Here is a 56,654-nt window from a genome sequence, read left to right on the forward strand (position 1 = left end):
TTCGTCCCCCGATCCTGTCGGGCGCATCGCCGTCCCGCGCCTTTGCCCGCTCCGTCGCCACGGTCTCGGGTAACGCCAGCAGCAACGTCCGATCGGGCAGGAACCCTCCGCTCCCGATCCGGTGCAGCGCCACGATGTCCGAATCGGCAAGCTCCCCCTGCCCCTGATAGGCCCGGCTCGAATCGAGGAAGCGGTCGGAGATCACCCACGCCCCGCGCGCCAGCGCCGGCCGGATCGTCTTTTCGACATGATCCGCCCGCGCCGCCGCGAACAACAGAGCCTCGGCGCGCGCGCTCCATCGGTCCGCGCCGCCGGTCAGCAGCAGCGACCGGATCGCCTCCGCACCCTCGCTTCCGCCCGGCTCGCGTGTCTCCACGACCTTCAGTCCGCGCGCCCGCAGCGCGGCGGCCAGCGCCCGCAACTGGGTCGATTTGCCCGCGCCCTCCCCGCCTTCCAGCGTGATGAAGCGGCCTGGCGTCACCCGAACAGCGACTTCATGCCGTTCCACAGCCGGCCGAACAGGCCGGCCTCGGTGACTTCCTCACCCGCGACGAGCGGCATGATCTGAGGTGGCGTATCGGGGGTCTGGACGATCAACTGGGCAATCTGCTGACCCTTGGCGATCGGCGCCTTGATCGGGCCGGTATAGACGACCTTCACCTGCACATTCGTGGAGGCAGTGCGCGGCAGCGTGACCGCCAGATTCTGCGGCGCGACCAGCGGAACGCTCGTCGCGCTGCCCAACTGCACCTCGGCGGTCTCGACCGTCTGCCCCTTCTTGAACAGGGGCTGCGCCTTCCACGCCTTGAAGCCCCAGTCCATGAAGCGCACGCTCTCGGCGATCCGCCCGTTGAAGCTGGTCAGCCCAGCGACCACCATCACCAGCCGCCGGCCATCCTGCTCCGCCGACCCGGTAAAGCCATAGCCGGCTTCCTCGGTGTGCCCGGTCTTCAGGCCATCCGCGCCCGCGATCTTGCCGAGAATGGGGTTACGATTGGCCTGCTGAATATCAGCCCCGCCCATCGTCTTGCCCCAGGTGAAGGAGGTCGTCGCATAGAATCTCTTATAGAGGTCCGGCGTCTCCTCGACCGTCGCCTGCGCCAGCTTCGCCAGATCCTCCGCCGTCACATAGGTCACGCCTTCGTCAGGCCAGCCGTTGCTGGTGCCGAAATGGCTGTTCTTGAGGCCGAGCCGCTTGGCCTCCTCGTTCATCAGAGCGACGAACGCCTGCTCGGTCCCCGCAATCCCCTCTGCCAGCACAACGCACGCGTCGTTGCCTGAAAGCGTGACGATGCCGTGCAGCAGATTCTCGACCGACACCTGCTCGCCGGCCGACAGGAACATGGTCGATCCCGCCTGCGGCCCGTGCCATTGCTTCCACGTCTCCGGCCGCACCGTGAACATCTTGTCGAGCTTGAGCTCACCCTTTTGGATCAGGCGGAAGGCGACATGCGCCGTCATCATCTTGGCCATCGACGCCGGCGGAATCCGCGTCTCCCCGCCCTTGTCATAGAGCACCGCGCCTGACGACAGATCCTTCATGTAGGCGATCGGCGCTTCGCTGGTGTAGGGCGGCGCGGCGGCAATCAGCGGCTGGGCCAGCATCGCGCCGGCCAGGATCAGGGCTAGGGACTTCTTCATCGGTAAAACGACCTTCGGGTGGAGGGAATCGGCTATGTTCGGCGACGCCTAGCGCGCGTCATTAGCCATGATGCGCGCGTTCTCAAACCCCTTGGCTGCCGCTGCGCGCACGCCCGCCTGTGCCGCCTGCTGCGAAGGATAGGGGCCGAGCCGCACGCGCCACACGCCGCCGCCCTCGACGACGGTAGCGCCTAGGGCCCGCGCCGCCGCCGCCGCCCGCGCCTGGGAGGAGAAAGCAGCGACCTGCACGACATGGCTGCCACCGTTGCGGACTGGTGCGGGTCGGGGGGCAGGCGGCGCCAGCGGCGGGCGGGGAGCCGGTGCAGTTGGCGCGCCCTCACCCTCGACGATGAAATCGACGCCGGCCCGGCTGGGTGCGGGAGCCCGCGCCGGCGTCGGGGCGGGGCGTTGCGATGCTGCCGCCTGAGGCCTGCGCGCCATGATTTTGGCGGACGCCGCCACCGCCGGCGTACCGCCCAGCTTCGACCGCAGCACCTTCAGCAGCGGCGCGGGTGTCTCCAGCCGCTCGGCCGCCCTGCCCTGCGCCCGCAGCACAGCGCGCTCCTGCTCGGGCGGGTTGACCCACCGCACCCGCACCGGGATCGGCCCGCCCGGCGCAACGCCCAACTGCTCGATCGCGCCGGGCGACAGACCGATCAGCACATCGTTCCGCATCGGTCCACGATCGTTGACCCGCGCCAATATCGTCCGTCCGCTGTCCAGCGCCGTAACCTCGACATAGCTCGGCAGCGGCAGCGTCTTGTGCGCGGCCGCGACGGCGGATGGCACGTACGCCTCGCCACTGGCCGTCGCCCCGCTTTGGCTGCCCTCGACCAGCGGCGCGGCATAGCCGACCTCGTCATAATAGGCCGGGTCGGCGGGCGTGTAGGTGGTGCCGCCCACCTGGTAGGACGCGCCCAGTTCCACCGGTGTATCGGCGACCATCCGACCGCCCGGCTGCGCCACCCCCGCCCCCGTTCCGCCCGCCAGCGCCAGCATCATGACGGCGATCGCCGCGCCTTTATTGTTTGACCGCATCCGCCAGCAACCCCACCGACAAGGCATAGAAATTGGAACAGTTATAATCGAGTATCGCGCGATAATTGCTGGTCAGCAGATAAGCTGTCTTGCCGGGCCCGTCCGGCTCCAGCAACGTCGCCATGACGCCATCGGCGGGCCAGGCCGCGCCAGCAGGGACCAGCCCCAGCCTGCGCCATTCGGCCATCGACAGCCAGCGGCTATGCCGGTTGAACACGCGCGGGCAGCGCGCCGGCTCGATCTTGGCCGCGACCGCCGCCCGGTCCAGGCCCGCCGGTACGCTGACCGCCACGCCCCAGGGCTGGCCCCGCCGCCATCCCGATTGCACGAAATAATTGGCGATCGACGCCAGCGCATCCGCCTCGCTGGTCCAGATGTCGGCGCGCCCGTCACCATCGCCATCCTTGGCGAGGCGCAGATAGACGCTCGGCAGAAACTGCGGATAGCCGGTTGCCCCCGCCCAGCTGCCCACCAGCCGGCTGCGCGGTACGCCATTGTCCAGCATCTTGAGCGTCGCCAGCAATTCGGGCTCGAACAGCGCTCGCCGCCGCCCCTCCCACGACAAAGTCGCCAGCGACCGGATCAGGTCGAAATCGCCGGTATAGGAACCATAGTTGGTCTCATGGCCGTAGATCGCGACCATGATCTCCTCGGGCACGCCCGTTTCCGCCTCGATCCGCGCCAGCCGCGCCCGGTTCGCCTGATAGACGCTCCGCCCCCGCCCGATCCGCGCCGCGTCGACATGTTGCCGACGATAGGGCTCGAAATTGGGGATCGGCGAATAGGCGCCGCCGCCTGGCTGGCTCTGGTCCAACTGGATCACGCGCGGATTGGGCGTCAGCGTGGGGAACACGCCGTCGAGCGTCGCGTCGCGGATTCCCATCGCCCGCGCCTTGGGCCGCAACCCCTCCAGATAGGCGCGAAACCCCGCCTCATCCTGCGCCGCGGCGGGCTGGACAACGGCGGACGATCCGACGGCACCGACCAGCATCAGCGCAAGCGGCGCCATCACAGAACGCAGAGAATCCCTCATCCCCCTGTTGTTGCACAGGCCGGGCGGCAGGTGAATCCCCATAATGGACCCCAAAGGCGACGAACCGCCCGCCGCAGGATTTTCCTTGGCAAGTCCGCCCGGCACGCTAAGGACACGAACTACAAGGACAGGTGGCCGAGTGGTTTAAGGCAGCGGTCTTGAAAACCGCCGTGGGTTTACGCTCACCGTGGGTTCGAATCCCACCCTGTCCGCCGCCCTCCTTGGCCGCTGGTCTTCCCGATGAAGGAACGTCGATCGAATATCGGGGGTTAAGCTCCCGGATAGCGCAAGGAGGATGTCGCATGTGTAGGGGCTGGCTTTTGGCGGGTTGTCTGCCGGTTATCGGCAATGTCGCGGCATGCTCCGCGTCAGAGCCGCGCAACGCGGCCGCGCCCGACGGTTCGGCGCAGGCACGCACCATCAGCTACGCGCAAGCCCGCACATCGGGCAGGCAGACCAGCGGCCGTTCAGCCGAACCGGCCGGCTCCGCCATTCTGGACTTCATGACCATGGACGTCTGCGTCGACGGCAGCGGCGCCATCATCCCCGGCATGATCCCCGGCGACGCGCGCTGCACCCGCCGCCGCGACATCCGCGCCGGAGAAGCGCCGCCCTACACGCTCCACAATTTCGGCTATCCGGGCAGCCGCTGTGGCGAGGCCGGGACCATCGACAAGACCAACATGCCCGTCACGCGCGGCGGGGTCACCCGGATCGTCAGCAGCACGATCAGGCGTCCCGAATGCACGACCCGTTCCCCGCGCGAGGAACTGGCCGATAATCCCACGTCGCAGGACGGCGCCTCGATCCAGTGGGCCGACGATCGCTATGGCTTCATCATGGGCAGCTATAGTCCGGTATCGTTGTCCGCCTTCCAATCGAGCCTGTGCCGCGCGAACCCATCATCCTCCCGCCGCTTTTTCCGCAGTTGGGTGATCGCGCCCAGCCAGGTTCCCTCCAAAGGCGAGAGCGGCGTCGGCGTGTTCGACGGAGCGATGGCGAAGGGGGCGGCGAATGTGAAAATGGGAAGCTGCCCCACCCGCTTCCGCCAGGCGCTCACCAGCTGGACCGCTCAGCCCTTCACCTTCAAGTCCGATCGGACGATGCTCGCCATCATCTCCAGCCACTTTGCCCAGACCGCGCCGGACGGTCTTTCGCCCGGCAATGCGATGCAGATGGAGCGGACCTACTGGACGCGGGAATTCGGTATCTCGCGCTGGGAGAAGTGGACCCGCGAGGATTTCGCGCGCAAGGATGGCAAGAGTGTCGCCGACCTCGGAAACCAGCTCGCCTCGCGCGGCCGGTGCAGCGCGCCGCGATTGCCATCGATCACCTATTCGCCGGCCCTGCGGGAGAGCGCCGCGCAGACCGACGACGCCTATGTCCGGGAACTCTCCAATCCACGCACTGGCGACCGCCACCGCTGGGTCATGACCTTGTGCGAGGATTATACCAACGCCCGCACATCCGGCGCCGCCAATCGCCAGGTTCCCACGTCCGCGCTGGCGAGCGATCTCTATTGGAAGCCGTGATTGGGTGATCGCCTCCGTCCGAGCCATGAAAGGAAGCGCCAGCATGGCGCAAAGCTGATGCATGATCGAACCACTGCTCCGTAACATCGTGCGAACCTTGGTGATACCATCCACACGCCGCCGGCGAGGCGGCGCGCGCCGTAAGCAACAGCTCGGCCTAGCCCTGCTGATGATCCTCTTCACGCTATTTATGGTCGTCGTGCGTCACTGGGGGCTGGGCTTTATCTCCTGACCCGCCCGTCGTTCACGCATAGCGCCCTGGCCCGACCCGATGCAGTGTGATGGTCGGCCGCTCTTCTTTGTGAACGCCCGATTGCCCGATGATCGCGACTGGATCGACCTCCCGCGCGAGCAGAAGCCCGCAGCGGTCCGGCCCTTCCCAGATCACCGTGCCGATCACCTCCAGCCCTTCCGCGATCAGGGTGACGCGCTCGCCGACGGCGGGCAGCCATGCACCCGTCAACAGCGCGCCATAGATGGAAATGTTGCGGATCAGCACGGGCTGGCTCACGCCGCCCCAGCTCAGGGTGGCATCGACTTCAGCAGCGAAGCGGCTCTCGCGCCGCCGCTCCGCTCTCGCCCGGTACGATACGGTGTCCATTGCACGTCTCCCGGTCTGCCCCCCGGGACCAGGGGTGAGAGTCGGCAGAAAAACCTAATGTCCTATGAGCAAAGGCGGTTAACGCCCGTTTAGCTCAGCGCACCGTGGCAATGCTTGTATTTCTGTCCCGACCCGCACGGGCAGGGCGCGTTGCGGCTGATGTCGAGATTGGCGAAATCGCCCGGCGCGCCGGTGCCGACCGGGCCGCGCGGCAGGGTGGTGGTTACGCCTCCGAAAGACCCCGCGTCGATGTCCGCGCTATTGTCCTCGCCCGAGAAGGGATCGATGTGCGTCGTGATGAAGTCGGGCAGCACCGGCAGCGCGAACTCCTCCAGCGGCGGCTGCTCCATGCGGAATTGCACGCGGGCGATCGATCCGGTCACATCCTCGCGGATATTCTCCAGCATCCGCTCGAACAGGGCGAAGGCTTCCTGCTTATATTCGTTGATCGGCGTCTTCTGGGCATAGGCGCGCAGGTGCACGACCTGCCGCAAAGCGTCCAGCGTCGCCAGATGCTCCTTCCAGTGATGGTCCAGGCTCTGGAGCAGGATCGACTTCTCGATCATGTGCCAGCTGTCGGTGTCGATCTCGCCCAGCTTCTCGGCGATCGCCGCGTCGGCGAGCGCGCTCAGTCGCTCCTCGATCATCTCGGGATCGACCTGATCCTCGGCCAGCCAGGCGTCGAAGTCCGGCTCCAGCCCCAATATCTCGGCCGTCCGCGCCTTCAGCCGCTCCATATCCCACTGCTCGGGATAGGTGCCAGGGGGGCAGGACGCGCCCACCAGATCATTGACCGTCTCGTGCCGCATGTCGGTGACGACATCGTCCACGGTGGAGGCATCCATGATGTCGCTGCGCTGTTCGTAGATGACCTTGCGCTGGTCGTTCATCACGTCGTCATATTCGACGACCTGCTTGCGAATGTCATAATTGCGCGCCTCGACCTTCTTCTGCGCGGTCTCGATCGCCTTGCTCAGCCATTTGGACGGGGGCAGCGCCTCGCCATCCTCCAGGTTGGATCGGATCATCTTGGCGAACATCGTGTCCGGCCCGAAGATCCGCATCAGATCATCGTCGAGGCTGAGGTAGAAGCGCGACAGGCCGGGGTCGCCCTGCCGGCCCGATCGGCCGCGCAGCTGGTTGTCGATGCGGCGGCTCTCATGCCGCTCGGTCGCCAGCACGAACAGGCCGCCCGCCGCCAGCACCTCCTGCTTCTCGGCCTCGATTTCCGCCTCGATCCGCTTGATCGCCGCCTCGCGCTCCGGCCCCTCCGGCACATCGCGCAGCTCGTCCTCGACCCGCATTTCGAGGTTGCCGCCCAGCTTGATGTCGGTGCCGCGCCCAGCCATGTTGGTGGCGATCGTCACCGCGCCCTTCCGGCCCGCCTGCGCGACGATATGCGCCTCGCTCTCGTGGAACCGGGCGTTGAGCACGGCGTGCTTGACCCCCTCCTGATTGAGGAATTCCGACAGCATCTCGGACTTCTCGATCGACACCGTGCCGACCAGCACCGGCTGGCCCTTTTCGGCATGCTCCTTGATCGTCTTTGCAATGCCCCGGAACTTGTCCTCCAGATTCTTGTAGAAGACATCATCCTCGTCCACCCGCTGCACCGGCTTGTTGGTGGGGATGGTGACGACGTTCATCTTGTAGATTTCGTAAAATTCGGTCGCCTCGGTCGCGGCGGTGCCGGTCATGCCCGACAGTTTGGGGTACATGCGGAAATAATTCTGGAATGTGATGGAGGCGAGCGTCTGGTTCTCCGGCTCGATCTGCACCCCTTCCTTGGCCTCTACCGCCTGGTGCAGGCCATCGGACCAGCGCCGCCCGTCCATCATGCGGCCGGTAAACTCGTCGATGATGATGACCTTGCCGCCCTTGACGATATAGTCGATGTCGCGCCGGAACATCACGTTCGCGCGCAGTGCCTGGTTCACATGGTGGACGACGGCGGTGTTCTCGAAATCATAGAGGTTTGCGCCTTGGAGCAGCCCTGCTTCCTCCAGCATCCGCTCGATCTTCTCGGTGCCTTCCTCGGTCAGCGTGACGCTGCGCTGCTTTTCGTCCTTCTCATAATCGCTCTCGGCGATCTGCTTCACGATATGATCGACCGACACATAGAGTTCCGACTTGTCGTCGGTCGGGCCTGAGATGATGAGCGGCGTGCGCGCCTCGTCGATCAGGATCGAGTCCACCTCGTCCACGATCGCGTAGTTGAACGGCCGCTGCACCATCGACCCGCGGTCATATTTCATATTGTCGCGCAGATAGTCGAAGCCAAGCTCGTTGTTCGTCGCGTAGGTGATGTCGGCATTATAGGCCTGCCGCCGCTGCTCTTCGGACAGGTTGGGCACGATCACCCCGGTCGTCAGGCCCAGGAAGCGATAGACCTGCCCCATCCATTCGCAGTCGCGGCTGGCGAGATAGTCGTTCACCGTGACGACATGAACGCCCTTGCCTTCCAACGCATTCAGATAGGTGGCGAGCGTCGCCACCAGCGTCTTGCCCTCGCCGGTCCGCATCTCGGCGATCTCGCCGCGATGGAGCACGATGCCGCCCACCATCTGCACGTCGAAATGCCGCATCCCCAGCACCCGGACGGACGCTTCGCGCACCGTCGCAAAGGCTTCGGGCAGCAGGTCGTCCAGCGTCTCGCCCGCGCCAAGCCGCTCGCGGAACCGCACCGTCTGCGCGACCAGTTCCTCGTCGCTCATCGCCTGGATCGCCGGCTCGAAGGAGGCGATCTTGTCGACCAGCCTGCCCAGCGACTTCACATAGCGTTCGTTGGACGATCCGAAGATGGACTTGGCGAGTGCGCCGAACATGCAATTTCCTGACCCATGAGGAAGCGTCGCCCCTTGCCGGACGCGCACGCGGATATGCGCGGCGATTTAGGGAGCGGGCGAAGGATAGTCAATCGACGCGCGGGCGGGATCATTGCGCCTTGGCAGCGCCGATTGGAGTGACGCGCATCTCCATCAGCGACTCGACGCGCACCGCGACGGGCTCGCCGTTCGCGTCAAGGAAGGGCGTATGCTTCTTGGAACGCATCACGGCCGCGCAAGGATCGACTATGCCACCCATCGGACCCATGTCCATGCTATTGCCTTCGTTCGAGACGACGGTGCAGGCGGTCGCCGCCCCGGTTTCGTCCACGTCGACCCGCAACTGAAGCCGCTTGGGAAAATTCTTCAGCGGTTGCGGCTCCTGCGCCGGGATCTGCCACTTTATCCGGGTCGTGTAGCTGTCGGCGATCGGCTGTCCTAGCCGATCGAGCCCGGGCGTGAAGCGCGCCCGCTGCTGGAGGAGCGTGCAGGAGGCAGCATCGAGCGTCTCGGAACCGCTGCCCTGCGTGACGATGCAGTTGCTCACGCGGCCTTCAATGTCCACCTCCAGCTTGACGCCGGTAACGCCCTCGGCATCATTTCTCAGATCGACGGCGGGATAATCCTCAGGGGTGATCCAGTAGCCTGGATTGCCCGTTGGTGTCGCCCTCGCCGCCTTGCTGACGTTGGCAAGCGCCCCCTGGCTCGCAGCCAGCGTGATCGCGATAAGCGCAAGCGGCTTCATCCCCGGCATCGATCCATTCCCCCGAAAAAGCCGCTTGTATAGCGACATGCGCCGCCTAAAGAAGGCGATCCTTCACCAATGTGAGGTCCAATGCAACGCTCCCCCCTCGCCCCTGCCACCTTCCCCGCCCTTCCCGACATACAGGGCGTCACGCTCCGCGTCGCGCGCGCGGGATATAAGGCGTGGGAGCGCTGCGACCTCACCTATGTCGAGCTTGCCCCCGGCACGGCAGTCGCGGGGGTCACGACCCAGAGCAAATGCCCCTCGCCCGAAGTTGAATGGTGCCGCGACGCCATTCCCCTCGGCCAGGCGCGCGCGCTCGTGGTCAACGCCGGCAACGCCAACGCCTTCACCGGCCATCGCGGCCGCGCGGCGGTGGAGGCGATCGCGGCGCGGGTCGCCAACCACCTCGACTGCCTGCCGTCCGACATATTCGTCTCCTCCACAGGGGTGATCGGCGTGCCGTTGCCGATCGACAGGGCCGAAGCGGGCCTCGACGCCGCCTTCGCCGCATCGCCCTGCAACTGGGAAGCAGCCGCGACCACGATCGGCACCACCGACACCTACCCCAAGGGCGCCCATGCATCCGCGCTCATCGGCAACACTCGCGTCGAGCTGGTCGGCATCGTCAAGGGATCGGGCATGATCGCGCCTGACATGGCGACGATGCTCGGCTACATCTTCACCGATGCCGCGATCGACCCCGCGCTGCTGCAAGCGATGCTCTCTGCCGCGAACAAGCGCAGCTTCTCCTGCATCACCGTGGACAGCGACACCTCGACCAGCGACACGGTGCTGGCCTTCGCCACTGGCAAGGCCGGCAATGCCCCGCTCGCCACGATGGACGATCCCGGCGCGGATGCCTTCGCCGCGGCGCTCGCCGACCTCTGCCGTCAGCTCGCCCATCTGGTCGTGCGCGACGGCGAGGGCGCGACCAAGTTCGTGGAGATCAGCGTCGAAGGCGCAACCAGCGACGACAGCGCCCACCGCATCGGCCTCTCGATCGCCAACTCGCCACTGGTCAAGACCGCCATCGCCGGCGAGGACGCGAACTGGGGCCGGGTCGTTGCCGCCATCGGCAAGGCGGGCGAACCGGCCGATCGCGACAGGCTTTCGATCCGCTTCGGCGCGACCCAGGTGGCGACCGGGGGTCTGGCGGTCGAGGGCTATGACGAGGCCCCCGTCGCCGCGCATCTCAAGGGGCAGGATATCGTCATCGGCGTGGACCTGGGGCTTGGCGAAGGGCGCGCGACGATCTGGACCTGCGACCTGACGCACGGCTATATCTCGATCAACGCGGATTATCGCAGCTGATGGAAGGCGCCCTGCACGAACCCGTCGCCGCACTCATGCGGCAGGTCGGGCGCGACATCGTCATGCCCCGCTACCGCAACCTCGCCGCGCACGAGATCAGCGAGAAGGCGGCCGATGATTTCGTTACGATCGCCGACAAGGAAAGCGAAGTCGCGCTGGCCGAAGGTCTGGCCGCGATCCTGCCCGACGCCGGCATCATTGGCGAGGAAGCCTGCGCCGCCGATCCCGCCATTCTCGACCGGGCGGGCGAAGGGCTCAACTGGATCATCGACCCGATCGACGGCACCGGCAATTTCGCCAGCGGCAATCCACCCTTCGGCATCATGGTCGCGCTGGCGGACGCGGGAACGATCCTCGCCGGCTGGATACTAGACCCGCTCAGTGGCCGCCTCTGCCATGCGCTGCGCGACGGCGGCAGCTTCATCGACGGGCAACGCGTGCAGGCGCGTGAAAGCGGCGAACCGCTGCCGGTCGCCGCGCTCGCCGTCTATTTCATGACGCCGGAGGAGCGCGCCGACATCCAGCGCCGTTCGCAGGACCGCTTCACCCTGGTGGACATTCCCCGCTGCGCCGCCGAACAATATCCGCGCATCGTGCTGGGGCGCAACGACCTGTCGGTCTTCGCCCGCACTTTGCCCTGGGACCATGCGGCCGGCACATTGTTCGTCAACGAAGCGGGCGGCCTCTGCCAGCGGCTCGACGGCACGCCATACCGCGTCGGCGACCCGCGCCGGGGGCTGCTCGCCGCCTCGTCGCCGCGCCTCTGGGACGCGGCGGCGGAGGGGCTGTTCCGTTAGAGGACGCTCTCGATCCAGCCCTTGAGCGCGCTCTTGGGGGCAGCGCCGACCTTGGTCGCGGCGGCTTCGCCATTCTTGAACAGGATCATCGTCGGAATTCCACGCACGCCATATTGGCCGGGCGCATCGGGATTCTCGTCGATGTTGATCTTGGCGATCGTCACCTTGTCGGCCAGTTCCTCGCTGATCTCCTCCAGCGCCGGGCCGATCATCTTGCACGGGCCGCACCATTCGGCCCAGAAATCGACAAGCACGGGCTTGTCGCTGTCGATGACGTCCTGTTTGAAGCTGAGGTCGGTAACTGCCTTCGTCGCCATGGCGATGATCTCCTTTGGTTGGCGGATATCTAGGATGGACGCAGTCCCGCCTCAACGGGCGGGAGCGGCAAATTCTCCTGCGTCGCCACAAAGCCGGGCTTGTACCGGGCAAGCAGGTCGGGCGGCAGGATGATGAGGCGCGGCGCGCTGGTGTAGAGCAGCCCCGCCTCGATCGCGCGATCGGGAAAGAAGACGCTCAGCGCCGCGGCATAGGCCGCCATCTGCCGCACATGGGCGATCGGCACGTCCTCCAGCGTCAGCGGCGCGACTCGCCCCGTCTTGAAATCGACGATCTGCACCCGATCCGGGCCGATCGACAGGCGATCGACCGTGCCAGCAATCACCGCCTCCCCCACCACCGCAGCGATCGGCGCTTCGGCGAGCGCGTCCGGCCCGAACAGGCCGCCATGTTCGGGCGCATCGATAACTCGTAACGCTTTCGAAACAATATTGGCCCGTTCGCCCGCGTCGCTCAGCCCCTGTTGCGCCAGCCAGCGATCCGCCGCCTCTTGCCGTCGTCCCGGCGGCAGGTCCGGCAACCGCTCGAACAGCGCGTGGAGCAGCCGCCCCCGCTCCGCCGCCGCCCGCATGGCGGGACTGGGCGGCGGATTGGGCACATCATCCTCCACCTGCGCCGATGGCGCCAGCGGGCGCGGCGGCCGCGCTTCCACCGGCGCGGGCAGCTTCAGCCATCCGGGCAGTTCGACCGCGAAACGCGATTCAGCTGTCCAACTCGCTGTACTAAACGGCGTGAGTGTCTCGTGCCCCCGCCAGCGCCGGGCCGCGCCCCATAGCGGATCGGCGTCCCACTCCGCACCCAATGCGACCATCGCCCCCTCGACCGCCGCATACCAGCTTTCGGCCTTCACCTCGCCCTTTGCGCGTGGCCCGAGCGATCCCGCCACCACCAGCTTCTCCTCCGCCCGCGTCAGCGCGACATAGAGCAGTCGCCAATGCTCCTGCCGCTCCACCGTCGCTGCCGCTTCCGCCACATCCCCGATCGGCCCCTGCCGCTCGGCCTTGCGCGGCGGCACGATCGGCAGGCCGTTCCATTCCAGCATATCCGCCCGGTTGCCCGCATCGGGATCGATGCAGGCGTCGGCCAGGATGACAATCGGCGCCTGCAACCCTTTCGCCCCATGCACCGTCAGCAGCCGCAGCATGTCGCCCGCCGACGCCGTGTCGCGGACGATCTCCACCTCGCCCCGGTCGAACCAGTCGATGAAGCGCTGGAGCGAAGGATGATCGTCGGTTTCGAACCCCAGCGCGGCGTTCAGCAATTCCTCGATCGGATCGGCCGCCTCAGCTCCCAGTCGCTCGATCAGCCGTCGCCGCCCATCCATCGGCCCGGACAATATCGCCTCCAGATAGCGATAGGGCGTCGTGAAATCCGCCACCGCCAGCAGGTTGCGCAAGGGCGCGAGCAGCGCTGCATCAAGCGTCTGGTTGAGATGCTGCCACAACCCCGTCCGCCGCCCGATCAGCCGGGTCATCAGCTCGTCCTGTGTCCACCCGATGAGCGGCGACACCAGCAAAGCGGCCAGGTTCAGCTCATCCTCCGGCTGCACCGCGAAGCGCAGCGCGGCGAGCAGGTCGCGCACCGCCAGCGGCGCGTTCAGCCGCAGCCGGTCGATTCCCGCAACCGCGACATTCTCCTCATAAAGGCGTGCGACGATCAGCCGCGCCAGTTCGCTCCGCCGCCGCACCAGGATCATGAAATCCCCCGCCCGCACCGGCCGTCCCCGGCTTTCGAGCATCAGCTCGTCGTCGATCCACTGCCTGATCTGCCGCGCGATACGCTGCGCCAGCACCCTCTCCTGATCGTCGGCCCAATCCTCCTCGCCCTCGGCCTCCTCGCTGATGTTGGCGACGACCGGCCGCCACAGCATCACCTCGCCCGGATGGCGGTTGGCGCTCACGTGCCGGACATCGCCGTCCCCCAGTCCCAGCCGCTCGCCGCGCAGGAAGGCGATGGTCTGGTCCACCACATCCAGCACCGCCGGCGTCGACCGAAAACTGCGATCGAGCGACAGGTTGAAGAAGTCATGCCCAGCCTCGTCAGCGTGTCGCTCGAAGGCCATCTGTGCGAGCCTGAACGCCTCGGGACTCGTGCCCTGAAATCCGAAGATCGCCTGTTTATAGTCGCCGACCGTGAAGATCGTGCGGATCTTGTCGCCCTTGGCCCCTTCGCCTGCGAAGAACTCGGCCGCCAGCGCGGCAACGATCGTCCATTGCCTGACATTGGTATCCTGCGCTTCATCCACCAGGATATGATCGATCCGCTGGTCGAGCTTGTAGCGGATCCACTCCGCTATCCCCGGCTGCTCCAGCAAGGCGGCGGTGCGGGCGATCAGGTCATCGAAATCGACCGCCCCGGCCAGCCGCTTCGCCTCACCATAGGCCCGCGCATAGGCACGGCCCGCATGAAGCGCCTGCGCCAGCAATGCGGCATAATCCGCCCGCAGCTTCATCGCGATCAGCGCGCCACACCCGTCATAGAGCCGCCGCGCCATCTCGGCGTAGCCCTCGACGCCGGGCACATAACCCTTGCTGTCGAGGAAATCCCCGTCCGCCTTCGCCCAGGCGCGATGCAGCTCCGTCAGCCCCGCCGCCCGCTCCGCCGGACCCAATGCGCGCCACGCCGCGATCCGATCGCACCGCTCCAGCCCGCGCCCCTTGCCCCAATCCCGATTGGCACGCACCAGCCGGTCGAGTGAAGCCATGTCGAACCGATCGTCACTACATTGCTCCGCCAGCCACGCGTCGATATCGCCCTCCGGCAGCCCCAGTTCGCCCGCGATCCAAGGCAGGATCGCCTCGGGCAACCCCTCCAGCGACTCGCCCCGCGCCGCGCAGCGCAGCAGGAATTGCTCCGCGCCACCCTCGCCCAGCCGCAGGCTGAGCGACTGGAGCGCGCCGAACAGCGCCTCGTCTCCCTGCTCCTGCGCCACCACCACCAGATCGGCGAGCGCCTGCCGCGCCAGCGCAGACTGCTCGCGCTGGTCGAGCGGACGGAATCCGGGGGCCAGCTCCGCCTCCAGCGGAAAAGCGGTCAGCAATTGCTGGCAGAAACCGTGGATGGTCTGGATGCGCAGTCCGCCGCCGGTCGATTCCAGCACTTCGGCAAACAGCCGCCGCGCCTGCTCGCGCGCATCCGGCCCCGACTCCTCGCCCAGCGCCTCCAGATCGTTAAACAGGTCGCGCTCGTCCATCTGCACCCAGGCGGCGAGCCGGTCGTGGACGCGGTCGGCCATCTCCGCCGCGCCCGCCTTGGTGAAGGTCAGGCACAGGATGTTTTCCGGCCGCACCCCCTGGAGCAGCAGGCGGAACACGCGCGCAGTCAGCACATGGGTCTTGCCGGTCCCTGCGGAGGCGGACAGCCACACATGCGCGTGCGGCGCTGCGGCGCGCGCCTGATCGCCCAGCAACCTCTGGAGCGGCGCTGCTTTCCTAGCCATCGTCGCGCCCATACCATTCCTCCAGCCGCATCAGCTGGTCATAGTCGCCATAGCTCGCGACCTCGGGGTTGATCTCGGCGCGGAACGGCGCGCTGCCGAGCAGATAGTCGTTGGCGACCCCCTCGAAATGCTCATGGGCATGGGCGGTGAAGCTGTCGGTGACGATCTTGTCGCGCCGGCCCAGCGGATCGACAGGCCGTTCGCGATAGCCGAACTGGTCGCCCTTCTTGGCAAGCGACCAATATTCGAAATCGCCCGCTTCGGCCCGACCGATCCCCTCGAACCCGCCCAGTTCCGCGATCACGCCGAGCAACCCCAGTTGCAGCGAAAAGCCCGCCTTCACCTGCCGCGCGCTCGGCGGCTTGCCGGTTTTGTAATCGATGATGCCGACGCGCCCGTCCACCAGCCGGTCGATCCGGTCGGCCTTGCCCATCAATGTGACCCCGGCAACCTCCGCCCGCCCCTCCTTTTCCACCGCCAATATGGTCCGCCCCTCGGCCTTGTCCCTCGCCACCTCGGCGGCGATCCAGCGGATCGCCTCGATCAGACGCGGCTGCCACAGCGCCCTGAGCAGCGGATGCACTTCGGGCTGGTCGAACATGGCGCAGGCGCGCGCCTCCAGATCGGCGGGGTCCAGCGTTCCCGCCTCCGCCCATTTCTGCAGGATCTCATGCACCGCCGTCCCACGCCACGCCGGCCCCGCATCGGCATCGACCGGATCGAGCCGCGCCAGCCGCAGAACGCGCCGGGCATAGAAGGCGAAGGGATCGGCCTTCAGCCGGTCGACATCTGTCACGGGAATGACCGTGGGCCGCGCAGCGACCGGGGGGGCAGGCGCCGGCCGCGTCGCCGGGCGATAGGCGGCAGGCGCATCGATCGCCCCGCCCAGCGCCGCATAGCGCTCCGCCGTCTTCCACTGCGGCCCGGCCATCGCCTTCAAGCGCAGCCAGAAGCGCGACGCCACCGCCGGCCCGCCACTCCCCCGCCGCGCCCGCGTGATCAGCACATGCGGCGCCCCAAGCCCGCTCGCGAAATCATGCGCGGCAAGGCCAATGCGCGTCTCCAGCCCCGGCAGGCCCAGTTCCCGCCGGATACGCGGCGCGAGCCAGGGGTCGGGGGCTGGCAACCCCGGCCAAGTACCTTCGTTGAGGCCACCCAGGATCATGAGGTCCGCCTGCGCCAGCCGCGCCTCGATCAGCCCCAATATGGAAATGCGCGGATGCCCGCCCTGCGGCGGCCGCACCGAAACCCCGCCCAGCAGATGGTCGAGCATCGCCGGCAACCCGCGCGGATCGGCCGATCGCGGCCCCTCCGGCGCGGCGGCTTCCAGCTCGGCGAAGAGGTCGGCGGCGGCATGCCCCTGATGCCCGGCCCACACCGCCTCGCCGGATAAAGCGCTCGCCTGCGCCCGCAGCGCCGCCAACTGCCCCGCCAGATCGGTTTCGCCGGCAAAGGCCGCCTCCAGCGGCTCCAGCAGCGCCCGCGCCTGCGGCCACCAGGCCCGCGCCGCTTCGCGCACCACCCGCTGCCGATCGTCGTCGCGCGGCCGCAGCAGCAGGTCGATCCCCTCCAGCCCTGCCTGCGGCCTCGGCCCCCGCAGCAGCAGGTCGAGCGCGCGCACGCCTTCCAGCCAGGCGAGCCGCCCCTCCCCCCGCATCACCAGCGGATGCTTGAGCAACGTCAGCAGCGGCACCGGCGCGAACCGCTCGGCCACCGCCTCCGCCATCGCGATCAGCAGCGTTCCGGGCGGGAGGCGGGACAAGGGCTGGCCGGCCGAATCGTCCGCCTCTATTCCCCACCGCCGCAGATGCGCCGATACCCGTGTCGCCAGTTGCCGGTCGGGCGTCACTAGCGCCGCTGTCCGTCCCGGGGTCTCCAGCGCCTCGCGCAGCGCAATGGCGATCGCCTGCGCTTCCTCGCCCGGCGTCGCCACCTCCAGCGCTTCCACCCCGGCCAGCGACCGGTCGGCGGTCTTGAGGTCACGCCAGCGGCTCGTCAGGCGCGGCGGAAGCATCGCATTGGAGATGTTGCGCCCCCGCACCGCCCGCGCATCATGCTCGCTGCCCCAGCGCCACAGCGCAACATCGTCGCGCGTCGCGCTCATGCCGTGGAGCAGGCGCTTCAACGCATATTGCGGATGGCTCTCATGCCCCGGCGCCCGCGCGCCGGTCAGCGGATCGGGCTCGCCTGGCCCGATCGCATCCCACGCCGCATCGTCCATATTCTGGTCGAGCCCGGCGAACACCACCATACCGCGCGGCATCTCCCCGATCCGCCGCAGCAGCCGCGCCACCGCCGGCGCGCTGGTCGAAATGCCGGCCGCGACCACCGATCCCCCCGGCGGATGCGCGCCCCACCGCGCCGCCAGCCGCTCGAACAGCCGATTGCGCCGCTCGGCCAGATCGATGCACCCGGTCCGCGCCAAGTCCTCGGGCCAGCGCGCCATCAATATCTCGAACATCGCCAGCGACGTCTGCCAGTGGCGCGACAATTCATCCTTGAGCTCGATCTTCGCGAGGGCAGTCACCGCCACCTGCTCGACCTGCATCTGGTCCAGCACCGCGCCCAGGGCCTGCCCCAGCTGCAACGCCTGGCCCGCATCGGTCCCCGGCCGCGCCGTCTGCACCAGCCGCGCCAGCATCATCTGCCGCCGCATCGGCGCGATCGCGGGCGGCACCGGATCGCCCTCGCCCAGCGGATCGAGCGCGCCGCCGACCTGCTCGCCCAGGTCAGGATCGCCGATCGCCACCAAGCGCGGCAGCAGCAGCCCGCCGCTCGACTGCCGCACGAAGGCGTCGCTCACCGCCCGGATCGCGCGATTGTTGGGCAGCAGGATCATCGCCTGCGCCAGCGCCATCCTATCGCCCTTATGCTGCGCCAGCAGGCCCGCGACGAGCGCGTCGGCAAAGGCGCGATGCGCGGGAATGGTGAACAGCGCGGGGCGGCCGCGTTCACCCATGGGTCAGCATCGACTCCACCACCGGAATGGCCTGCGGCGTGCCGACGTCGAACCACAGTCCCTGGTGCGATACGCCGTAGAGCCGCCCCGCCTCGATCGCGCGGTTCCAGAAGATATTGGTCGAAAACACGTCGGCCGGTGGGTCGGCGATCAGAGTCGGCTTCATGATCTGCACACCGGTGAAGACGAAGGGCGCGACATGCGCGGTCTTGCGCCGCGACAGCCGCCCATCCGCGCTCATATGGAAGTCGCCCTGCCCCCGGTGGCAATTCGCCCGCGCCAGCGGCACGACCAGCAGCAGCGCATCCATCCGATCGGGATCCCATATCCGCTGCATCATCCCCAGCGTTTCCTGCGGCCCGTCGATCCAGAGATTGTCGCTGTTGGCGCACACGAACGGCTTGTCGCCCAGCAGCGGCCTTGCCTTCACCAGCCCGCCGCCGGTCTCCAGCAGCTTGGCCCGCTCGTCCGACACGACGAACTCGGTGCCGCACCGCCGCGCCTTCAGGTGCGCCTCGACCGTGTCGGCGAGATAATGGACGTTGACCACCACCTTGCGGATGCCGCCCGCCTCCAGACGGTCGAGCGCATGGTCCATCAGCGGCTTGCCCGCAACCTTGACCAGAGGCTTTGGCCGCGTCGCGGTCAGCGGCCGCATCCGCTTGCCCAGCCCCGCCGCCATCAGCATCGCTGTGTCGATCATGCCGGCGCAAACTCCGCCAGCGCCTGGTGCCGCTTGTCGGGCGGGATATTGGCGGCGAACCAGTCGGCCACCGGCTCCAGCGCGGGATGGGCAAGGTCGCGCTCCAGCAGCGCCCACATGCGCGGCAGATAGGACAGATAGCGCGGCTTCCCATCGCGCTTCCACAGCCGCGTGAAGATACCGACGATCTTGGCGTTCCTCTGCGCCCCGAGCACCGCATAGGCCGCGTCGAAGTCGTCCGGAGGAGATGCGGCCGCCTTGTAATGCGCCAGCATCGCCGCCTCGACCGCTTCGGGCACGTCGCGCCGCGCATCCTGGAGCAGCGAGACGAGATCATAGGCCGGATGCCCGGCGAGCGCGTCCTGAAAGTCGAGCAGCCCCAACCCGTGCGACGCCGCACGATCGATCAACATGATATTCTCGGCATGATAATCGCGCAGCACCGTGACGGTCGGACTGGCCGACTGCTCTACGATGGGCAGCACCGCGTCCCACGCCCGCCCAGAGGCATCGGCATCGACCTCAAGCCCCGCCGCCGGGCAATACCATTCAGTCAGCAGCCCAACCTCGCGCTGGTAAACCGCCCGGTCATAGGGCGGCAGATCGGCGGCGGGCTTCCGGTGCAGGTCCACCAGCAACTCGACCGCCCGCCCGTATGTCGCCAGTTCCGCGTCCGGGTCGGCGTCCAGATGCTCCTTGACCCGCAGGTCGCCGAAATCTTCGATCAGCACCAGCCCATGGGTCAGGTCGCGCGCCAATATCGCGGGCGCGGCGAAGCCGTCGGCGTTCAGATGCTCGGCAATGGCGATGAAGGGGCGCGGGTCTTCGTGCGGCGGCGGCGCGTCCATCAATACCGCGCGCCGCCCGCCGTCGATCACGCGAAAATAGCGGCGGAAGGATGCGTCGCCGGCCAGCGGCACGATGGCGGCGTCGCCCCAGCCCGCGTCGGCGAGGAAAGCGGGCGCGGCGGCCGGCGGGATCATATCTGTGACCATCGCTCCGTCCAAGCGTCCGGCACGGCCGCTGTCAAGCGCCGCCCGTCCTCGCCCGCGTCCTCAATCGTCAGGCGGAGCGCATGGGGCCACAGCCCGTCCCCCAGACGGTCGGGCCATTCGATCAGCAGCATGCTGTCCATCAGATAGTCGCCCAGCGCCAGTTCCTCGGCCTCTTCAGGCGCGTCGAGCCGATACAGGTCGACATGCGCCACCGGCAACCGCACCTCGGGCACGTCATAGGGCTGGACGATGGCGAAGCTCGGGCTGGGTGCTTCCCCCTCCAGCCCAAGCGCCGCCAATATGCCGCGCGCCAGCGTCGTCTTGCCCATGCCAAGGCCGCCTTCCAGAGCGATCACATCGCCGATCCGCGCATGAGGCGCAATCCGCGCGCCCAGCGCCAGCATCGCCGCCTCGTCGGTCAGGTACAGCACCGTCTCAGCCACGCGGCAACTCGATCACCGCCATCGTGCCTTGCCCCGGCTTGGACACCAGCTCCAGCCGCCCGCCATGCGCCTCCGCTAATTGCCGCGCGAGCGGCAGGCCGATGCCCGCACGCCCGCCGTTCCGCGCCTGCCCGGCGCGCACGGCGGGGTCGAAGATCGCGTTCTGCTGTGTGGCGGTGATGCCCGGCCCATTGTCCGACACGACGATCCGCGCCCGATCGGCGCTGCCATCACCATGCAGCAGGATGCGCGCGCCCTTGCCGCAATAGCGGATCGCATTTTCCAGCAGATGGTCGATCGCCTGCCCGATCCGCCGGGCGTCGCCCTGCACCGCGCCCAGGGTCGGCTGCACCGTCACGGCAAGGTCGATCCCCTTGGCGCTCGCCTCGCCCTTCAGCCGCTCCGCGCTCGCCCGCGCCAGCGCGGCCAGATCGACCGTGGCCCGGTCGAGCGGCAGCGTCCCGACCTCGCCCTGCGTCAGGTCCAGCACATTGTCGATCAGCATCGAAAGTCGCGCCGTGCTCTGCAATATGCCATCGACATAGCCTCGCGCCGCGTCGCTCAGCTCGCCGGCATAGCCCGCGCTCATCATCTCGGCGAAGCCCGATATGGTGGTGAGCGGTGTGCGCAGTTCGTAGCTCATATTGGTCACGAAGGCGGTCTTGACCTTGTCTGCCTGCTCCAGCGCCTCGTTGCGGTCGCGCAGCATCTGCTCGACCCGGCGGCTGTCGGTCACGTCCAGCATGGTGAAGAGCGCATTTCCGTCGGGCAGCGGCATCGCCGCGAATTCGAACATGCGCCCATCGGCAAAGCCCACATGTCCGCCGCGCTGCTTGCGCTCGATCGTGGCGGCGCGCACGAGTTCGCGCACCAGCTTGCTCTGCTGCGGCTTGGCGAGCTTCTCCTGCACCGCGCGCATCAGATCGTCGATGCGCGGGTGCGACGTCAGCAATTCCTCGGTCGCGCCCCAGACGGTGCGGAACCGGCTGTTCCACATCTGAAGCCGCCCGTCGGCGGAAAAGACGCCGATCGATTCGAACAGATTGTCGAAGGTCGCGGTCCGCACCCGCAGCAGCGTGTCGCGCGCGCTCGACAGCTGTACCTGCTCGGTGCGGTCCTCGAAGATCAGCAGCAGGCCGCCATCGGGCAAAGGCTGGGCATAGACGCGCAGGTGCGTGCCGTCCTGGAGCAGCCAATTCTCCTCCTTCGGGTCGGGCGACAGGAACCAGTTGCGCCGCTCGGTACGCCAGGCGGGAAAATCGCGATGCTCGGGGATCCGGCGGGCGTCGCGCATCTGGTCCAGCACGCGCTCGAACAGCGGCGCGTCGGCCAGCGCCTCCTGCCGCAGCCCGAAAAGGCTCATGAAGGGCTGGTTCCAGAAGCGCAGCGCTCGGTCGGAACCGAAGCGGGCGACGCCGGCGGACAGGCGATCGAGCAGGTCGCGCTGCGCCGCCTCCAGCCTGCGATGCTCGACCCGCGCCTGCTCCAGCGCATGCTGATCGACCGCATAGCCCGCAACGCCCGCCGGTCCCAGCGGCACATCGACGACCCGCATCGTCCGCCGTTCGCCGTCGATCGTGGCGGGCACCATCCGGTCCACCGGCGCGTCCTGCGCCACCGCCTCGGCCGCCGCGGCCTGCGGGCTGACGCCGCCTGCCGCCTCGACCAGCTCGATCCCGTTGGCGATCACCTCCGCCGCATTCTCCCCATCCACCGCGCGGACATAGGCGCTGTTGACCAGGCTGAGGCGCAGGTCGGGCGTGCGATGCCACATCGGGAAGGGCGCCGCCTCGACCAGGCCCGCCAGCGCCTCCAGCGCATCGCGCAACTGCGCCACATGGGCCTTGAGTTGCTCGATCTCGGCCTGGCTGTCGGTCGCGTCGAAGATCCACAGCACCACCCCGCCGCTCTCGGCAAGACCGGGCCCCGCCGGGGCGCCGCGCACGAGCAGCAGGCGCGAGGATCCCTGTCCTCGTACCGGCAGCGCGAAGCTCCGCCCCGCGCGCTGCGCCGACGCGACGTCGCGGGCCAGCGCGGCGGCGTCCTCAGGCTCCAGCCCGCCTTGCGCGTGGGTCAGTTCGGACAGGAAACTGGGCACCCGCGCCTTGCCCAGCCATTTGGCCAGCCGGTCGGCCGCCTCCAGCCGCCCATCGGGATGCACGATCACCGGAGCGGCGGGCGCGGAGGCGAGCAGCACCGCCAGCCGGTCCAGCTTGCCCTGCGCCTGGGTGCCGTCGCGCCGCATCCGCTGGCCGCTCACCAGCGCCCACAGCGCAGCGCCCAGCCATCCGGCCAGCACCACGCCCAGCAGGATCGCAGCAAAGGGCGACAGCGCGATCACGCTTCCGCCCCCCCCGCCTGCCGAACCTGCCTGTTCCTGCTCATGATCCGACCGGGCCTAGACCAGAACGGCCATGGCGGGAAGGCGGCATGCAAACAAAAAGGGAGGCGTCGCCGCCTCCCCCATCTTTCGCGAAATCGCAGGAGCGATCAGTAGCGGTAATGATCGGGCTTGAACGGCCCTTCCACCGGCACACCGATATAATCGGCCTGCTTTGGCGACAGCTTGGTGAGCTTCACGCCCAGCTTTTCGAGGTGCAGCGCCGCCACCTTCTCGTCCAGATGTTTGGGCAGCACATAGACCTCGTTCTTATACTGCTCGCTGCGGGTCCACAGCTCGATCTGCGCCAGCGTCTGGTTGGTGAAGCTGGCCGACATGACGAAGCTGGGGTGGCCCGTGGCGTTGCCCAGGTTCACCAGGCGGCCCTTGGACAGGACGATGATCTTCTTGCCGTCGGGGAATTCGACCTCGTCGACCTGCGGCTTGATCTCGGTCCACTTCATGTTGGCGAGGCCTGCAATCTCGATCTCGCTGTCGAAATGGCCGATGTTGGACACGATCGCCATATTCTTCATGGCCCGCATATGATCGACGGTCAGGACGCCTTCGTTGCCGGTCGCGGTCACGAAGATGTCGGCGCGCGGCGCGGCTTCTTCCATCGTCACGACCTCATAGCCTTCCATCGCGGCCTGAAGCGCGCAGATGGGATCGACTTCGGTCACCAGCACGCGCGCGCCGCCGTTGCGGAGCGACGCCGCCGATCCCTTGCCGACATCGCCGAAGCCCGCGACGCAGGCGACCTTGCCGGCCAGCATCACGTCGGTGCCGCGACGGATGGCATCGACCAGGCTTTCCTTGCAGCCATAGAGGTTGTCGAACTTCGACTTGGTGACGCTGTCGTTCACGTTGATCGCCGGGAAGGGCAGCTTGCCCTTCTTCGACAACTCATAAAGGCGATGGACGCCGGTGGTGGTCTCTTCCGACACGCCCTTGATCGACTGGACGGTCTTGGTCAGAAAACCGGGACGCTCGGCCAGCACGCGCTTCAGCACCGAAACGAAGATTTCCTCTTCCTCGTTCGACGGGGTGAACAGTTCTTCGCCCGCCTCGACCCGCGCGCCCCACAGCGCGAACATGGTGGCGTCGCCGCCATCGTCCAGGATCAGGTTGCACACGCCGCTTTCATGATTGTGCCAGTCGAAGATGCGCTCGACATAGTCCCAATATTCCTGAAGGCTCTCGCCTTTCACGGCGAAGACAGGCACGCCCGACGCGGCGATGGCGGCGGCGGCATGGTCCTGCGTCGAAAAGATGTTGCAGGTCGCCCAGCGCACTTCCGCGCCCAGCGCCGTCAGCGTTTCGATCAGCACGGCGGTCTGGATCGTCATGTGCAGCGATCCGGTGATCCGCGCGCCCTTCAGCGGCTGGCTCGGGCCAAACTCCGCGCGCAGCGCCATCAGGCCGGGCATCTCGGTCTCGGCGATCTCGATTTCCTTGCGACCGAAGGCGGCGAGGCCGATATCGGCAATCACATAATCCTGCGCCTGGGTGGCGGGGGCGGTGGCCACGAACATATCTCCGTAACTTGATTGGGGCCGGCCCGAACAAAGCGTTCGCGCAGGCGTGATGGGGACCGCCTTTACCCATGGCCCGCCGTCCTGACAACCTAATATAAAGTTTTCTTTATGTGGCTTCAGGCCGATCCTGCGCCCGACACCAGATGCGACGCATCCACGCCTGCCGCCGCAAAAGCCGCCGCCCACCGCCGCTGCGCCGGCGTCTCGAACAGCAAATTCGCGTCGCCGTCCGCCAGGAACCAGCTTTCGCCGGTCATTTCCTGTTCCAGTTGCCCCGCGCCCCAGCCGGCATACCCCAGCGCGATCAGATAACGGCTGGGGCCACGCCCTTCCGCGATCGCCTTCAATATGTCGAGCGACCCCGACAGGCCCCAGCGGTTGCCAACCTGCACCATGTCCTGCCCGCCCCAGTCGAGCGAATGCAGCACGAACCCGCGGCGCGGCTCGACCGGCCCGCCACGCATGACGGGCACGTCGGGCACCCCGCTCCCGTCGATATCGAAGCTCTTCAACAGGTCGCGGAAGCTGACACCGTCTATCTCCTCTCCCACCGCTATGCCCAGCGCGCCATTCTCGTCATGCACGCACAGCGCCACGACGCTGTGGTCGAACCGCATATCCTCCATGCCGGGCAGGGCGAGCAGGAAATGCCCCCCGTAAAAGCGCGTATCTGTCATGCCTCGAATATAGACGAGCGCCGCGCCTTTCCAAGCGCGCGCCAACGCGCCCGTGGGGCGGCGCGACAGATAAACCGTCCGCGCCCTTGACAGGCGAGCCGCCATACCCGACCTCCCGCCCGTCACAAGGCCAAGGAGAGATGCGCATGACCATTTCCAAGGGCGACCGCCTGCCCAGCACCACCTTTACGAAGATGACCGAAAACGGCCCCGAAGCGGTGTCGTCCGACGATTATTTTGCGGGCAAGACCGTCGCGATCTTCTCGGTGCCCGGTGCATTCACCCCCACCTGCTCGGCCAAGCATCTGCCCGGCTTCATCGACAAGGCGGAAGAACTCAAGGCCAAGGGCGTGGACGAGATCGCCTGCACCGCCGTCAACGACGCCTTCGTCATGGGCGCTTGGGGCAAGTCGGCCGGTGCGGACGACAAGGTGACGATGCTGGCCGACGGCAATGGCGACTTCGCACAGGCGGTCGGTCTCACCATGGACGGCAGCAAGTTCGGTCTCGGCACGCGCGGCCAGCGGTTTTCGATGCTGGTCAAGGACGGAGTGGTCGAGGAACTGAACGTCGAGGCGCCCGGCGACTTCAAGGTGTCCTCCGCTGACCATCTGCTGGGGCAGCTCTGACCGATGGGGATCGGGGGACGGCGCTCTGCGTCCGCCCCCGATCCGTCTTCCTTCCGTCACGCAAAGGCGGTAACAGGGGGCGATGACACAGAGCATCGGCAAGGCGACGGTCGCGCAACTCGACCATATCTACCAGACCTCCATCGACACGCTGCGCGACGCGATGCGCGCCTATGCCCGCGACGGCAGCGTGCCGCCCCCCGAAGCGCGCGCCGACCGGCGCTTTTGCTATCCCGAACTGCGGGTCACTTATCAGGATCGTGACGCCGCCCCGCCGCCGGGCCGCTCCTTCGCGCGGCTGTCGCAACCCGGCCGCTACGTCACCACCGTCACCCGTCCGGAGATGTTTGGCGACTATCTCGCCGAGCAGATCGACCTCCTCGTCCGCGATTATGGCGTAGAGGTCGACGTCGGCCTCAGCGACCAGCAGATCCCTTTCCCCTATGTGCTCGACGGGCTGGATATCAATGCGCTCGACGGCACCCCGCCGACCGAACTGGCGCGGCATTTTCCCGCGACCGAACTGGCCGAGATCGGCGACGAGATCGCCGACGGCCTGTTCGTGCCGGATGCGCATGGGGATCGGCCGCTGGCGCTGTTCGACGGCCTCCGCACCGATTTCTCGCTCGCGCGGCTCAAACATTATACCGGAACCCCGGCCGAGCATGTTCAGCGGTACATCCTGTTCACCAACTATCACCGCTATGTCGACGAATTCGTTGCCTGGGCCTGCGCCGAATTGAAGCGCGAGGGCAGCCGCTTTACTGCGCTTTCCGGCGCGGGCGGCGTCTATGTGACGCCGGAGACCGCCGACCCCGCCCGCATGGTCGCCGACAGCGCCTGGCGCCGGCATCAGATGCCCGCCTATCACCTGATCGCGCCCGACCGCAGCGGGATCACCCTCGTCAACATCGGCGTGGGCCCGGCCAACGCCAAGACGATCTGTGACCATCTGGCCGTCGTCCGACCCGAAGCCTGGTTGATGATCGGCCATTGCGGGGGCCTCCGGCCCAGCCAGCGGATCGGCGACTATGTCCTCGCCCACGCCTATCTGCGCGACGACAAGGTGCTGGACGCCATGCTCCCGCCGGAAATCCCGGTCCCCGCCATTGCCGAAGTGCAAGTCGCGATGGCGAGCGCGGCGGAAGCTATATTGGGCGGCGGCGACCCGGAGGATTTCAAGCGTCGCCTCCGCACCGGCACCGTTGTCACTACCGACGACCGCAACTGGGAACTGCGCTATTCCCACTCCGCCCTGCGTTTCAGCCTGTCGCGCGCGGTCGGCATCGACATGGAATCGGCGACCATCGCAGCGCAGGGCTACCGCTTCCGCGTGCCCTATGGCACCTTGCTCTGCGTGTCGGACAAGCCGATCCATGGCGAACTCAAATTGCCGGGCCAGGCCAACCGATTCTACGAGGAAGCCATTGCCGGGCATTTGCGCGTCGGCCTCATGACCTGCGAACTGCTGCGGCAGGAAGGCGCGAAACTCCACAGCCGCAAGCTGCGCGCCTTCAACGAACCGCCGTTCCGGTAACGCGCGCCAACCTTGAACCGTCATCCCCGCAGAGGGGGCGATCCATCTCCAGCGGCATCCGCTTGGCGCGAGGTCAGAAAATGGGTTCGCGCCTTCGCGGGAATGACGAAAAGGACGTCACTCTCAGGCCGCCTCGCGCCAGATGGCGACCCGGTTCTTCCCCGCATTCTTCGCGTCATAGAGCGCCTTGTCCGCCCGCGCGACCAGATCGTCCAAATTCCGGTCGCCGCCATCCAACTGCGTCACCCCGAAGCTGGCATTGAGCAGAGCGTCGGATGCGCCCGGCAGGCGCAAGCAAGCGACTTCCGCGCGCACCCGTTCCATCACCTCGGCGGCGGCGATGGCGTCGGTCTCGACCAGCAGCAACCCGAACTCGTCGCCCCCCATCCGCCCGACAATATCGCCGCGCCGCACCGCGCTCTTGAGCAACTGGGCAAAACCGCGCAGCGCCTCGTCCCCGGCGATATGGCCGAAGCCATCGTTCAGCGCCTTGAACCCGTCGAGATCGCACACCACCAGCGCCAGCGGCCGGCCATGCCGATCGGCATTGGCGATCGCACCTTCCGCCGCTTCCTCCAGCCCGCGCCGGTTGAGCACGCCCGTCATCGGATCATGCAGCATCTGCCGCCGCAACTGGTGCGCCAGATCGCCCGCCACCACCAGCACCGCCGCGACGCCCGAGCCGACATATATGGAAGGCAAACACAGCGCCATGACCGCGCGATAGGTCGCCATGCCCGCGCCGGTCCCGCGCCCCAGTTCCAGCGCAGCGCTGCCGGCGAGCGCCGTCTGGAACAATGCGAACAGCGCGAACATGACGAACAGCGCCATTTCCGGCGCGCTGAACCGCCGGTCCCTTGGCCACAGCGCCACCGCCGCGCAGAGCATCAGGATGCCGACATAGCCCGGCACGATCATGCCCTGAAGCGGCCGGTCGTTGACGAGCGCTACATAGGCTCCCGCCCCCGCCACCATAGCCCCCGCCGCCAGCAATGTGCCGCGCGGCACAGCCCGCCCGGCGCGCTGATAGACGCCCACCAGCACCAGCGACCCGCTCACCACGATCAACAGGCTCGCAAGGGCGATCAGCGCCGGACTCTTGAGCAGCAATCCGGCCGCATTGGCGACCCATTGCAGCATCGAGAGCCCGTAGGACAGCGCCCAGCTGCGCACATGACGCTGCCGCCCGAAATGCACCCACGCGACGGCCGTCGCGACCGTCATGATGCTGCTGGTGAAGAACAGCAGGGCAATGATGATGATTGCGGGGTTCATGGGCTGCGCGCAGTAATGAAGTTAAAAATAGATTACCAGCCGCAAGTCTTGCCCTTGTTCTGCTGCGCCAGCCATTTTTGCAATGGCGCGAAGTAGTTGACCAGCGCCTTGCCCGACATCGCGCGACTGCCGGTGAAGGCCGCCAGCGCCTCCGGCCAGGGCTTCGACGCGCCCAACTCCAGCATCGCATTGAGCTTCGCCCCGACAGCCTTGTCGCCATAGAAGGAACAGCGGTGCAGAGGCCCCTTCCATCCCGCCTGCCGGCATGCCGCCTCGTAGAACTGGAATTGCAGCACCCGCGCCAGGAAATAGCGGGTATAGGGCGTGTTGCCGGGAATATGATATTTGCCGCCCGCGTCGAACTTGCTCTCGTCGCGCGCCACCGGCGGGATGATGCCTTGATATTTGAGGCGCAGATCGGTCCAGCCCTTCTCATACTGGCTTTCCGGGATCGACCCGTCGAATACGCCCCAGCGCCATTTGTCGATCAAAAGGCCGAAGGGCAGGAACGCGACCTTGTCCATCGCCTGCCGCAGCAGGAGGCCGATATCCTTGTCCGCACCCGGCACCTTCGCTGGATCGAGCAGGCCGATCTGCACCAGATAGTCGGGCGTGATGGAAAGCGCCACGAAATCGCCGATAGCCTCATGGAAGCCGTCGTTGGCCCCGTCCAGATAAAGCTGCGGCTGCTTGTTGTACGCCCGCTGGTAGTAATTATGCCCCAGCTCATGATGGATAGTGACGAAATCGTCGCCATTCACCTTGGTGCACATCTTGACGCGCAGATCGTCCTTGTTGTCGATGTCCCAGGCCGACGCATGGCACACCACTTCGCGGTCGAGCGGCTTCACGAACTGCGTCCGCTCCCAGAAGGTCGCCGGCAGCGGCGCGAAGCCCAGCGAGGAATAGAAACCCTCGCCGATCCTGAACATCTGCTTTTCCCAATAGCCGCGCCGCTGCTTTTCCGGCGTATCGGGTGTATCGACCTGAGTCGCCTTGGTCTCGACAAACCCCTTGGCCTTGAGCAGGTCGCCGACATCATAGCCCAGGTCTCCCGCCCCTGCCGGCGCGACCACATCATAGATATTGCCCCATTCCTGCGCCCACATATTGCCGAGCAGGTCGGCGCGGATCGGCCCGGTCTTGGCCTGCACCGCGTCGCCATATTTCTCGTTCAACTTGGTGCGCGTGTAGCAATGAAGCTGGTCGTAGAGCGGCTTCACCTCCGCCCAGATTCTGTCGGTCAGCGCCGCGAAATCGTCCGCCGGCATGTCATATTTGGACCGCCACATCGCGCCGGTATCGGCAAAGCCCAGTTCCTTCGCGCCAGCGTTGGCGATGCCGACCAGCTTGGCATAATCGCCCCGCATCGGCGCGCCGACATTGTCGTGCCAGTTGACCCACATCTCCTTCAGCTCGTCGGGGTTGCGGTTCGTCCCCATCTCCGCCTCGATGTCGCTGCCGTTGATCGGCTGCCCGCGCAGCGTGCCCCTGCCCTTGCCATAGGTCGATTGCAGCCGCGTCGACAGATCGTTGAGCTGCTCGGCCGCGCCCGGCGTCGTCGGCGCGGGCAGCGTCAGCGCGGTGCGCAGCAGCGTCAGCCGCCGCCTGGTCTCGGGTGTCAGCCCCGGCGCGGTGGCGAATTTCGCCGCCTCCAGCGCGAACTCGACGCGCATCTTCGTATCGATCGCCCCGAAATAGGAAGCGACCGCGTCGCTGTCGTCGGTGAGATAGGTTGCGTTGAGCCAGGACGCCCGGCCGTTGATGATCGAATGGTCGAACATCCGCTTTTCCGCCTGGGCGAGGAAGCTTTTCACGTCGGCGGCGGCCGGCGCCTGCTGCGCCAGCACCGGCGAAGCGACGAGGCCGGCCGCGAGCGCGGCGAGCGAGATGGCGATTTTCATGTGCGTCCCCTTGTCGGTTGATGCGGGGAAGCTGACTTAGCGATGCGATACAGTCAAGCGGTCAGGAAATCGACCATCGCCTGCCCCAACTCCTTGCGGGTGACAGCGTTCATGTGGTTGCCCGGCACCTCATAATAATGGCTGTCGGCCAGGATATCGGCCAGTTCATGCGCGCTGCCGTTGCTGTCGTCGTCCGCCCCGCAGATGACGGCCGTAGGCTGCCGGAAGCCCGCGATCACTTCCGCCGGCGTATCGACGAAGGTCTTGAGGATATTGAGCAACGCGACCGGATCGCCCTTTGTGGTCTTCAGGAACGCCTCGGTCATCCATTCCGACGTCCCCCGCTCGAACATGCCGAGGTTGGTGAGGACGTTGGTGTAATAGCCGCCATTGTCCAGCGTCTGCGTCAGCCCCCGCAGCCCCATGCCCGACAGGATCACCCGCCGCGGGCTCGCGCCCCGCGCCAGCATCCGCACGCTCGTCCGAGCGCCCAGCGAATAGCCGCCAAGGTCATAGTCGGTCAGGCCAAAATGCTCGACCACCGCCAGATTGTCGTGCGTCAGCGCATCGGCGGGATAGGCCGCCGGATCATGTGGCTTGCCGCTTTCCCCATGGCCGCGCAAATCCGGCAAGATCAACCGGAACCCCGCCTCCACCAGCTTCGCGGCATGACCATAGCGAATCCAGTTGGTCCAGGCATTGGAGAAATAGCCGTGGATCAGCATCAGATCCCGCCCTTCCCCCGCGACATGCACCGCGATCGGCAGGCCATCGAAGCCTTTTACCTCATGGCGTTCTAGGGGAAGGCCGGTCATCACAGTGATCCTCGTGCAAATAGACTAGGCGCGGACAGGCTCAGGTCGGCGGCGCCACAGAAGCGGCACAAGTGCGCATAAGCTGCCCAACTGCGCCAGCGCCATATCCTTTTGCGCGTCCCACATATCGCCCTGCTGTCCGTTATAATATTCGGCCATGTCGGGCGCTGCGATGATTGTCAGCAGCCATTCAAAGATTTCATACACCGCGCTGCCGAACCCAACCGCACAAAAAGCGAACAGGATCGCGAGCCGCTGCCTGACGCGACCGTAGCGCTCGACAATATGCCCGATCGGAAAGGTCAGCAGCGCGCCGAACGCGAAATGGACCAGCCGATCAAAGCCGTTGCGCTCCGCGCCGGTCAAGCCCGAAATATCCTTCCCGATCAGCACCCGCGCCCAGTCATCATAGGGCACATAACTGTAAATCCATCGCGCCGCGAAGGTGTGAAGCAGCAGGAACAACAGCAGACATGCCGCAGCCTTGTTTGAAATCGGCCATCGCCGCAGAAGCCATGGCGCCGCGATCCCCAAAGTTAGGGTCGGCCCATGGTGCAGCGGCGCAAGATCGGGATAGGGCTGCGCGACATTCGCCAGCGCCACCGTGGCAACCAGCAAGAGGATCATCCGGCGCTGCGCGAACGGAACGGCCTTCCACGTCCTGGCAGCGCCGGCGATCATCCTGCCGTCAGCCTTTCTTCAAATGCCGCCGCCCCAGCAGTTCCGCGATCTGCACGGCGTTCAGCGCCGCGCCCTTGCGGAGATTGTCGCTGACGCACCAGAGCGACAGGCCGTTGTCGACGGTCGAATCCTCGCGCACCCGGCTGATGAAGGTCGCATAGTCACCCACGCACTCGACCGGGGTGACATAGCCGCCATCTTCGCGCTTATCGACCAGCATGATCCCCGGCGCTTCGCGGAGGATATCCTGCGCTTGCCTAGCGGAGATTTCGTTCTCGAACTCGATGTTGATCGCTTCGGAGTGGCCGACGAACACGGGGACGCGCACGCAGGTCGCCGTCACCTTCACCTTGGGATCGAGGATCTTCTTCGTTTCCGCGACCATCTTCCATTCTTCCTTGGTCGATCCGTCGTCCAGGAAAACGTCGATATGCGGGATCACGTTGAACGCGATCTGCTTGGTGAACTTTTTGGGCTCTGCGGGATCGCCGACAAAGATGTTGCGGCTCTGCTCGAACAGCTCGTCCATGCCAGCCTTGCCCGCGCCCGACACCGACTGGTAGGTGGCGACCACCACGCGCTTGATCTTCGCCGCGTCATGCAGCGGCTTCAACGCCACGACCATCTGCGCCGTCGAGCAGTTGGGGTTGGCGATGATGTTTTTCTTGACGTAGCCGTCGATGGCATCCGGGTTCACCTCCGGCACCACCAGCGGCACGTCCGGGTCCATGCGGTAAAGCGACGAATTGTCGATCACCACGCAACCGGCCGCAGCCGCCTTGGGCGCATAGGTCGCCGTCGGGCCACTGCCCGCCGCGAACAGAGCGATGTCCCAGCCGGTAAAGTCGAAATGCTCGATATTCTTGCATTTGAGCGTCTTGCCGGTGTCACCGAAATCGATGTCGGTGCCCTGCGACCGGGGCGAAGCGACCGCCGCGATCTCGTCAATCGGGAACTCGCGCTCGGCGAGAATGGTCAGCATCTCGCGGCCCACATTTCCGGTGGCTCCCACGACGACGACCTTGTAACCCATGACTCAACACTCCACTCGTGCAAGGATTTGCGGGGCCGGCGCATAGCGGTCTGTCGCCATTTGTCCAGACAAATGGGCTTTCCCGCGCCCAATCGCGCCTTCGCCCCGGCCTTTATTGCGCGCCCGGCCCGACTCCGCGCCGCGCCAGGAAATCCTCGATCGTGCGCCACAGGTGCACGCTGATCTTCGGCCCGCCGACCCTGTGCGTCTGCCCCGGATAGACCATCAGTTCGAACGGCACCGCCGCGCCCTGCATCTTCGCCATCAGCGCGGTCGAATTGTCGAACACGACATTGTCGTCAGACATGCCGTGGATCAGCAGCAGCGGATCGCGGATCTTCACCGCATCCTCGATCGCGTCCGACGCCGGATAGGCGCTGGGTTTGTCTTGGGGCTGGCCTAGATAGCGCTCGGTATAATGGGTATCGTATAGCTCCCACTTCGTCACCGGCGCGCCGGCTACGGCGGCGGAAAACACACCCGGCGCCTTCTCCAGCAACTTCAGAGACATATAGCCGCCATAGGACCAGCCATAGGTCGCGATCCGCTTGGGATCGACGAAGGACTGGCTCTTGAGCCATTCCACACCCTTCAGCTGGTCGTCCACCTCGACAGAGCCCATGGCGCGGTAGAGTTGATCCTCGAACGCCTTGCCCCGATCGGGCGTACCGCGATTGTCGATCGCAAAGACGATCCAGCCGCGATCGACCAGATATTGGCTCAGCGCCCCGGACCAGCTGTTCGTCACCTGCCGTCCCGCGCCCGGCCCGCCATAATGGATCATGAAGACGGGATAGCGCTTCCCTGGCTCCAGCGGCGGCGTCATCATCTTGGTGTAGAGCGTCGACCCGTCCACCGCCTTCACCGTGCCGAATGTCGTTTTCACATGACTGGCGACATAGGGCGCATAGGGATGATCGCCCGTCAGCGCGTTCTGCGACAGCCATTGCAACTGCTTGCCCGCGCTGTCGGCCAGAAACACCTGCTTGGGCTGATCGCTATTCTGCCGCGTCACGATCACCCGGCTGGCTGCGCCGTCCATCACCGCATCGTTCCACCAGCCCTGCTGGGTCAACGCGCGGGGCGCTTCCGCCCGGACCAGCGACGTGACGTAGAGCTGCTGCTCCAGCGGCGTTTCCCGGTTGCCTGTGAAATAGACAAGGCCGCGCCCCTCATCCACGCCCGCCACGTCGCGCACTTCCCATGCGCCGCTGGTGAGCGCGGTCCATTTGTCCCCGGAGACACGATAAAGATGCCCATGCCCGCTCTTCTCCGACCACCACAGAAAACTCCCGTCCTTGAGCGGCCGGAAATTGTCGGAAAGATTGACCCATGTCTTCGCCGTCTCGGTCAGCACGACGCGCGCCTTGCCTGTCGTCGGATCGACCGCCAGCAGGTCGAGCCGCTTCTGGTCCCGGCTCTCGCGCTGGACGTAGAGGGTTCCGCCGTCCTTCGACCAGTTCACCCGCGCGAGATAAATGTCCTTCTCCGGCCCCAGATCGACCTTCACCTGCCCTGACCCGTCGGGCTTCATGACATAAAGGTCGACGATCGCATTGGGCGTTCCCGCCGCAGGATAGCGCTGGGTATAGACCTTGGTCCCCTCCCCGCCGATCGCGGTGCGGGTGACGGTGCCGACCGGGCTTTCGTCCACCCGTGCGACCGCGATCAGCCGGTCGTCGGGCGACCACCAGTATCCGGTGCGCCGGTCCATTTCCTCCTGCGCCACGAACTCGGCGACGCCCCAGCTCACCGTCTCGCTCGCGCCCGTCGTCACCTGCCGCTCGCTGCCGCCGATCGGCTGGACGAACAGATTGCCGCCGCGCACGAACGACACGAAGCCGCCCTTGGGGCTGACGACGCCGTTCAGTTCCCCGTCCGGCGTGTCGGTCAGCCGCGCGACCTTGCCGTCCAGCCCGGCGAGATAAAGGTCGCCATCGACCGGCACCAGTATGCTCTTCCCGTCCGGCGACCAGTCATAGCTGACGATGCCCGTGCTGCCCGCGACGCTCCGATCGCGCTCGCGCTGCATCTTTTCCGCTTCGCTGAGGTCCGCGCCGCTGCCGGTCCTCTTCGAATCGACGAGCATCCGTTCCCTGCCGGTGCGCGTGTCGATCGCCCACAGGTCCAGCCGCTCCTTGTCCTCCGCGCGCGGCTTCAGCAACGTCACCAGCGACCCGTCCGGCGACAATTTCAGCGCGCGCGGCTGCGGCCCGGAAAGGTCGGGGCTGGCGAACACCCGCTCCAGCGTCAGCTTTTCCTGAGCTTGGGCGATGGCGGGCACGGAGAGCGCCAGCAGAGCGGCGCCGGCTTTTAGATAGGGAGGCATGGTCGTCCTTTCGGCGCGGCCCGAAACGCCGCGATACAGGCCGCAGGCTTAGCGCGAGGCCGAAGAAAAGATCAATGCCGGGAAATAATCTGTCCTACCATGCCCCGCTGGGTCATGGTGGGCGCGACAGGGATTGAACCTGTGACCCCACCCGTGTGAAGGGTGTGCTCTACCGCTGAGCTACGCGCCCCCTGAAAGGAGGAGGCGGCCATTGGCATCGCCGGCGCGCCCTGTCAAGCAGGACCACGGCCGCCCGACGCAAAAGGGTTTTGTCGCGGCATCGTCACAGCTAAGAGGACGCTGAACCGACCCATCGAAGGACCAGACATCCATGCGCCCAGCCCTCACTCTCTTGATCGGAAGCCTGTTGCTGACCGCCTTGGCTGGCTGCAACACGGTCCAGGGCGTGGGCCGCGACATCGAATCGGTCGGCCGCGCCGGGCGCGACGTCATCCACTAAGCGCCCGCAATCCTACTGGAGGATGCGCCCGATCGCCGTCGCGTTTTTGCGCAAGCGAACGCCATCGCAGTCGGGCTCGCCACAATCGCACGCCTCGATCGCGTAGCGTACCCCGCACATCACCAATATGTCCTGATCGAAGCTATAGTTGGAAATCCCGGCGCGCTCGACCTTTTCCTGGGCTCTTGCTCTAAGGGACATGCGGGACTCCATGGAGGTTGATCGTCATTTTCCGTTGTGCACTGCACAATGTCAATCGGCCTGCCTTTGTTCCAACAGCTTTTGTCATGAATATGGTCGCCTAAAGCGCACGGCTCGCCGTACCCGCTGCCGCGGCTTGCGGAGCCGGCGCGCGCGACCCATATGGCGCGTCATGCAAGACACTGCCCGTTCCTCCATGCCGGTCTGGCATGGCACCACCATCATGTCGGTCCGCAAACATGGGAAGGTCGTCGTCGCTGGCGACGGTCAGGTCTCGATGGGCCAGACGGTGATGAAGCCCAACGCAAAGAAGGTGCGCCGCCTGCACGACGGCTCGGTCATCGGCGGCTTTGCCGGCGCGACCGCCGATGCCTTCACCCTGTTCGAGCGGCTCGAAGCCAAGCTGGAGCGCCACAACGGCCAGTTGATGCGCGCTGCGGTGGAACTCGCCAAGGACTGGCGCACCGACAAATATCTCCGCAACCTCGAAGCCATGATGATCGTCGCCGACAAGGACGTGACGCTGATCCTCACTGGCAATGGCGACGTGCTGGAGCCGGTAGGCGGCGTCGCCGCGATCGGATCGGGCGGCAACTTCGCCCTCGCCGCCGCCCGCGCGCTGGTCGATTATGAGGAGGACGCCGAAACCCTCGCGCGAAAGGCGATGGGCGTGGCCGCCGACATCTGCGTCTACACCAACGACCAGCTGACGATCGAAACGCTGGACAGCGCGAGCTGACACATAAAGCCCCTCCCCTTCAGGGGAGGGGTTGGGGTGGGGTCTAGCGGTCAAGCGCCCACCTACCCGGATAGACCCCACCCCCTACCTTTCCCGTGACAGGGGTTTGAGAGAAGATATGAACGACAACCTGACCCCCAAAGCCATCGTCGCCGCGCTCGACGCGCACATCATCGGTCAGCAGGACGCCAAGCGCGCCGTCGCGGTCGCGCTGCGCAACCGCTGGCGCCGCCAGCACCTGTCCGCCGACCTGCGCGATGAAGTGACGCCCAAGAATATCCTGATGATCGGCCCCACCGGCTGCGGCAAGACCGAGATCAGCCGCCGCCTCGCCAAACTGGCCGACGCCCCCTTTGTGAAGGTCGAGGCGACCAAGTTCACCGAGGTCGGCTATGTCGGCCGTGACGTTGAGCAGATCGTCCGCGACCTGGTCGAGGAAGCGGTGCGCCTCGAAAAGGACCGCCGCCGCGAAGCCGTCCGCGAAGCCGCGTCGGAAGCCGCCATGACCCGTCTGCTCGACGCCTTGACCGGCAAGGAAGCGAGCGAGGCCACCCGCCTCTCCTTCCGTCAGCGGATCGAGGGCGACCAGATGAACGATGTCGAGGTCGAGGTGGAAGTCGCCGACAGCCCCTCCATGCCGATGGAAATCCCCGGCATGGGCGGCCAGGTCGGCATGATTAACCTGTCCGACATGATGTCCAAGGCGTTCGGCCAGCAACAGAAGAAGCGCCGCAAGATGCGCGTCGCTGACGCCTGGGACAAGCTGGTCGAGGAGGAACAGGACAAGCGCCTCGACCAGGACGATGTCGCCCGCGTCGCCATCACCAGCGCCGAGCAGAATGGCATCGTCTTCCTCGACGAGATCGACAAGATCGCGGTCAGCGACGTGCGCGGCGGCTCCGTCAGCCGCGAAGGCGTTCAGCGCGACCTGCTGCCCCTGATCGAGGGGACCACCGTCTCGACCAAATATGGCCCGCTCAAGACCGACCATATCCTCTTCATCGCGTCGGGCGCCTTCCATGTCGCCAAGCCCAGCGACCTGCTGCCCGAACTCCAGGGCCGCCTGCCGATCCGCGTGGAATTGAAAGCGCTGACCGAGGAGGATTTCGTCGCCATCCTCTCTGACACGAAGGCCAGCCTGGTCACCCAATATCGCGCTCTGCTCGCCACGGAGGACGTCACGATCGACCTCACGCCGGACGGTATCCGCGCCGTCGCGAAGATCGCCGCCGAAGTGAACAGCGAAGTCGAAAATATCGGCGCCCGCCGCCTGCAGACGGTGATGGAGAAACTGCTGGAGGATGTGAGCTTCGACGCCGAAGACCGCCGCGGCGAAACGCTGGTCATCGACGCTGCCTATGTGGAGAAGCAGCTGGCCGCCGTGGCGCGGGATGCCGATTTGAGTAAGTATGTCCTCTAACTTGTTCCCCCTCCCGCAAGCGGGAGGGGGCTAGGGGGTGGGCGGCGCCACCTAGCGTAAGCCCACCCCGCTGCGACTAAATTCGCCTTCGGCTCATAAGTCTCGCTGCCCCTCCCGCATGCGGGAGGAGAGTGGATCACCTCAATAACTACGCCCCACCAGCACCCGCTCCACCGCCGGCACGCCGGTAAACACGCAAACCCCATCCGCCGCCGCCGCGTCCATCGGCACGTTGCGCAGCGTCAGCTTCTCGCCCTTCAACCACTGGACCACCTTCTCCAGCGCCTCGCCGGTCGGCTTGCTCCACTGCACCTCGGCCCAGCCGGGCTTCTTGCTTGCGGCGAAATAGGCTTTCAGGCCGTCCAACGTCGTCACCGACCGATCGATATTGCCGTCGAGCCGCGCCTTGGCGTCAGCGAACAACCCCGCCTGGATATCCTCCAGCATCGCCACCGCGCCGCCGACGAAATCGCCTTTGGCGATGATCGCGCTGTCGAGCTTCCCGTCCTCGCGATACAGCCGGTCCCGGCGGATCACCGACACATTGCCGCCCGCCACGTCGCGCCCGCCGACCTCGATCACGATCGGCGCGCCCTTCTTGACCCAGCCCCAGCGCTTGGTCGCCGCCTTGGCCGGGCGCTTGTCCAGCAGCGCGCGCACCGGCTCGCGGAACGCATCCAGCTCGTTCAGCGACGCCACCAGCTCGCCGCAATAATCGAGGATCGCCTGATCCTCGTCAGTGTCGCGCAGCATCGGCACGACGACGATCTGATGGGGCGCGATACGGGGCGGCACCCGCAGGCCGTCATCATCGCCATGTACCATGATGAGGCCGCCGATCATCCGGGTGGAGACGCCCCAGCTGGTCGTCTGCGCCAACTCCTGCTGCCCCTCGGCGTTCTGGAACTTGATGTTCTGCGCGGCGGAGAAAGTGGTGCCCAGGAAATGCGACGTGCCGGCTTGCAAAGCCTTGCCGTCCTGCATCATCGCCTCGATCGAATAGGTCGCGACCGCGCCGGGGAAGCGCTCATTCTCCGGCTTCTCGCCTGCGATCACCGGCAGCGCGACGCAATCCTCGGCAAATTCGCGATAGACTTCGAGCATCTTGAGCGTCTCGTCCATAGCCTCGTCGACCGTGGCGTGGGCGGTATGTCCCTCCTGCCACAGGAATTCGGCGGTCCGCAGGAACATGCGCGTCCGCATTTCCCAGCGCACGACGTTCGCCCACTGGTTGATCAGCACGGGCAGGTCGCGCCACGACTGCACCCAGCGGCTGAACGCCGCGCCGATCACCGTCTCCGACGTTGGCCGCACGACCAGCGGCTCCTCCAGCTTCGCGTCGGGGTCGGGAACCAGCTTGCCGTCCTTCTGGATCAGCCGGTGATGCGTGACGACCGCCATTTCCTTGGCGAAGCCGTCGACATGCTCGGCCTCCTTCTCGAAGTAGGACAGCGGGATGAACAGCGGGAAATAGCAATTCTCGTGGCCCGTCGCCTTGATCCGCGCGTCGAGCAGGGTCTGCATCCGCTCCCATATGCCATAGCCCCACGGCCGGATGACCATGCAGCCGCGCACGCCGCTCTCTTCGGCCATGTCGGCTTCGGAAATGACGGCCTGATACCAGGCGGCGAAATCCTGGTCGCGGGTGACGGATAGGGCGTGCTTCACGGGGCGGTAACCTTAGCAATGCGATAAAAAGATGGCGCGCCATAGGCCAGACGCGCCACCTGTGTCGACCCCCGGCGCGACGCGCCCGTGCCACGATCAGCCCACCGCCACGCCCATCCGCTCTAACCAGGCCATGGCTTGTTTCGGCTCGCCGACCGCGTCCGCTGCCACCGGGCCTCGCGCAGCCAGGAATTGTTGGTGAAGGTCGAAGGGGTCCATCGCCAGTTGCCCGCGCAGTCGATCGATATCGCCGGCCAGTTCGTCCAGCTGATCGAGCGCCGGTCGGGCGGCGGCGCGGGAATAGCGGTCGGAATTATGCCCGAACAGCCCCCAACGGCCCGCCGCCGTCGCGCGCAAAGCGGCGATCAACGCTGCGCGATAATCGTCCTCCATCTCGACCCGGCGACCGTCCAGCCGCTCCAGACGGTCCGCCTTTGCCATCTCGCGATCAGCTCAACTTGTCGATCTTGGCGTTTAGCGCGGCGAGCTGCGCCTTCAGCTCGGCGATTTCGTCGTCCTTGCTGTCGTCGCTCGCGGACGATGCCGGCGGGGTCACGCCGGGCATGCCCGGCATGCCCGGCATCCCGGGCATGGTCGTACCGAACGCGCTCGCCGCCGCCTCGAACATCTGCATGTTGCGCTTGGCGATCTCGGCCAGCGGGCCGCCGCCGAACGCGCCCTTCATCGCTTCCTGGAACTGCTGCTGGTTCTTGCGGAATGCGTCCATCGATGCTTCGAGATATTGCGGCACCATCGACTGCATCGAATCGCCATACATGGCGATCAGCTGGCGCAGGAAATTGACCGGCAGCATATTTTTGCCCCGCTGCTCTTCCTCCATGATGATCTGGGTCAGCACATTGTGCGTGATATCCTCGCCCGTCTTGGCATCCACCACCACGAACTCGCGCCCCTCGCGCGTCATCTGCGACAGCAGATCGAGCGTGATATAGCTTGACGTCTCTGTATTATAGAGCCGCCTGTTGGCGTATTTCTTGATAACGACCGGTTCGGTTTCACTGGCGGTCTTGGATTTGGGCATGGATTCCTCTCCCTCACCTGCGTTTTCCGCGTTAGCACAAATCGTTGCCGCACCGCAACATGGGCCGCGCCCATTGCCCCTCTTTCTCAATATTTTATGGCGCGAAACCGAAGGCGACGCCGCTCTGCGCCGCCGCGCCTTCGCAGGGTTGCGGCGGTATCAGCAGGCGCCGCGCCCGCCCACGCCGCCGGCGATGCCGTGCGTCGCCACCGCCGGCCCAGCCCGTTTGCTGCGCTATGGCGCGCAGCAGGACAAGCATCCCGTTGTTTTCGTGCCCTCGCTCATCAATCCGCCACAGGTGCTCGACCTGTCGGAAAGCCGATCCATGCTGCGCCACATAAGTGCGGCAGGTCACGACGCCTATCTCATCGACTGGGGCGCGCCGGGGCCGGAGGATGCGATGCTCGGCCTCGACCGGCATGTCACCGATCGCCTCCTGCCGCTCCTCGCCACCCTGACCCGCCCGCCGATCCTCGTCGGCTATTGCCTCGGCGGCACTCTCGCGCTCGGCGCGGCCGCGCTGCGCCCTTTCCCCGCCGTCGCCACCGTCGCGACCCCTTGGCGGTTCGACGGCTTTCCGCAAGCCGACCGCGATCTCGTCACAGGCCTATGGGACAAGGCAAAAGTGACCTGTGCACGGCTTGGCTACGTCCCGATGGAGGTGCTGCAATCGGGCTTCTGGGCGATGGACCCGGCGCGCACCATTCGAAAATACGCCGCCTTCGCCGATGCCGATCCCGGCTCCGACGCGGAACGCGCCTTCCTGGCGGTGGAGGATTGGGCCAATGGCGGCGCGCCGCTGACCCATGCCGCCGGCCGCGACCTGTTCGAGTCATTCTACGGCGCCAACGCCAGCGGGTCGGGCGCATGGCGGATCGACGGCCAGCCTGTCGATCCCCCGGCGCTCACCTGCCCCACCCTCTCGATCGTCTCGACCAGCGACCGGATCGTCCCCGCCGCCGCCGGCCCCGCCCTTGTCGACCAGCGCAGCCTTTCGCTTGGCCATGTCGGCATGGTGGCCGGCGGACGGGCGCAGTCATCCCTTTGGGAACCCCTGTCCGGATGGCTTTCCAGCCACGGCGGCTGATGCTATGTGCACCTGCGAAAAGACCCCGCAGGCATGAGGATCAGCACCTTGTCAGATATCGTCATCACCGCCGCCAAGCGCACCCCGGTCGGCAGCTTCCTCGGCGCTTATGCCACCACGCCGGCGCATGTCCTGGGCCAGACCGCGATCGTGGCGGCGCTGGAACAGGCCGGGGTTGCGGCTGACGAGGTGGACGAAGTCATCCTCGGCCACGTCCTCACCGCCGGCCTCGGCCAGAACCCGGCGCGCCAGGCCGCCGTCGCCGCCGGTATCCCGACCGATCGCACCGCCTTCGCCATCAACCAGGTCTGCGGCTCGGGCCTGCGCGCCGTGGCGCTCGCGGCGCAGGCGATCGCCAATGGCGACGCGCACATCATGGTGGCCGGCGGTCAGGAGAATATGTCGCTTGCCCCCCACGCCCAGTTCCTGCGCGCTGGCCAGAAGATGGGCAATGTCTCCCTGGTCGACACAATGATCGTCGACGGGCTTACCGACGCCTTCAACGCCTATCATATGGGCATCACCGCTGAAAATCTGGCGGAGAAATATCAGATCGGCCGCGAAGCGCAGGACGAATTCGCCGTCGCCAGCCAGACCAAGGCGTCGGCCGCCCGCGCGTCGGGCCGCTTCAAGGACGAAATCGTGCCGGTGACGGTCAAGGGCCGCAAGGGCGACACCATCGTCGACGCCGACGAATATATCCGTGACGGCGCTACGGTCGAGGGGATGCAGGGCCTGAAACCCGCTTTCAAGAAGGACGGCACCGTCACCGCTGGCAACGCCAGCGGGTTGAACGACGGCGCGGCCGCGCTCGTGCTTATGACCGCCGACGAAGCCGCCCGGCGCGGTGCGACCGTGCTCGGCCGCATCGCCGCCTTTGCGACCTGCGGCGTCGATCCCTCGATCATGGGCATCGGCCCGGCTCCCGCCAGCCGCAAGGCGCTGGCGAAGGCGGGCTGGTCGGTGGCCGATCTCGATCTCATCGAAGCCAACGAGGCCTTCGCCGCGCAGGCGCTCGCCGTTGGTCAGGAACTGGGCTGGGACGCGGAGAAGGTCAATGTGAACGGCGGCGCGATCGCTATCGGCCACCCCATCGGCGCGTCCGGCGCGCGCGTGCTGACCACCCTGCTCTACGAAATGGGCAAGCGCGACGCGAAGAAGGGTCTCGCCACCCTCTGCATCGGCGGCGGCATGGGCGTCGCCATGGCGATCGAGCGCTGATCACCGAAAAGGGACATTAGCCTCCCGTTCAGCTAGACCTCGGCACAAGGGGCGTCATGGCGAACGACAACGACATGATGGTCGGACTGAGTCGGCTTGGTTTTGGCGCATGGAGCGGCATAGGAGCGCCGCCTAACCGGACGGCGTGGCTGGACGCAGCATTGAAGGCCGCCGCTCTCTTCGGGATTAGATGAGCATCGGCATCGCCGCGCGGAAGGCCAAGCTTGGCGGATGTGACCAGCAGGGCCGCCATACTGGCCGGCTGGAGCGTCAACCTGAACCCCGCTAGTCCCAAGTGCGGCACCGTCATGTTCAACCCGCGCCGGCACGAGCCTGGGGCCAAGACCCTTCTGGGCCAGAAACTGCCGGACGAAGGGCCGGATCAGTTGCGCCGCGCGCTGACCCTGCTCGCCAACCACCCGTCCACCGCACACAACGTCTCGACACGGATGCTGCGCAGCTTCGTCGGCGACTCGGCGCGACCGGCGGATATCGCGATGCTTTCGCGCAGCTTCCAGCAGTCGCAAGGCGATCTGCGCGAAGTCACGCGCACGATGCTGTCGCTCGACGCGATCTGGACCGAGCCGCCGCGCAAATTGCGCCAGCCGATCGAGCTACTGCATATCGCCGCCGGTATCGTCCATGCCGTTCCCTCGCCCATGGATGTCGGGCGCGCGCTTGCCGCCATGGGCCAGCCCTCGCTCTAGGCGCCGCCGCCCAAGGGATGGCCGGAAGGCGACAATAGCTGGCTGCTGTCGGATGGGATCAAGAGCCGTCTCGACTGGGCGGCGGATCTCGGTCGGCGCTTCGGTGACCGGGTCGATACGCCCCGCATCGCGACGGGCGCAACCGGATGGCAGCTGACAGATGAGACCGCGACCGCGATCCGTCGCGCTGCCACGCCGCAGCAGGCTTTGGCGCTGCTGCTCATGAGCCCCGAGATTCAGCGGAGATGAGCATGATCCTTCACCGTCGTGACATGCTGACGGGTGCCGCGCTGCTTGCTGGTTCCGCCTTGATCCCCCGCGCCGCCATCGCCGCCGACGGCAGGGATCGGCGGCTCGTAGTCGTGATGCTGCGCGGCGGGATGGACGGCCTTGCCGCGATCATGCCGCTCGGCGATCCAGCTTTCGCCGCGTTGCGCCCTGATCAAGATCGCGCCGGCTCTCTGCCGCTCGACTCCTTGTTTCACGCCAATGCCGCGCTGCCGACCCTCGCGGCGATGGTTCGCGGCAAGGAAGCCTTGGTTTTTCACGCGGCCGCTTCGCCCTATCGGGGGCGGTCGCATTTCGACGCGCAGGAGGTGATGGAAAGCGGCCTGCCCCGCGCCGGCGGCGCCGACACCGGCTGGCTCAACCGCGCGCTCCCCGCCATTCCAATGGTCGCTCGCGAAAAGACCGATGCGGTGGCCGTGGCAGCCACCACGCCGCTGCTGCTGCGGGGGCCGGCGCCGGTGGAAAGCTGGTAGCCGCAAGTGCTGCCCTATGCCGATCCCGACCTGTGCGAGCGGCTCCTTGCGCTCTACGCCGCGCGCGATCCCGCGCTGGCGCAGGCATTGCAGAACGGCATTGGCGTCGATGCCTTTCTCGGCGCCGAGGGTGAGACGGACGGACGCAAGGCCGCCGCTGCCTCGCCGGCGGGCTTCCCGTCCGCTCCGGGCGTAAGCGATGCCGCGCTGCTCGAAGCCCGCGATTTGCGCCCGACCACTGACATACGCTCCGTCATGAAAGGCGTGTTGCAGGACAGCTTCGGAATGAGCCGGAAGACGCTGGACGGCACTATTTTTCCCGATAACGGCGGGATCAATCCCCTGGCGGGACTGATCCGGGCCTGACTTACTGGCATCATAAAATCGTTCGAAATCAAGTGTTGTTGCACCGCAATGCGGTGCTTAAACGTGCCCCCGTGACAGGGGGCATGCATGGAACCGACTGAAAAGACCATCTCCAACAAATTGATGGCTTTGTGGAAACAGCGGGATTTTGAAGTTGCCCAGGCCTACGCGGAAGAGCTTCGGGGTGAAGGCGGCCAGTGGGAAGACGTCTTGCGAAGCTTCAATGCCTTGTGGGAACTGGAGCATCTGGCCGCCGCCAACGACGTGCCTGATCGGTTTCGTCCCCGGATCTGGTGGATGCGAGGGCCTTATCCCGGCAATTTCGGCGATATCCTGACGCCCTATGTGCTGTGGAATGCCTTTCGGGTCATCCCCCGCTGGACTCCGTATAATCAGGCCCAGGGTCTATGCATCGGGAGCATCGCGAAATTCAGCCGCCCCGGATCGAAAATGTGGGGTACGGGAATGCCGCGCGCGACCGATCCGCTGGCGGCAGATGCCGTCTGGGCTGCTGTGCGCGGTCCGCTTTCGCGCGATGCGGTGCTGGCCGCCGGCGGCGATGTTCCAGAAATCTACGGCGACGGCGCGGTCCTGTTGCCCGAAATTTATGCGCCGGAAGTTGAGAAAATCTATCGCGTCGGCATCATTCCCCATGTGCTTCAGGAGCAGCAACTGCGGGAGGCACTGGAAAGAAGTGGAAAGGCCGACGGGGTGAAGATCATCTCGCTGTTGGCGGCTAGCTTCGACGACATAGAGCGGGTCATTCGCGATATCCTGTCCTGCAGCGAAATCGTATCGACCTCGCTGCACGGGGTCATCGTGTCCCATGCTTATGGTGTGCCATGCCAGTCGGCCCGCGTTGTCAAGCCGGGTGAGGACGCGGAAGATTCATTTAAGATGCGAGATTACAAGATGTCGGTCGGCCTGGACGATAATCCGATCGGCATTCCGGAACAGTTCGACTCGGTTGAGTGGCTGGACGACCGGCAGTGCGTGCTGCCGCCCGGCCGGATCGACACCAAAGCCCTGCGCGCCGCTTTCCCTTTCGTTACACCGGCGAAGGAAAGGAGCGGCAGAGCAGGAGAAATTCGGGACAATTGACCTGCAAAGCGCTCCCACAACGCCGCCCCACCATATCGCGAATCTGCGGATTGAGGCGGATAGCTTCGCTGCGCGCAACGCCAAGCCTAAGGCAGCCGGGGGTAACGGACATTTGGACGTATTTACTGATGCGCGCAGCCAAATATAGAAAGCGACGGCCACTTCCTCCTGTACCGATCCAGCACGGTCGACAACTTCAATCCCGAGCCGGCTGTTACGTTGGACGTGGCTTTCGCCGCCAATCGCGGAAGGGCACCTACCACTGGGTCGTGGACTATCTCCCGGGACTGACTTGGGTACTCGACGAAAAGGCGCTCGTGCGCCCCGTGCCGTCCATCCCCATCAATCCCGGCAATGGACAATTTGAACAAGACTCGCTCGATCTGCTGGGCCTGACCGAGCATGTGGTCGAGGTGCACCCTGATGGGCCAGTTGAGGTCGAACGGTTACTGATGTCGCGGGTTGGATTTAGGGCGATGGTGGGCTGGTGCCACCTCGACCCGGTATTTGCCACCTTGATCAACCAATCCTTGGCGATCGCGAGGAAACAGGGGGCGTATCTTCCTGATCGCGTGTATATATCACGTCGCGCCGTTCCGCGCCGTCCCTTAGCTAATGAGAATGTGGCCGAAGAGCAGGCGCTGGCGCGCGGCTTCGAGGTTTTGGACTTTGCAACCCTGCCGCTATGGCACCAGATCGCAATCGCCAGCAGCGCCTCGGTCATCATGGCCCCTCATGGCGCGGGCTTGTCGCACTTGATTTTCGCTCAGCCGGGTACAAAGGTCGTCGAACTGCTGCCGATCCAAGATGGCACGTGCCAGTTGCGCTTCAATTATGCCAGGCTGTCGATCATCAAGGGGCATGACTATACCGCTTGGCTTGAACCGCAACATCCCCGCGTCGCCGACTGGGAGATGGACATGGACCGGTTCCTACCGCTGCTCGACCGTCTGCTAGCGAGGGAGCCGGCCTGATCGCTCGGCCCCGGATGCGCCCCCCCCTTATAGCGCTCTCAAATCGGAAGGCTGTAATGTTCCCGGCGCTTGCGTACTGTGCCCAGTCACGATCGCGGAACCAGGGTTAGGGCTCAGCGCGATCACGCCCAGACCCGATCATACCGCGCCCCGAGCCCCGTCAGCAGCTCATATTGCGACAGGCCCGACGCCGCCGCGGCCTGCCGCAGGTCATAGCTGATATCGACCCAGTCGCCCTCCGCCAGGTCGGCCCGCGCGCTCACGTCCACCGCGACCAGGTCCATCGACACCCGCCCCAGCACCGGCAGCCGCTCGCCTTCTGCGATCGCCGCGCCTTTGCCCGAAAACCCGCGCAGATAACCGTCGGCATAGCCCAGGTTCAGGATCGCCACCTCATGATCGCGCGACGCGGTATAGGTTGCATTATAGCCGATGCTGTCCCCCGTGATCAGCCGTCGCCGCTGCAATATCTGCGCCTGCGGCTGGGCCACGGCGCGGATATGCCCCTCCGCCTCGCTCCTCGACACCCCGCCATAAAGCGCCAGCCCCGGCCGCGTCAGATCGTAACGATAGCCCTCGCCCAGGCAAATCCCCGCACTGTTCGCCAGGCTGTAGCGCCGCGCCGAAACCGCCGCGCGCACACCCGCGAACCGATCCCGCTGCGCCGCGTTCAGCCCGCTTTCCTCGTCGGCGGAGGCGAGGTGACTCATCAGCGTCTCGATCGTCAGCCCCGCGACCATCGCCGCCACATCGCCGCGCCAGTCCAGCCCCAGCCTGTTCATGCCGGTGTCGATCATCACGTCGCACGGCCCGCCGCCCGCCTCGCGCCAGCGCGCCACCTGCAAGGGCGTGGACAGCACCGGCCGCGCCTTTGAAAGCAGAGCCTGCCCCATATCCTCCGCCCGCGCCCCATGCAGGACGGAGAGCGCCACGCCTTCTTCCAACAGCGGCTCCAGCACCGCCGCCTCGCCCCAGTTGGACACGAAGAAATCGCGGCATCCAGCCTTCATCAGCCGCCGCATCACCGCTGCCGCGCCCAGGCCATATCCGTCCGCCTTGACCGCGGCGCCGCACGCTGCCGCGCCGCCCATTCCATCGAGCCAGCGCCAGTTGGCAATGAGCGCCGCGCCGTCGAGGCGCAGCCGCAGCGGTGCGACATAATCCTGCATCATCCCGCCGATAGCGCCCCGCTCGTCAGGCGTCGAGGGGGCGGCCCCGCGTTTCGGGCAGGGCAATGAGACAGGTGAGCAGCGCCGCCCCGACCACCGCCAGCGTGTACCACAGCCCCGCATAGGGATCGCCCGTCCGCGCCACCAGATATTGGCTGATGAGCGGCAGGAATCCCCCGAAATAGCCGGTCCCGACATGATAGGGGATGGAAAGCGAGGAATAGCGGATACGTGCGGGAAAATATTCGGACAGCAACGCCGCCACCGGCCCATAGGTCGCGCCCGATATGCACCACAAAAGCAGCATCGCGCCGAACACCAGCATCGCGCGCGGCCAGTCCGGCGTCACCGCGCCGGTCGGATAGCCCGCCCGCGCCAATGCCGCGTCCAGCCCCTGCGGGCTCAGGTCCGCAGGCGTCACGCCACCGATCGCCACGGCCGGCACTTCGCCCGCCTGCTTCTCATAAGCGATGCCCCGCTTGGAAAAATGATCGAGCAGCTTGCCGCATGCCGTCGGCTGAACCTTGGCGAAGGGATCGAAGCGGCAATCCGGCCCCCGCACCACCACCGGCGCGCGTGCGGCGGCGTCCTCCAGCGCCGGGTTCGCCGTCCGCCCCATATATTGATAGAGCGGCAGCGCGAGCAGCAACAGCGCGGCATAGCCGATCAGCACCGGCGGCTTGCGCCCCACCCGGTCGGACAGCCAGCCGAAAAAGACGAAGCTGCCCATGCCCAGACAGGCGCTGCCGCCCACCAGCAGCTGCGCCATTCCCGCTTCGACATGCAGCCCGTTCTGAAGGAAATAAAGGGCCTGGAACATCACCGTATAGGCGATGGCGGTAAAGCCTGCCGCGATCCCGATCATCGCCACCAGCATCCGCTTGGCATTGCCGGGATAAGTGAAGGCTTCCTTCAGCGGGTTCTTCGCCTGCGTGCCTGCCGCTTTCATCGCGGTGAATACCGGGCTTTCGCGAAGCTTCAGCCGCATCCACAGCGAAACGCCGAGCAGCGCCAACGACAAGATGAAGGGGATGCGCCATCCCCAATCGTCCCATATCGCCGGCCCGACTACCCAGCGCGTCGCCACCACCACGATCAGCGACAGGATGAACCCGCCGATCACGCCCGCCTGGATGAAGCTGGTGTAGAAACCGCGCTTTCCCGTGGGCGCATGTTCCGCGACATAGATCGCCGCCCCGCCATATTCGCCGCCCAGCGCCAGTCCCTGCGCGATCCGCAGCGCGATGAGGATGATCGGGGCGGCGACGCCGATGCTCGCGGCGGACGGAGTCAGTCCCACACCCGCCGTCGCCACGCCCATCAGGACGATGGTCGCCAGAAACGTATATTTGCGCCCCAGCCGGTCGCCCAGATAACCGAACAGTGCCGCGCCGATCGGCCGAAACGCAAAGCCGATCGCGAACCCCGCCAGCGTGTAGAGCAGCTCGACCGTGGGATTATCGGTCGGGAAAAAGGTCCGCCCGATGATCGGCGCAAGCACGCCATAGATGTAGAAATCATACCACTCGAACACGGTGCCGAGCGCCGACGCGCCGATGACCAGCCGGTCCCGCCGCGCATCCACGACATAATCGCCCGCTACCGCCTCGCTCATCTCGCCTCCTCGACCGCAATCGCCTTATCGCCTCTGGCATTGCGGGACGAAGGATGACAATGATCTTTTTCCCGGCATCGCTTCTTGCGGTTATGTCTACGCTCAGCTCGGGGGACAAAGCAGTGGCAGGGGGAGAGAGCGTTTTGAGCCCGCGTCGACTGCGGCTCGCGATCATTGCGGGCATCCTGCTGCTGATTTCAGCCCTACCCGCTTCGCTGCTCTGGATGACCGCTGTGCCTGGCCGGTCCTACCAGGGAACGTTGCCCAGGATCAGCCCCGCTCAGGCAGCAACGGCAGCGCGGTTGAAAGCGGACATCACCATCATAGCCCGCAAAGCACACAACGCGGCTCATCTTCGCGAAATGGAGACTGTGGCATCGCATCTTGAAACGGGCCTCCGACTTGCGGGCTATGCGCCCCGTCGCCAGCCCATCGCAGGCGTGCCGGGCACTTTCAACATTGACGCTACGCTGGACTCCAACTCCCCTGCCGCACCGACACTGGTCATTGACGGCCATTACGACAGCTATGATGCCACCCCTGGCGCCAATGACAACGGTTCCGGCGCGGCATCTACCTTGGAACTGGCCCGCATGCTCGCCGATCTTCGCGGGACGTCGAAATTACGACTGCGCTTCGTATTGTTCGCCAACGAAGAACCGCCCCATTTCCAGACAGATGATATGGGCAGCTTGGTCTATGCGCGGTCCCTGGCGGCGACCGGCGAAAAGATGATCGGCATGATCTCGTTGGAGACACTGGGCTACTACAGCGACGCACGCGGCAGCCAGCAATATCCTTTTCCTCTCTCGCTTCTATACCCGGACACCGGCAATTTCGTCGCCTTCGTCGGCACGACCGGCGCACGCGGGTTCGTTCGCTCGACGGTGGCCGCGTTCCGCCAACAGGCTTCCTTTCCCAGCGTCGGAGGCAGCGCGCCGGCCTTCATTCAGGGCATCGACTGGTCGGATCATTGGGCTTTCGACAAGGTGGGCGTACCTGCGCTGATGGTCACCGACACCGCGCCATTCCGCTACCCCTACTATCATACTCAGGGCGACACGCCGGACCGCATCGACTATGTTCGGCTCGCGCGCGTCGTCAACGGGCTGGAACGGGTCTTACGCCGCTGGGCGCTAGACGGGCAGCTATCAGAATAACCGCGATCCGTTCGGCACCGGCCGGTCCGGCGAAAACAGCACCACCGCGCCATCCGCGTCGGCAAAGCCCAACGTCAGCACCTCGGACAGAAATTTCCCGATCTGACGCGGCGGAAAATTGACGACAGCGGCGACCTGCCGCCCAGGCAGATCGTCGATCGCATAATGTTCGGTAATCTGCGCGCTCGATCGCTTGACGCCGATACCAGCCCCGAAATCGATCCGCAGCCTGAACGCCGGCTTGCGCGCTTCGGGAAATGGCTCGGCAGACAGGATCGTGCCGACCCGGATATCGACCTTCAAGAAATCGTCGAAACCGATCGGATCAGCCGCGGGCGCGGCGGGGAGATGAGCAAGGTGCATATGCTCACCACACCATATTCGTCGTCCCGGCGTAAGCCGGGATCCCGCTTTCTCCTAAAGACAGAGCAAAAAGCGGGAGCCCGGGATAGCGGGAAATATACGACTCAATCCTACGCCAGCTCCAAAATCACCGCGTCCACCGCCAGGCTCTCGCCCTGCTTCGCCGACACGCTCTTGACCGTGCCCGCCTTGCCCGCCCGCAGGATATTCTCCATCTTCATCGCCTCGATGACCGCGAGCGGTTGGCCGACCTCGACCTTGTCGCCTTCCTTGACGTTGAGCGCAACGAGCAGCCCCGGCATCGGGCAGATCAGGAAGCGCGACAGGTCCGGCGGCACTTTCTCGATCATGTGCGCGGCATGCTGCGCGGCATGGGCGGGCAGGATGCGTAGGCGGTGGCTCGCCCCGTGCGCGGTCAGCACGAAGCCCGACCGCACCGGCGCGATCCGCACCGCAAGGCTCTCGCCGCCGAACTCCGCCTCGATCAGGCGATCGCCCGGCGTATATTCCAGCGCCATGTCGAGCGCTTCGCCATCCACCGTCACATCGTCGCCGTCGATCACGACATCGTGGATCGCGTCCCCGATCTTCACCTGCCAGCCCGTCGGCGGCGGCAGACGACGGCCCAGCTGCCCTTCGATCCGCCGCGCGCGATCTGCCTGCGCCATCGCCGCGAACGCCCCGATTGCCGACAGCCGCTTGAGCAACTCGGCCGAAGCCGGCGCGCCCTGGAACCCTTCGGGATATTCTTCGGCGATGAAGCCCGTCGTGATATTGCCCGAGCGGAAACGCTCATGCTGCATCAGCGCGGACACGAAATCGATATTGTGTCCTGGCCCCTCGATCTCGAACCGGTCGAGCGCCTCGATCTGCTTGTCGATCGCTTCCAGGCGCGTGGGCGCCCATGTCACCAGCTTGGCGATCATGGGGTCGTAGAACATGGAGACTTCGCCGCCTTCGGCCACGCCATCGTCCACACGCACCTTCGCGCCGTTTTCGTCCGTGCCTTCCTCCGGCGGGTTGTAGCGGACAAGGCGGCCGGTCGAGGGCAGGAAGCCGCGATAGGGGTCTTCCGCATAGACGCGGTTCTCGATCGCCCAGCCGTTGAGCTTCACCTCATCCTGGGTGAAGGACAGCTTTTCGCCATTGGCGACGCGGATCATCTGCTCGACCAGGTCGACGCCGGTGATTTCCTCGGTGACGCAATGCTCGACCTGAAGCCGGGTATTCATTTCCAGGAAGTAGAAACTGTCGCCGGTCGTGTCCGCGCCCGATACGATCAGTTCGACCGTGCCGGCGCTGAAATAGCCGACAGCGCGGGCCAGCGCGACGCACTGCTCGCCCATCTTGCGGCGCATTTCGGGGCTGACGAACGGCGACGGCGCTTCCTCGACCACCTTTTGGTGGCGGCGCTGGATCGAACATTCGCGTTCGTTGAGATACAGGATGTTGCCGTGCTGGTCGCCCAATATCTGGATTTCGATGTGGCGCGGGCTCTCGATGAACTTCTCGATGAACACGCGGTCGTCGCCGAAGCTGGCAAGCCCCTCGCGCTTGGTCGCCTCGAACCCTTCGCGCACATCCTGCTCGGAGTAGGCAAGGCGCATCCCCTTGCCGCCACCGCCGGCCGACGCCTTCATCATCACCGGATAGCCGATCTCGTTGGAGATGCGGACGGCGTGCTCCGTGTCCTCGATTTCCCCGACGAAGCCGGGGACGACATTGACGCCGGCCTGCTTGGCAAGCTTCTTGGACTCGATCTTGTCGCCCATCGCGGCGATGGCGTTGGCCGGGGGGCCAATGAAGATGATGCCCTCCGCGTCCAGCGCCTTGCGGAAGCTCTCACGCTCGGAAAGGAAGCCGTAGCCGGGATGCACCGCGTCCGCGCCGGTCTGCTTGCACGCCGCGATGATCTTGTCCGCGATCAGGTAGGACTGGGCAGCGGGCGACGGGCCGATGTGGACGGCCTCGTCCGCCATGAGAACATGCGGCGCCCGCGCGTCGGCATCGGAATAGACCGCGACGGTCGCAATGCCCATCTTCTTGGCCGTGCGCATGACACGACACGCAATTTCGCCACGGTTCGCGATCAGGATCTTGGTGATTGCCATTCTACTTCCCGTCCCAGTCCTTATTCAGTTCCTCTCACCCCGTTCGGGCTGAGCCTGTCGAAGCCCCGTTCTTCACTTCGAAGAGAAGTGCAGCCCTTCGACAAGCTCAGGGCGAACGGGTGTAGTTAATTAATCGAAATAAGGTCTTTCAGCTCGATGGTTCGCGCATTGGTGAGGCGCGTCTCGCAAATGGCTATCGACGTTCCATAATATATGGCCCCCTCGGCGTTGCATTGCGCATCTCTATATTTCAGCCAAGCTCGCTGACTCTCCAACAAAGTCGCGGCGTAACCAAAATCAACACCTTTTGCGTCCATGCTTTTCATGAAGGCATATGTGCTTTTCCACTGCTGATTCATTGCAGCGTCCGCCCTTGCCAGTGTTTCCCCGGCACAAAGGATTTGATCGTCCTGCACTTGCACGTTGGCGCAAGCCGATGAGGCAGCAGCGAGCAGGAGCATAATCAAGCGGCAACTCCTGAGACTAATTCACAACCACACGTCATGCCGGACTTGATCCGGCATCCCGCTTTCTTCCCGCGCGACCGCAGAGAAGAAGCGGGACCCCGGCTCAAGGCCGGGGTGACGTTAGAAGGGAGGCGCGCGGTCATTCATCCACTCCCGACAACCGCGCCTTGAAGAAAACCACCGACAAGCCAGCAAACAGGACAAAGACAATTGCCATAACAATGGCGATCGGCGTCGTATCGCAGGCTTCAGCCGCGTCCGGCGTTATGCCGCACATTCGAATGGCGGCCCTCGCGATCACGATCGACGCGATGGCCCAGTATGCGATACTGAGCACCACGAAGAGCCTGATCTTGCGGCCGCCGGGTCTCGTCACTCCGCCGCCTCCAGCTCGACCTTCACCTCGGCCTGCATCGGCACGACGCCGAGTTTCGCAAACAATGCCGCGTCCTTGTCGTCGCCCGCATTCGCCGTGGTCAGCAGCTTGTCGCCGGTGAAGATGCTATTCGCGCCAGCCATGAAGCAGAGCGCCTGACACGCCTCGCTCATGCTCTCGCGCCCCGCAGACAACCGCACCATGCTCTGCGGCATCACGATCCGTGCAACCGCCACCGTCCGCACGAACTCGATCTCGTCGATCTTCGCGAGCGGCGTGTCGGCCAGCATATTGCCCAGCACCGTGCCCTTGACTGGCACCAGCGCGTTGATCGGCACGCTTTCGGGATGGCGCGGCAACACCGCCAGCGCGTGCAGAAAACCGACCCGGTCCTCGCGCGTCTCGCCCATGCCGACGATGCCGCCGCTGCACACGTTGATCCCGGAATTGCGGACATTTTCCAGCGTCACCAGCCGATCGTCGAAGGTCCGCGTCGTGATGACCTTCTCATAATGTTCGGGCGAGGTGTCGATGTTGTGGTTGTAGTAGTCGAGGCCGGCGTCGGCGAGCATTTCCGCCTGGCTTTCGCTCAGCATCCCCAGCGTCATGCAGGTTTCCATGCCCATCTGGCGCACGCCTTTCACCATCTCGACGATGGCGGGCATGTCGCGATCCTTGGGGTTGCGCCAGGCCGCACCCATGCAGAAGCGCGAGGAGCCCGCGTCCTTCGCCTGCGCCGCCGCCTGCATCACCGCCTGCACGCTCATCAGCTTTTGCGCCTTCAGGCCGCTTTCGGCATGGGCGGACTGGTTGCAATAGCCGCAATCCTCCGGGCAGCCGCCGGTCTTGATCGAGAGCAGGGTCGAGAGTTGCACCTCGTTGCGCGGGAAGTTGGCGCGGTGGATCGACTGCGCCTCGAACATCAGGTCGTTGAACGGCAAGTCGAACAGCGCGGCGATTTCCGCGCGGGTCCAATCCGTTCGGTAAAGCCCCTCCCCTTCAGGGGAGGGGTTGGGGTGGGGCCTAGCCATATGTCATCTCCGATTGTCCTGCGAGCCGCTTAAGAAGAACAGAGCCAACAAGGAAAGCAAAAATGGCGGCAAACCAAATGAGGTTATCAATGGTCGCGCTGCATCCAGCACGGCGAAAGCCCTCATCGTCGCACATTGAACCGAGATAAGCAGCATAATTTGCTAGCGCAGCTATCAGTAGCGCCCAAGCGGCGAAGGCCAGCGCGAAAACGAGCTTTCTGCGCCTAGACATGCCCCACACCAACCCCTCCCCTGAAGGGGAGGGGCTCTTTTTGGTCGGCTCCGACATCAAGCGGCTTCCTCCAGCCCGGCGGGGGGCATGTTGTGGCCGAGGAGGCGCAGCACGTCGGCGGCGCATTCCACGACATTGGAACCCGGTCCATAAATGCCCTGGACGCCCGCGTCACGGAGGAAGTCGTAATCCTGCGGCGGGATCACCCCGCCCGCGATCACCTTGATGTCGCTGCGGCCATGCTCGCGCAGACGGTTGATCAGTTCGGGGATCAAAGTCTTGTGCCCGGCCGCCAGGCTCGACGCGCCCACCACATCGACCCCGCTGTCGAGCGCCAGCACGACCGTCTCTTCCGGCGTCTGGAACAAAGGCCCCGACACGACATCGAAACCCATGTCGCCAAAGGCTGACGCGATGACGTTGGCGCCCCGGTCGTGCCCGTCCTGCCCCATCTTGGCGACGAGCAATTTGGGCTTGCGACCGAGGCGCCGTTCGACGGCCTGCACGCCATCGAGTACCTGTTTCCAGCGACTGTCATCCTTGTAGGGCGCGGCGTAGACGCCCTTCACCGGCGTCGGCTGCGTGCCGTAGCGGTTGAAGCTGTCCTCCATCGCGGAGGAGATTTCGCCCAGCGTCGCGCGGGCACGCGCCGCTTCGACCGCATGGGCGAGGAGATTATTCTCGATGCTCTGCGGCCCTGCCGCCGCCCTGCGCAGCGCGTCGAGCGCCGCCTGGCACTTCGCCTCGTCACGGTCCGCCTTCACCCGGTTGATGCGCGCGATCTGCGCCTCGCGCACCTTCGTGTTGTCGACCTCCAGCGTTTCGAGCAGGTCTTCGTTGGCGAGCCGATATTTGTTGACGCCGACGATCACGTCCTCGCCGCGATCGACGCGCGCCTGCCGCGCCGCCGCCGCCGTCTCGATCATCGCCTTGGGCCAGCCCGCCGCCACCGCCTTCGCCATGCCGCCTTCGGACTCCACGCGGTCGATGATCTCCTGCGCCGCGTCCACCAGCTGCTGCGTCAGCGCCTCGACATAATAGGAGCCGCCTAGCGGATCGACGACATTGCACATGCCCGTCTCTTCCTGGATCACGATCTGCGTGTTGCGCGCGATCCGGGCGGAAAAGTCGGTGGGGAGCGCGATGGCTTCGTCGAGCGCGTTGGTGTGGAGCGACTGGGTGCC

General features: G+C 65.8%; 51 protein-coding genes, 2 tRNA genes and 1 pseudogene (2 of these 54 running past the window's edge). 18 read left to right on the forward strand and 36 right to left on the reverse strand.

All coding sequences use genetic code 11. From position 1 onward, the window contains the following. The 4 genes in view from tmk to ACETPF_RS17360 are tightly spaced (at most 48 nt apart) and all read right to left on the reverse strand, a layout consistent with a single transcriptional unit that may run on beyond the window. Window positions 1–481 carry the 5' portion of a dTMP kinase gene (gene tmk / locus ACETPF_RS17345; RefSeq protein ID WP_373935821.1) on the reverse strand. It extends 146 nt beyond the left edge of the window, so only the first 481 of its 627 coding nucleotides appear in the window; its start codon is at window positions 479–481; its stop codon lies beyond the left edge, outside the window. Then, the gene (locus ACETPF_RS17350) at window positions 478–1,641 is read right to left on the reverse strand and encodes a D-alanyl-D-alanine carboxypeptidase family protein (RefSeq protein WP_373935822.1); all 1,164 of its coding nucleotides are present in this window, start codon (window positions 1,639–1,641) and stop codon (window positions 478–480) included. The genes tmk and ACETPF_RS17350 overlap by 4 nt, the downstream gene beginning before the upstream one ends. 48 nt (window positions 1,642–1,689) lie before the next feature. Next, the gene (locus ACETPF_RS17355; protein ID WP_373935823.1) at window positions 1,690–2,679 is read right to left on the reverse strand and encodes a septal ring lytic transglycosylase RlpA family protein; all 990 of its coding nucleotides are present in this window, start codon (window positions 2,677–2,679) and stop codon (window positions 1,690–1,692) included. Next, window positions 2,663–3,670, reverse strand: a complete 1,008-nt coding sequence (locus ACETPF_RS17360; RefSeq protein WP_373935919.1) for a lytic murein transglycosylase — start codon at window positions 3,668–3,670, stop codon at window positions 2,663–2,665. The genes ACETPF_RS17355 and ACETPF_RS17360 overlap by 17 nt, the downstream gene beginning before the upstream one ends. A 167-nt stretch (window positions 3,671–3,837) precedes the next feature. On the opposite strand from ACETPF_RS17360, the gene ACETPF_RS17365 reads away from it, so the two are divergent. From ACETPF_RS17365 to ACETPF_RS17375, 3 genes are all read left to right on the forward strand, one after another. Next, a tRNA-Ser gene (locus ACETPF_RS17365) sits at window positions 3,838–3,924 on the forward strand. A 90-nt stretch (window positions 3,925–4,014) separates the two neighbouring features. Then, window positions 4,015–5,244, forward strand: a complete 1,230-nt coding sequence (locus tag ACETPF_RS17370) for a hypothetical protein (RefSeq protein WP_373935825.1) — start codon at window positions 4,015–4,017, stop codon at window positions 5,242–5,244. A 61-nt stretch (window positions 5,245–5,305) separates the two neighbouring features. After that, complete coding sequence (locus tag ACETPF_RS17375) at window positions 5,306–5,476, forward strand: hypothetical protein (RefSeq protein WP_373935826.1); 171 nt, start codon at window positions 5,306–5,308, stop codon at window positions 5,474–5,476. Window positions 5,477–5,488: 12 nt separating this feature from the next. Here ACETPF_RS17375 and ACETPF_RS17380 read toward each other — a convergent pair whose 3' ends face one another. The 3 genes from ACETPF_RS17380 to ACETPF_RS17390 form a co-directional block, all read right to left on the reverse strand. Continuing rightward, window positions 5,489–5,845, reverse strand: a complete 357-nt coding sequence (locus tag ACETPF_RS17380; protein WP_373935827.1) for a PilZ domain-containing protein — start codon at window positions 5,843–5,845, stop codon at window positions 5,489–5,491. Window positions 5,846–5,934: 89 nt separating this feature from the next. Then, window positions 5,935–8,670 carry a preprotein translocase subunit SecA gene (gene secA, locus ACETPF_RS17385; protein ID WP_373935828.1) on the reverse strand — a complete coding sequence of 912 codons (2,736 nt, stop codon included), beginning with the start codon at window positions 8,668–8,670 and terminating at the stop codon, window positions 5,935–5,937. A 109-nt stretch (window positions 8,671–8,779) separates the two neighbouring features. Beyond that, window positions 8,780–9,424 (reverse strand): energy transducer TonB, encoded by a 645-nt coding sequence (locus ACETPF_RS17390; protein WP_373935829.1) that lies wholly within the window; start codon window positions 9,422–9,424, stop codon window positions 8,780–8,782. A gap of 81 nt (window positions 9,425–9,505) precedes the next feature. Here ACETPF_RS17390 and argJ point away from each other — a divergent pair, with 81 nt between their 5' ends. Together argJ and ACETPF_RS17400 are read left to right on the forward strand one after the other, a co-directional pair. Further along, the gene (gene argJ / locus ACETPF_RS17395) at window positions 9,506–10,729 is read left to right on the forward strand and encodes a bifunctional glutamate N-acetyltransferase/amino-acid acetyltransferase ArgJ (RefSeq protein WP_373935830.1); all 1,224 of its coding nucleotides are present in this window, start codon (window positions 9,506–9,508) and stop codon (window positions 10,727–10,729) included. Next, entirely contained in the window at window positions 10,729–11,526 is a 798-nt protein-coding gene (locus ACETPF_RS17400; RefSeq protein ID WP_373935831.1) for an inositol monophosphatase family protein, read from the forward strand. Before argJ ends, ACETPF_RS17400 begins: the two co-directional genes overlap by 1 nt. Here the strand turns inward: ACETPF_RS17400 and trxA are convergent. The 9 genes from trxA to ACETPF_RS17445 all read right to left on the reverse strand — a co-directional run bounded on the left by trxA (window position 11,523) and on the right by ACETPF_RS17445 (window position 24,996). Beyond that, window positions 11,523–11,843 carry a thioredoxin gene (gene trxA / locus ACETPF_RS17405; RefSeq protein ID WP_328276283.1) on the reverse strand — a complete coding sequence of 107 codons (321 nt, stop codon included), beginning with the start codon at window positions 11,841–11,843 and terminating at the stop codon, window positions 11,523–11,525. The genes ACETPF_RS17400 and trxA overlap by 4 nt on opposite strands. A gap of 29 nt (window positions 11,844–11,872) precedes the next feature. After that, window positions 11,873–15,313: a double-strand break repair helicase AddA gene (addA, locus tag ACETPF_RS17410; RefSeq protein ID WP_373935833.1), complete on the reverse strand. Its 3,441-nt coding sequence runs from the start codon at window positions 15,311–15,313 to the stop codon at window positions 11,873–11,875. Next, window positions 15,294–18,260 (reverse strand): double-strand break repair protein AddB, encoded by a 2,967-nt coding sequence (addB, locus tag ACETPF_RS17415; RefSeq protein ID WP_373935835.1) that lies wholly within the window; start codon window positions 18,258–18,260, stop codon window positions 15,294–15,296. Before addB ends, addA begins: the two co-directional genes overlap by 20 nt. Further along, window positions 18,253–18,963 (reverse strand): nucleotidyltransferase family protein, encoded by a 711-nt coding sequence (locus tag ACETPF_RS17420; RefSeq protein ID WP_373935837.1) that lies wholly within the window; start codon window positions 18,961–18,963, stop codon window positions 18,253–18,255. Before ACETPF_RS17420 ends, addB begins: the two co-directional genes overlap by 8 nt. Then, a complete protein-coding gene (locus ACETPF_RS17425; protein WP_373935921.1) occupies window positions 18,960–19,946 on the reverse strand; it encodes an aminoglycoside phosphotransferase family protein in 987 nt (328 codons plus the stop codon). Before ACETPF_RS17425 ends, ACETPF_RS17420 begins: the two co-directional genes overlap by 4 nt. Further along, entirely contained in the window at window positions 19,943–20,401 is a 459-nt protein-coding gene (gene tsaE / locus ACETPF_RS17430) for a tRNA (adenosine(37)-N6)-threonylcarbamoyltransferase complex ATPase subunit type 1 TsaE (RefSeq protein ID WP_373935838.1), read from the reverse strand. The genes ACETPF_RS17425 and tsaE overlap by 4 nt, the downstream gene beginning before the upstream one ends. After that, window positions 20,394–22,739, reverse strand: a complete 2,346-nt coding sequence (locus tag ACETPF_RS17435; RefSeq protein ID WP_373935923.1) for a PAS domain-containing sensor histidine kinase — start codon at window positions 22,737–22,739, stop codon at window positions 20,394–20,396. The genes tsaE and ACETPF_RS17435 overlap by 8 nt, the downstream gene beginning before the upstream one ends. Before the next feature lie 152 nt (window positions 22,740–22,891). Then, window positions 22,892–24,310, reverse strand: coding sequence for an adenosylhomocysteinase (gene ahcY, locus ACETPF_RS17440; RefSeq protein WP_373935839.1), 1,419 nt, complete (start codon window positions 24,308–24,310; stop codon window positions 22,892–22,894). 125 nt (window positions 24,311–24,435) lie between these two features. Beyond that, window positions 24,436–24,996, reverse strand: coding sequence for a YqgE/AlgH family protein (locus ACETPF_RS17445; protein ID WP_373935841.1), 561 nt, complete (start codon window positions 24,994–24,996; stop codon window positions 24,436–24,438). Between the two features lie 146 nt (window positions 24,997–25,142). Between ACETPF_RS17445 and ACETPF_RS17450 the strand changes: the two genes are divergently transcribed. Both ACETPF_RS17450 and ACETPF_RS17455 read left to right on the forward strand, forming a co-directional pair. Next, complete coding sequence (locus tag ACETPF_RS17450) at window positions 25,143–25,625, forward strand: peroxiredoxin (RefSeq protein ID WP_373935842.1); 483 nt, start codon at window positions 25,143–25,145, stop codon at window positions 25,623–25,625. Window positions 25,626–25,707: 82 nt separating this feature from the next. Next, complete coding sequence (locus ACETPF_RS17455) at window positions 25,708–27,162, forward strand: AMP nucleosidase (RefSeq protein ID WP_373935843.1); 1,455 nt, start codon at window positions 25,708–25,710, stop codon at window positions 27,160–27,162. 123 nt (window positions 27,163–27,285) lie between these two features. On the opposite strand, the gene ACETPF_RS17460 is transcribed toward ACETPF_RS17455, so the two are convergent. From ACETPF_RS17460 to ACETPF_RS17490, 7 genes are all read right to left on the reverse strand, one after another. Continuing rightward, window positions 27,286–28,437 carry a GGDEF domain-containing protein gene (locus ACETPF_RS17460; RefSeq protein ID WP_373935844.1) on the reverse strand — a complete coding sequence of 384 codons (1,152 nt, stop codon included), beginning with the start codon at window positions 28,435–28,437 and terminating at the stop codon, window positions 27,286–27,288. Window positions 28,438–28,469: 32 nt separating this feature from the next. Continuing rightward, window positions 28,470–30,341 (reverse strand): M2 family metallopeptidase, encoded by a 1,872-nt coding sequence (locus ACETPF_RS17465; RefSeq protein ID WP_373935846.1) that lies wholly within the window; start codon window positions 30,339–30,341, stop codon window positions 28,470–28,472. A 53-nt stretch (window positions 30,342–30,394) separates the two neighbouring features. Continuing rightward, window positions 30,395–31,156, reverse strand: coding sequence for an alpha/beta fold hydrolase (locus tag ACETPF_RS17470; RefSeq protein WP_373935847.1), 762 nt, complete (start codon window positions 31,154–31,156; stop codon window positions 30,395–30,397). A gap of 24 nt (window positions 31,157–31,180) precedes the next feature. Then, window positions 31,181–31,837 carry a DUF2238 domain-containing protein gene (locus ACETPF_RS17475; protein WP_373935848.1) on the reverse strand — a complete coding sequence of 219 codons (657 nt, stop codon included), beginning with the start codon at window positions 31,835–31,837 and terminating at the stop codon, window positions 31,181–31,183. 7 nt (window positions 31,838–31,844) lie between these two features. Then, window positions 31,845–32,870: an aspartate-semialdehyde dehydrogenase gene (locus tag ACETPF_RS17480; RefSeq protein WP_373935849.1), complete on the reverse strand. Its 1,026-nt coding sequence runs from the start codon at window positions 32,868–32,870 to the stop codon at window positions 31,845–31,847. Window positions 32,871–32,982: 112 nt separating this feature from the next. After that, the gene (locus ACETPF_RS17485) at window positions 32,983–35,199 is read right to left on the reverse strand and encodes a S9 family peptidase (protein WP_373935851.1); all 2,217 of its coding nucleotides are present in this window, start codon (window positions 35,197–35,199) and stop codon (window positions 32,983–32,985) included. A 115-nt stretch (window positions 35,200–35,314) separates the two neighbouring features. After that, window positions 35,315–35,389 (reverse strand) — tRNA-Val (locus ACETPF_RS17490). Window positions 35,390–35,530: 141 nt separating this feature from the next. Here ACETPF_RS17490 and ACETPF_RS17495 point away from each other — a divergent pair. Beyond that, window positions 35,531–35,659, forward strand: coding sequence for an entericidin A/B family lipoprotein (locus ACETPF_RS17495; protein ID WP_373935853.1), 129 nt, complete (start codon window positions 35,531–35,533; stop codon window positions 35,657–35,659). Window positions 35,660–35,671: 12 nt separating this feature from the next. Here ACETPF_RS17495 and ACETPF_RS17500 read toward each other — a convergent pair whose 3' ends face one another. Then, window positions 35,672–35,860: a hypothetical protein gene (locus ACETPF_RS17500; protein ID WP_373935854.1), complete on the reverse strand. Its 189-nt coding sequence runs from the start codon at window positions 35,858–35,860 to the stop codon at window positions 35,672–35,674. A 172-nt stretch (window positions 35,861–36,032) separates the two neighbouring features. Between ACETPF_RS17500 and hslV the strand changes: the two genes are divergently transcribed. Further along, window positions 36,033–36,599: an ATP-dependent protease subunit HslV gene (gene hslV, locus ACETPF_RS17505; protein WP_373935856.1), complete on the forward strand. Its 567-nt coding sequence runs from the start codon at window positions 36,033–36,035 to the stop codon at window positions 36,597–36,599. A 118-nt stretch (window positions 36,600–36,717) separates the two neighbouring features. After that, entirely contained in the window at window positions 36,718–38,019 is a 1,302-nt protein-coding gene (hslU, locus tag ACETPF_RS17510; protein ID WP_373935858.1) for an ATP-dependent protease ATPase subunit HslU, read from the forward strand. A gap of 141 nt (window positions 38,020–38,160) precedes the next feature. Here hslU and ACETPF_RS17515 read toward each other — a convergent pair whose 3' ends face one another. The 3 genes from ACETPF_RS17515 to phaR form a co-directional block, all read right to left on the reverse strand. Next, complete coding sequence (locus ACETPF_RS17515; protein ID WP_373935859.1) at window positions 38,161–39,687, reverse strand: aminoacyl--tRNA ligase-related protein; 1,527 nt, start codon at window positions 39,685–39,687, stop codon at window positions 38,161–38,163. Between the two features lie 96 nt (window positions 39,688–39,783). After that, window positions 39,784–40,128: a hypothetical protein gene (locus tag ACETPF_RS17520; protein ID WP_373935860.1), complete on the reverse strand. Its 345-nt coding sequence runs from the start codon at window positions 40,126–40,128 to the stop codon at window positions 39,784–39,786. A gap of 7 nt (window positions 40,129–40,135) precedes the next feature. Beyond that, the gene (gene phaR, locus ACETPF_RS17525) at window positions 40,136–40,729 is read right to left on the reverse strand and encodes a polyhydroxyalkanoate synthesis repressor PhaR (protein WP_373935862.1); all 594 of its coding nucleotides are present in this window, start codon (window positions 40,727–40,729) and stop codon (window positions 40,136–40,138) included. Between phaR and ACETPF_RS17530 the strand changes: the two genes are divergently transcribed. From ACETPF_RS17530 to ACETPF_RS17560, 7 genes and pseudogenes are all read left to right on the forward strand, one after another. After that, window positions 40,728–41,816 (forward strand): alpha/beta hydrolase, encoded by a 1,089-nt coding sequence (locus ACETPF_RS17530; RefSeq protein WP_373935863.1) that lies wholly within the window; start codon window positions 40,728–40,730, stop codon window positions 41,814–41,816. The two genes, phaR and ACETPF_RS17530, sit on opposite strands and share 2 nt — an antisense overlap. A gap of 48 nt (window positions 41,817–41,864) precedes the next feature. Next, window positions 41,865–43,037 carry an acetyl-CoA C-acetyltransferase gene (locus ACETPF_RS17535; RefSeq protein ID WP_373935924.1) on the forward strand — a complete coding sequence of 391 codons (1,173 nt, stop codon included), beginning with the start codon at window positions 41,865–41,867 and terminating at the stop codon, window positions 43,035–43,037. A gap of 233 nt (window positions 43,038–43,270) precedes the next feature. Next, window positions 43,271–43,993: pseudogene (locus ACETPF_RS17540) on the forward strand (DUF1800 family protein). A 2-nt stretch (window positions 43,994–43,995) separates the two neighbouring features. After that, window positions 43,996–44,505 (forward strand): DUF1501 domain-containing protein, encoded by a 510-nt coding sequence (locus ACETPF_RS17545; RefSeq protein ID WP_373935865.1) that lies wholly within the window; start codon window positions 43,996–43,998, stop codon window positions 44,503–44,505. Between the two features lie 6 nt (window positions 44,506–44,511). Beyond that, window positions 44,512–44,871, forward strand: a complete 360-nt coding sequence (locus ACETPF_RS17550) for a hypothetical protein (protein ID WP_373935867.1) — start codon at window positions 44,512–44,514, stop codon at window positions 44,869–44,871. A gap of 87 nt (window positions 44,872–44,958) precedes the next feature. Then, window positions 44,959–45,972, forward strand: coding sequence for a polysaccharide pyruvyl transferase family protein (locus ACETPF_RS17555; RefSeq protein WP_373935869.1), 1,014 nt, complete (start codon window positions 44,959–44,961; stop codon window positions 45,970–45,972). 269 nt (window positions 45,973–46,241) lie between these two features. Continuing rightward, the gene (locus tag ACETPF_RS17560) at window positions 46,242–46,946 is read left to right on the forward strand and encodes a glycosyltransferase family 61 protein (RefSeq protein ID WP_373935871.1); all 705 of its coding nucleotides are present in this window, start codon (window positions 46,242–46,244) and stop codon (window positions 46,944–46,946) included. A gap of 122 nt (window positions 46,947–47,068) precedes the next feature. Here ACETPF_RS17560 and ACETPF_RS17565 read toward each other — a convergent pair whose 3' ends face one another. Then, the gene (locus ACETPF_RS17565) at window positions 47,069–48,115 is read right to left on the reverse strand and encodes an alanine racemase (RefSeq protein WP_373935925.1); all 1,047 of its coding nucleotides are present in this window, start codon (window positions 48,113–48,115) and stop codon (window positions 47,069–47,071) included. A 25-nt stretch (window positions 48,116–48,140) separates the two neighbouring features. Continuing rightward, window positions 48,141–49,730 carry an MFS transporter gene (locus tag ACETPF_RS17570; protein WP_373935873.1) on the reverse strand — a complete coding sequence of 530 codons (1,590 nt, stop codon included), beginning with the start codon at window positions 49,728–49,730 and terminating at the stop codon, window positions 48,141–48,143. 59 nt (window positions 49,731–49,789) lie between these two features. Between ACETPF_RS17570 and ACETPF_RS17575 the strand changes: the two genes are divergently transcribed. Next, window positions 49,790–50,890: a M28 family peptidase gene (locus ACETPF_RS17575; protein ID WP_373935875.1), complete on the forward strand. Its 1,101-nt coding sequence runs from the start codon at window positions 49,790–49,792 to the stop codon at window positions 50,888–50,890. On the opposite strand, the gene ACETPF_RS17580 is transcribed toward ACETPF_RS17575, so the two are convergent. The 7 genes from ACETPF_RS17580 to scpA form a co-directional block, all read right to left on the reverse strand. Further along, on the reverse strand, window positions 50,882–51,253 hold the full coding sequence (locus ACETPF_RS17580) for a tRNA-binding protein (RefSeq protein WP_373935876.1): 372 nt from the start codon (window positions 51,251–51,253) through the stop codon (window positions 50,882–50,884). The genes ACETPF_RS17575 and ACETPF_RS17580 overlap by 9 nt on opposite strands. A gap of 110 nt (window positions 51,254–51,363) precedes the next feature. Further along, window positions 51,364–53,364: an ATP-binding protein gene (locus tag ACETPF_RS17585; protein WP_373935878.1), complete on the reverse strand. Its 2,001-nt coding sequence runs from the start codon at window positions 53,362–53,364 to the stop codon at window positions 51,364–51,366. Between the two features lie 125 nt (window positions 53,365–53,489). Further along, window positions 53,490–53,825 carry a lysozyme inhibitor LprI family protein gene (locus tag ACETPF_RS17590; RefSeq protein WP_373935926.1) on the reverse strand — a complete coding sequence of 112 codons (336 nt, stop codon included), beginning with the start codon at window positions 53,823–53,825 and terminating at the stop codon, window positions 53,490–53,492. Between the two features lie 145 nt (window positions 53,826–53,970). Then, on the reverse strand, window positions 53,971–54,207 hold the full coding sequence (locus ACETPF_RS17595) for a hypothetical protein (RefSeq protein ID WP_373935880.1): 237 nt from the start codon (window positions 54,205–54,207) through the stop codon (window positions 53,971–53,973). Next, window positions 54,204–55,238: a biotin synthase BioB gene (gene bioB / locus ACETPF_RS17600; protein WP_373935881.1), complete on the reverse strand. Its 1,035-nt coding sequence runs from the start codon at window positions 55,236–55,238 to the stop codon at window positions 54,204–54,206. Before bioB ends, ACETPF_RS17595 begins: the two co-directional genes overlap by 4 nt. After that, window positions 55,231–55,527, reverse strand: coding sequence for a hypothetical protein (locus tag ACETPF_RS17605; protein ID WP_373935883.1), 297 nt, complete (start codon window positions 55,525–55,527; stop codon window positions 55,231–55,233). Before ACETPF_RS17605 ends, bioB begins: the two co-directional genes overlap by 8 nt. Further along, window positions 55,527–56,654 carry the 3' portion of a methylmalonyl-CoA mutase gene (gene scpA, locus ACETPF_RS17610; protein ID WP_373935885.1) on the reverse strand. 1,026 nt of this gene lie beyond the right edge of the window, so the window shows 1,128 of its 2,154 coding nt (coding positions 1,027–2,154); the start codon falls outside the window, past its right edge; the stop codon is at window positions 55,527–55,529. The genes ACETPF_RS17605 and scpA overlap by 1 nt, the downstream gene beginning before the upstream one ends.

The organism is Sphingobium agrisoli (assembly GCF_041877245.1).
Classification (GTDB): domain Bacteria; phylum Pseudomonadota; class Alphaproteobacteria; order Sphingomonadales; family Sphingomonadaceae; genus Sphingobium.

What these genes read in the sequence shown, in the direction of transcription:
- ACETPF_RS17350 (WP_373935822.1), bottom strand. Translation starts at nt 1,641, where the DNA reads ATGAAGAAGTCCCTAGCCCTGATCCTGGCCGGCGCGATGCTGGCCCAG.
- ACETPF_RS17355 (WP_373935823.1), bottom strand. Translation starts at nt 2,679, where the DNA reads ATGCGGTCAAACAATAAAGGCGCGGCGATCGCCGTCATGATGCTGGCG.
- ACETPF_RS17360 (WP_373935919.1), bottom strand. Translation starts at nt 3,670, where the DNA reads ATGCTGGTCGGTGCCGTCGGATCGTCCGCCGTTGTCCAGCCCGCCGCG.
- ACETPF_RS17370 (WP_373935825.1), top strand. Translation starts at nt 4,015, where the DNA reads ATGTGTAGGGGCTGGCTTTTGGCGGGTTGTCTGCCGGTTATCGGCAAT.
- ACETPF_RS17375 (WP_373935826.1), top strand. Translation starts at nt 5,306, where the DNA reads ATGATCGAACCACTGCTCCGTAACATCGTGCGAACCTTGGTGATACCA.
- ACETPF_RS17380 (WP_373935827.1), bottom strand. Translation starts at nt 5,845, where the DNA reads ATGGACACCGTATCGTACCGGGCGAGAGCGGAGCGGCGGCGCGAGAGC.
- secA (WP_373935828.1), bottom strand. Translation starts at nt 8,670, where the DNA reads ATGTTCGGCGCACTCGCCAAGTCCATCTTCGGATCGTCCAACGAACGC.
- ACETPF_RS17390 (WP_373935829.1), bottom strand. Translation starts at nt 9,424, where the DNA reads ATGCCGGGGATGAAGCCGCTTGCGCTTATCGCGATCACGCTGGCTGCG.
- argJ (WP_373935830.1), top strand. Translation starts at nt 9,506, where the DNA reads ATGCAACGCTCCCCCCTCGCCCCTGCCACCTTCCCCGCCCTTCCCGAC.
- ACETPF_RS17400 (WP_373935831.1), top strand. Translation starts at nt 10,729, where the DNA reads ATGGAAGGCGCCCTGCACGAACCCGTCGCCGCACTCATGCGGCAGGTC.
- trxA (WP_328276283.1), bottom strand. Translation starts at nt 11,843, where the DNA reads ATGGCGACGAAGGCAGTTACCGACCTCAGCTTCAAACAGGACGTCATC.
- addA (WP_373935833.1), bottom strand. Translation starts at nt 15,313, where the DNA reads ATGGGCGCGACGATGGCTAGGAAAGCAGCGCCGCTCCAGAGGTTGCTG.
- addB (WP_373935835.1), bottom strand. Translation starts at nt 18,260, where the DNA reads ATGGGTGAACGCGGCCGCCCCGCGCTGTTCACCATTCCCGCGCATCGC.
- ACETPF_RS17420 (WP_373935837.1), bottom strand. Translation starts at nt 18,963, where the DNA reads ATGATCGACACAGCGATGCTGATGGCGGCGGGGCTGGGCAAGCGGATG.
- ACETPF_RS17425 (WP_373935921.1), bottom strand. Translation starts at nt 19,946, where the DNA reads ATGATCCCGCCGGCCGCCGCGCCCGCTTTCCTCGCCGACGCGGGCTGG.
- ACETPF_RS17445 (WP_373935841.1), bottom strand. Translation starts at nt 24,996, where the DNA reads ATGACAGATACGCGCTTTTACGGGGGGCATTTCCTGCTCGCCCTGCCC.
- ACETPF_RS17450 (WP_373935842.1), top strand. Translation starts at nt 25,143, where the DNA reads ATGACCATTTCCAAGGGCGACCGCCTGCCCAGCACCACCTTTACGAAG.
- ACETPF_RS17455 (WP_373935843.1), top strand. Translation starts at nt 25,708, where the DNA reads ATGACACAGAGCATCGGCAAGGCGACGGTCGCGCAACTCGACCATATC.
- ACETPF_RS17460 (WP_373935844.1), bottom strand. Translation starts at nt 28,437, where the DNA reads ATGAACCCCGCAATCATCATCATTGCCCTGCTGTTCTTCACCAGCAGC.
- ACETPF_RS17465 (WP_373935846.1), bottom strand. Translation starts at nt 30,341, where the DNA reads ATGAAAATCGCCATCTCGCTCGCCGCGCTCGCGGCCGGCCTCGTCGCT.
- ACETPF_RS17470 (WP_373935847.1), bottom strand. Translation starts at nt 31,156, where the DNA reads ATGACCGGCCTTCCCCTAGAACGCCATGAGGTAAAAGGCTTCGATGGC.
- ACETPF_RS17475 (WP_373935848.1), bottom strand. Translation starts at nt 31,837, where the DNA reads ATGATCGCCGGCGCTGCCAGGACGTGGAAGGCCGTTCCGTTCGCGCAG.
- ACETPF_RS17480 (WP_373935849.1), bottom strand. Translation starts at nt 32,870, where the DNA reads ATGGGTTACAAGGTCGTCGTCGTGGGAGCCACCGGAAATGTGGGCCGC.
- ACETPF_RS17485 (WP_373935851.1), bottom strand. Translation starts at nt 35,199, where the DNA reads ATGCCTCCCTATCTAAAAGCCGGCGCCGCTCTGCTGGCGCTCTCCGTG.
- ACETPF_RS17495 (WP_373935853.1), top strand. Translation starts at nt 35,531, where the DNA reads ATGCGCCCAGCCCTCACTCTCTTGATCGGAAGCCTGTTGCTGACCGCC.
- ACETPF_RS17500 (WP_373935854.1), bottom strand. Translation starts at nt 35,860, where the DNA reads ATGTCCCTTAGAGCAAGAGCCCAGGAAAAGGTCGAGCGCGCCGGGATT.
- hslV (WP_373935856.1), top strand. Translation starts at nt 36,033, where the DNA reads ATGCAAGACACTGCCCGTTCCTCCATGCCGGTCTGGCATGGCACCACC.
- hslU (WP_373935858.1), top strand. Translation starts at nt 36,718, where the DNA reads ATGAACGACAACCTGACCCCCAAAGCCATCGTCGCCGCGCTCGACGCG.
- ACETPF_RS17520 (WP_373935860.1), bottom strand. Translation starts at nt 40,128, where the DNA reads ATGGCAAAGGCGGACCGTCTGGAGCGGCTGGACGGTCGCCGGGTCGAG.
- ACETPF_RS17530 (WP_373935863.1), top strand. Translation starts at nt 40,728, where the DNA reads ATGGATTCCTCTCCCTCACCTGCGTTTTCCGCGTTAGCACAAATCGTT.
- phaR (WP_373935862.1), bottom strand. Translation starts at nt 40,729, where the DNA reads ATGCCCAAATCCAAGACCGCCAGTGAAACCGAACCGGTCGTTATCAAG.
- ACETPF_RS17545 (WP_373935865.1), top strand. Translation starts at nt 43,996, where the DNA reads ATGATCCTTCACCGTCGTGACATGCTGACGGGTGCCGCGCTGCTTGCT.
- ACETPF_RS17555 (WP_373935869.1), top strand. Translation starts at nt 44,959, where the DNA reads ATGGAACCGACTGAAAAGACCATCTCCAACAAATTGATGGCTTTGTGG.
- ACETPF_RS17565 (WP_373935925.1), bottom strand. Translation starts at nt 48,115, where the DNA reads ATGCAGGATTATGTCGCACCGCTGCGGCTGCGCCTCGACGGCGCGGCG.
- ACETPF_RS17570 (WP_373935873.1), bottom strand. Translation starts at nt 49,730, where the DNA reads ATGAGCGAGGCGGTAGCGGGCGATTATGTCGTGGATGCGCGGCGGGAC.
- ACETPF_RS17575 (WP_373935875.1), top strand. Translation starts at nt 49,790, where the DNA reads ATGATCTTTTTCCCGGCATCGCTTCTTGCGGTTATGTCTACGCTCAGC.
- ACETPF_RS17580 (WP_373935876.1), bottom strand. Translation starts at nt 51,253, where the DNA reads ATGCACCTTGCTCATCTCCCCGCCGCGCCCGCGGCTGATCCGATCGGT.
- ACETPF_RS17585 (WP_373935878.1), bottom strand. Translation starts at nt 53,364, where the DNA reads ATGGCAATCACCAAGATCCTGATCGCGAACCGTGGCGAAATTGCGTGT.
- ACETPF_RS17590 (WP_373935926.1), bottom strand. Translation starts at nt 53,825, where the DNA reads ATGCTCCTGCTCGCTGCTGCCTCATCGGCTTGCGCCAACGTGCAAGTG.
- bioB (WP_373935881.1), bottom strand. Translation starts at nt 55,238, where the DNA reads ATGGCTAGGCCCCACCCCAACCCCTCCCCTGAAGGGGAGGGGCTTTAC.
- ACETPF_RS17605 (WP_373935883.1), bottom strand. Translation starts at nt 55,527, where the DNA reads ATGTCGGAGCCGACCAAAAAGAGCCCCTCCCCTTCAGGGGAGGGGTTG.